Below are 44,651 nucleotides of genomic sequence, written 5' to 3' on the forward strand. Positions count from 1 at the left end.
ACAACAGCAGTATCTTGCAGGTGCATGTGACGTTTATACAACGGATGCATCAGGTCTTGCGGCAACACGTGCCACATTCGAAGCCCCTGGCGATCATGTTCTATTGCCTGAGATCATTTCGAAAGAGCCACTGGGCCCACTGGTTCGCCACGGCGATGCAGAATGGGGTGACGTTGTGCGCTGGACGTTGAACGCACTGATCACTGCAGAAGAACTGGGCGTGACATCTGCCAACGTGGCTGATCTGTCAGCTGGTACAGAAAACCCTGAAGTAAACCGTCTTTTGGGCACAGAAGGCAACTTGGGTGAGATGATCGGTCTTGAACCTGACTGGGCCAAGAAAGCGATCATGGCTGGCGGCAACTATGGCGAAGTGTTTGAAAAGAACATTGGTGAAAACACACCAATTGGCCTTGCACGCGGTCTGAACGCACAATGGACCGAAGGTGGTCTGATCTACTCACCACCTTTCCGGTAAATTAATCTGGAAAAGGGCGCAGGGAAACCTTGCGCCCTTTTGCTATCAAAAGACAAATACCAGGCAATCAGAGCAGAAAAATCTGCCATAAAGCCAGGAAGCTTTCAGGGATGTCATAATGACAACTACGACCGACCCCCAACCGGCGTCGTTCCGCCTGTCGATGCTATTGAACGACACGCGTTACCGATCATATACGTTTCAATTCATTGCATTGATTGTGCTGATTTTGTTCATGTCATCACTGGGCATGAATCTTGTCACCAACTTGGCTGAACAAGGTGTCCCATTTTCGTTTGATTATTTGGGCAGCCCTGCTGGATATGACATTAACCAACGCCCCATTGATTATAATAACCAAGATACACATCTGCGCGCATCAATCGTGGGCGTGATGAATACGTTGATCGTTGCCGTTCTGGGCTGCGTCACCGCAACATTTCTTGGCGTGATAGCAGGGGTTTTGCGGTTGTCGAATAATTGGCTGATCGCAAAGCTGATGGCCGTTTATGTCGAAGCATTTCGCAATGTCCCGGTATTAATCTGGATTTTGGTTATCTTCTTTATCATGACCGCTGCTCTGCCTTCGCCCAGTGCATTCCGCGGCGATGATCCCGCGTCTTCCATGTTATTTAACTCAATCGCTTTCACCAACCGCGGCGTTTACATCCCATGGGTTCAGTTTGAAAATGGCTTTGACAGTATTCTGGTCGTACCGCCTGTTTTTGCTGACACATACAGCATCAGCTTTTTAGGGTTGTTCAATATCAATATGTCGCTCTGGCTGGTGATCATTACGCTTTTGTGCGGTATCTATATGGCCGTAAAAGTGGCTGGCTTTATTCAACAAAACTATGGCCGCGCTTTTGCTCTTTTACCCGGATTTGTACGCCTTGCGGTGTATCTTGCAGTGGCCTTAGGGCCTGCGATCATTGTTTATGCAATTCTTCTAAGCGCAAATGGGGCTGAATCTGAAAGATCTTTGCGGTTTTCGCTCAGCATCAATTTCGTTGTCATGCTGGTCGTCTTTTTGCTTAGCCTTTATGTTTCACGGCTGATCCGTGACTGGGCGATTGCCAAACAACAGATCACTGGCGATCTGCCCGCAACTTGGCACATGCGCATCGCAGTCATCATTCTGCCCACAGCTTTGACGCTGTTTTGGCTTGGCGCATATCTGGATTATCCAGCGTTACGCGGATTCAATTTTTCGGGTGGGCTTACAATTCGCGGATCTCTGATTGCATTATGGTTGGCACTGGCCGTTTATACCGGTGCCTTCATCGCAGAAAACGTGCGTGCCGGTATTCAGGCGATCAGCCAAGGTCAGACAGAGGCCGCCGGGTCACTGGGGCTGCGCCCCAACCGCATCATGAACCTGGTTGTTCTGCCACAGGCTTTACGGGTCATCATTCCGCCGCTGATTTCGCAATATCTGAACCTGACGAAAAACTCATCCCTCGCGATTGCGGTGGGTTATATGGATGTCACCGGTACGCTTGGCGGGATCACGTTGAACCAAACGGGTAAAGCGATCGAATCCGTTTTGCTGCTGATGATCTTTTATCTGACGATCAGCCTCAGTATTTCGCTGTTCATGAATATCTATAACAATTCAGTCAAACTGAAGGAGCGGTAAGATGTCCGGTACTCATGCACATACTGCTGCTTTCGTGCGCACCAGTGAAATTCCGCCATCCCTTCCGCCCCAAAATGAGGGTGGCGTTGGCAGATGGATGCGCGAGAACCTGTTTTCAGGGCCAATCAATTCAATTCTGACCCTGATCGCATTGTTTTTCGTAATACGTCTGCTGATCTTTGTTGTGCCATGGATCTATAGTGGCGTTTGGACAGCTGACAGCCTAAGCGGTTGTCGCGCAGTTCTTGAGGGCGCGCGCGGTGCTTGCTTTTCAGTTCTGACAGACCGTTGGCACCAGCTTTTGTTTGGATCAGCTTATCCACACGACGCGACTTTTCTTAGCTTTATGACAGGGGTACCCGTCGAAGATCTAAGATTTACGAGCGGTGTGCGCGAAAATACCAACTTCTTCCAAGAGTTCTTTTTTGGATATTGGCGTCCTGTTTTAGCTTTCATCCTGCTTTTTGTGGCGATTGCACCAATCCTGTATCAAGATCTGCCACGCAAAATGATGATCTTCACCGGGCTTTATCCATTTGTCGCATTTTGGTTTGTTTGGGGTGGATCGATCTGGTTGCCCATAACGCTTTTGATCGGCTTGGGTTTGGCATACATGCTTTACAGCAACCTTGCGAAACAGTCTTTCTTTATGGGCGTTTTGGCATTTCTTGGTGTGGTAATCATTTTATTCCTGAATCCGATTACCATGGTTTTTGGATTACTTGATTTTCTACGCGATTTAATAGCAGCCATGGGCTGGGAACGTGGCGACAACAGCATGATGCTGGCCGACCGTTTTCAAGGCGCAGCATCCATCTTCCCACTAAACGCCCACGTCGTCGAATTTCTATCAAGCATTATACCGATAGAGCTTCAATCCGTCGCAAGTCGCGACATTGGTGGGTTCATGTTGAACATGATCCTTGGCACGGTGTGTGTGTCGCTGTCCTTACCTCTTGGCATCGCATTGGCACTTGGCCGGCAATCCAACCTGCCCGTTATCAAATGGGTTTGCGTTGTTTTCATTGAATTCATCCGCGGCGTACCACTAATCACATTGCTGTTCGTCGCGAATGTCGTGCTGGCCTATTTTCTGCCACCTGGCACTAACTTCGACCTGATTTTAAGGGTGATCATCATGATCACACTTTTCGCAGCGGCCTATATTGCAGAAGTCATCAGGGGTGGTCTGGCAGCATTACCGCGTGGGCAGTATGAAGCTGCTGATAGTCTTGGTCTGGATTATGCCCAATCCATGCGTCTGATCATTCTGCCGCAAGCGTTGAAAATCTCAATTCCAGGCATCGTCAACGTCGCTGTTGGATTGTTCAAAGACACCACACTGGTTTCGATCATTTCAATGTACGATCTGATCGGTCTGATCCGTGGACCTGTTTTGGCATCCACTGATTGGAACGGCGTCTATTGGGAACTATTCAGCTTTGCCGCCTTACTGTTCTTCGTCATCTGCTATGGCATTTCGCAATACTCACAATGGCTGGAGCGTAAGCTTCAAACTGGCCACCGCTAGGAAAGGGTGATCCCCATGAACCAACCCGCACAAATGACCATCTCAAACGAGGTCGCAATCGAAATTGATACCATGAACAAGTGGTACGGCACCTTCCATGTGCTGCGCGATATTGACCTGACGGTTTACCGCGGCGAACGTATCGTGATTTGCGGCCCTTCCGGGTCTGGTAAATCCACTTTGATCCGCTGCATCAACGCGCTGGAAGAACATCAGGCTGGGCGCATTACTGTCGATGGAACTGTACTGTCATCAGATCTGAAAAATATCGATAAGATCCGGTCCGAAGTCGGTATGGTGTTTCAGCATTTCAATCTGTTCCCCCATCTGACCATTTTGGAAAACTGCACATTGGCCCCGATCTGGGTGCGCAAAACCCCCAGAAAAGAGGCTGAAGAAACGGCCATGCACTTTCTGGAAAAGGTGAAAATTCCCGAGCAGGCGGATAAATATCCAGGACAACTGTCCGGTGGGCAGCAGCAACGCGTCGCCATTGCCCGGTCTTTGTGTATGCGCCCACGCATCATGCTGTTCGACGAACCCACATCCGCGCTGGACCCCGAGATGATTTCGGAAGTGCTGGACACGATGATCGAACTGGCCGAAGAAGGCATGACAATGCTTTGCGTGACCCACGAAATGGGGTTTGCGCGCAAAGTGGCCAACCGCGTGATCTTTATGGATGCAGGTCAGATTGTTGAACAAAATGAGCCGGAAGAGTTCTTTAACAATCCAAAGTCAGACCGCACCAAATTGTTCCTAAGCCAAATTCTGGGTCACTGACACTCGTTGCACTCTATCCGAGCGCTTATCGTGAAGAGTGCAGCAAGGACCGATGAAAGGTTAAAGCAAATCGCGCGGGCCGACGAAGTCTTGCGCGATTGCTTTTCCCCAAGACACATCCGACCAGCTGGCAATGTCGAAATCAGCGATCAGGGTGGCACATGTCGGATAGGTGAAAAACCTGTCATCATTCGGTGGATCTGACACAAGACTTTCAGCAAATTCAGCAACGCCAGGATTGTGGCCAAGCATCAAAACACAGTATTCTGTCGCCTGTCTTAAAGCCTTTAGCATCTGATCGCGATCAGCATGATAAAGCATCCGCGTGAATTGGACCGGCGCTTTGAATGCAAGATATTCCCAGGTATCCTGCGTACGCTGCGCAGACGATGATATGGCTTGGTCAGGGTTATAGGACTGTTTTCGCAACCAATCCCCAATCGCTTTGGCAGATCGTATTCCGCGATTGTTCAATGGCCGATCATGGTCAGTCAGACCGGGCGTGCCCCAATCAGACTTGGCATGGCGGATCAGGATCAACCGCTTCATTTGCGTTGAAACGGCAACGACAAGCTCCACCCCAGTTTTGAGGGACGATCATCCTGCCATTCAAGCCCGATTTCCATATCCTCATGTCCGTCGCGCGGGTTTTGCGAATATGTTTGAAACAGCCTATCCCACCAGCTAAGGGCAAAGCCATAATTGCTATCATGTTCATCCCGTGTGACCGAATGATGGATGCGGTGCATATCAGGTGTTACCACAAAAAGCCGCAATATACGATCCAGACCAAGCGGCAATTTTAAGTTCGCATGATTAAACATAGCCGATCCGTTCAACAAAATTTCAAAAATCAGGATCGCTAAAGCCGCAGGCCCAAGCAGATAGACAAGGCCAATTTTCAATAGCATAGAAAAGGCGATTTCGACCGGATGAAACCGAATAGCCGTTGTCACATCCATATCACGATCAGCATGATGAACACGGTGAATACGCCAAAGGATCGGAATTTTGTGACTGACAACATGCTGCGCCCAGATTGCAAAATCGAAGATCAGAATTGTCAGTACAATCTCAAGCGCGAATGGTAACGATATTTGGTTAAACAGCCCCCAACCCAATCGTTCTGCGTCTATAGACGCACCTATCGCCAATAATGGTAAAATGACTGCGATCAAGCGCAGTGTTAGGGTGTCAAGAATAACGATAGACCAGTTAGTAAACCAGCGACTTGTGCGGGTTTGGCGCCTTTTCCGTCTTGGCAAAATCGCCTCTAGCATCGCGATCAGGGCAAACAGCCCCACAAAAATGCCTAAACGGATAAATGCTTCATTTTCCATCATACAAAGCTATCTCAAACTTTGCTTATCGCAAGAGACCATAAGAAGATGTGAACAGAGTTTTCGCTAATCAGGAATTCTAAAGTACATTTCAGGCTAAAAACGCATGAACTGCGGCTTCGAACTCGCGTGGCTTTTCAGCATGTAACCAATGCCCTACATTCGGAATTTTCGCAAATTTTGCCTTTGGGAATAAGGGTTTGATAATCTCGCGGTGATCTGTCTTGACGTAGTCGGACAATGCGCCGGACAAAAACAGAGTTGATTTGGTAAAGACTGACGAAATCTTAGGAAATGATAGGATTTTATCCATTTCTTTGTCTAAAACATCCAAATTTAATCGCCATTCGCGGTTTTGAACGTCAAGGCTTTGCAGCAAAAACGCCCTGACGCCAGCATCCGGAATATCTGCTTTCAGCAAAGAATCTGCGTCTGATCTTTTTTCAACTTGTGATAACGACATGTCTCGCATCGCTTTGATAAGGGACGATTGATCATGATCATAAGTCACAGGCGCGATATCCGCTATGATCAGTCTGTTGACCAAATCAGCATATCGCAAGGCTAAGACCATAGCCGTTTTACCCCCCATTGAGTGTCCCAAAACATCTGCAGGCCCATCAAAGCCACGCAGTACGGCCATCAGATCATCCGCCATGTCATTGTACGACTGGCTTTCGTACCATGGGCTGAACCCATGATTGCGCATATCTACGGTGATCACCTGCCGATTCTCAGACAAGCGTTTGGCAATAACACCCCAATTGCGCGCCGAGCCAAACAGCCCATGTGCGATTAACAAAGGGGGAAGTTCGGTTTGTGCGCCAGTTATAATCGTATTTAGCATAAAAACCGCTGTATCAGCCTTGCGCATGAACGCAAGCCCTTGAGGCCAAGCTTCGTTTGCGCTTTAGCTCATATTATGGATCTGCAGCGTATTCAAAAAGATATTCAAAAAGTGTCCACGTTGATGGAGCAAAAACTAAGTTTGCGAGGTAAAACGCTTGGGCAAAAAGCCAAACGTGCCAAGCGTTTTTTGCCCAGATACCTTATCAAAAACGCTGAGTATTTAGACAGTGTTTTAAAGCTGACTGAAAATCCAAAACTCATTCCGATGATTGATCAAGTCCGTGTTGATCGAGCTATCAAAGGTCTGACCCGCTATCTGAATACAATTGATGAAAAAAAGCGCCGAAGAACGGCGCTTTTGAATGCATTTTCGATAGCAGGACTGAATATTTTGCTCGTCGGCGTTGCCTTGGCCGTTTTTCTATATTGGCAAGGCTATCTTTAATCCAAGCGGTCAAAGCCCTTGATAAATTGGGAACTGCCCACAAAGTTGCAAAACCTTAGCCTTTACCACAGCTTCAACGTCGGCATTGCCATCCACCCCATTTGCCGCCAAACCATCGACAACTTCGACAATAAGATCAGCAATCTGGCGGAATTCAGGTTCACCAAAACCGCGTGTTGTACCTGCAGGCGATCCAAGACGAATACCGGATGTGACCATCGGTTTTTCCGGATCAAAAGGGATACCGTTTTTGTTGCATGTGATATGAGCGCGGCCCAAGGCCTCTTCGGTTGCATTGCCCTTTACGCCCTTGGGGCGCAAATCGACCAGCATCACATGGCTATCTGTACCGCCCGTCACAATGTCCAAGCCACCTTTGATAAGCTGATCAGCCAGGGCTTGTGCATTCTTGATCACCTGCGCCTGATAGGTCTTGAATTCAGGGCGCAGCGCTTCGCCGAACGCAATAGCTTTTGCTGCAATTACATGCATCAAAGGCCCGCCTTGAATTCCGGGAAAGATGGCCGAGTTAAACTTTTTAGCCAACGCTTCATCGTTAGTCAGGATCATCCCACCTCGGGGACCGCGCAGGGTTTTATGCGTCGTCGTCGTCGCGACATGGGCGTGCGGGAAGGGCGACGGATACAGACCCGCCGCCACAAGACCCGCGAAATGCGCCATGTCTACCAGCAGATAGGCGCCCACGCTATCGGCAATTTCGCGGAACTTCGCGAAGTCCAGTTGGCGCGGAATGGCAGACCCGCCAGCAATGATCATCTTGGGCTGATGTTCGGTGGCCAATGCCTGGATTTGATCGTAATCCACGTGGTTGTCGTCGTGACGCACGCCGTATTGTATCGCATTGAACCACTTGCCGGACTGGTTCGGCTTGGCCCCGTGGGTCAGGTGGCCACCTGCATCCAGGCTCATCCCCAAGATCGTGTCGCCGGGTTGCAAAAGGGCGGTGAAAACCCCCTGGTTCGCCTGGCTGCCGGAATTTGGCTGTACATTCGCAAAGCCGCAGTCAAACAGCTGACACGCCCGCTCAATCGCCAGATTTTCCGCGATATCGACATACTGGCAGCCGCCATAGTACCGGCGCCCCGGATAGCCCTCGGCGTATTTGTTCGTCATCACGCCGCCTTGCGCTTCCATGACAGCGGCGGATACGATGTTTTCGCTGGCGATCAGCTCAATCTCGTCACGTTGGCGACCAAGTTCAGACTGAATGGCGGCATGGATATCAGGATCACGCGTTTCAAGCGTTTCAGTGAAAAATCCGTCATCGCGATGGGGGGCATTCATGGGCCAGCTCCTGCTTGCAAAGGAAATTTGCGTCTGATGTAGCTTATGTAACAGCTACGCAAAAGCCCTGATCGCATCCTTTGTACTTTTGGTGAACCAATCTGCGATCACATAGGCCCCTTGTGTTTCCGATTGGCACAGGCGATGTCTTTAGGAAATAAGGATCTTTTGCGATGTCACAGCCGCCGAAAATACATTTTGCAGCCAGCCAAACTGAAATCGCTGAAACCGCCAGACATGTGTTGTCAGGGCGGTATGGCGATGTTCCGGCTGATAATGCAGATATCATTGTCGCATTGGGTGGTGATGGCTTTATGTTACAAACACTGCACAACACGCAGCATTTACCCGCCCCAGTTTACGGTATGAACCGCGGTACAATTGGCTTTTTGATGAATGAGTACAGTGAAAATGATCTGATTGACCGTTTGGCTGACACACAACAAGAGGTCATAAATCCCCTATCAATGCACGCCGAAACTGCAGACGGTAAGATGCACGAAGGTTTGGCGATCAATGAAGTGTCATTACTGCGCGCGGGCCCACAAGCGGCAAAACTGCGCATCACAGTTGATGGCCGTGTCAGAATGGATGAGTTGGTCTGCGACGGCGCTCTGCTGTCCACACCTGCTGGATCAACAGCCTATAATTATTCCGCCCACGGCCCGATCTTACCGATCGGATCAGATGTTTTGGCCCTGACAGCCATGTCAGCCTTTCGTCCGCGCAGATGGCGCGGCGCGCTGTTACCAAAAACAGCCGAGGTGCGTTTTGACGTGATCGAAGCTGAAAAACGGCCCGTCATGGCAGATGCAGACAGCCGATCTGTTAAAAACGTAATATCAGTGAAAATCCGCAGTGAACCCGCAATCGAACATCGCATTTTATTCGATCCAGGCCACGGGCTTGAAGAACGTCTGATACAAGAACAGTTCGTCTAATTGTTCGCATATCCAAGCGACTGTAATGCGGCTTTTATTTCATCCAAAATGGCTGGGTCATCGATTGTAGCAGGTGCCTTGAAAGCCTTATTATCTGCAATCTTTACCATAGTTCCGCGCAGGATTTTCCCAGATCGCGTTTTCGGCAAACGATTGACAACAACAGCAAGTTTGAACGCAGCTACAGGTCCGATTTTTTCACGAACCAGTTTGATCACTTCGGCCACAACATCCGCATGATCACGGTGCACACCAGAATTTAGGCACAAAAACCCAAGCGGCAACTGACCTTTCAGCGCATCTGTCACGCCAATTACGGCGCATTCTGCCACGTCTGGATGGGCCGCCAAGACCTCCTCCATCGCGCCGGTGCTTAGTCTGTGACCTGCCACATTGATCACATCATCCGTACGCGCCATGATGTAAAGATAACCATCTTCATCAACCAAACCTGCGTCGCCAGTTTCATAAAATCCCGGAAACTGCTGTAGATAACTGGATTTAAACCGATCCTCGGCATTCCAAAGTGTGGGTAACGTTCCGGGGGGCAAGGGCAGTTTTATTGCAATCGCACCCAGTTTTCCCGCTGGCAAGGGATGCCCCCCTTCATCCAGTATTTGCACATCATAACCGGGCATTGGCACGGCAGGCGATCCGATTTTAACAGGTAATTTTTCAATACCCATCGGATTGGCCGCAATGGCATAGCCTGTTTCGGTCTGCCACCAGTGGTCAATTACGGGTACGTTCAGTTGTGATTGTGCCCATTCAATCGTGTCCGGATCAGCCCGTTCACCTGCCAGAAAAAGGCTTTTCAGACTGGACAGGTCGTATTTTTCAACCTCTTCCCCCTTGGGATCTTCCCGCTTGATCGCGCGGAATGCCGTGGGGGCAGTGAACAGGCATTTAATTTTATACTCTTCGATCATACGCCAAAAAGTACCTGCATCCGGTGTACCAACAGGTTTACCTTCGAAGACGACTGTGGTGTTGCCATGGATCAGAGGTGCATAGCAAATATAACTGTGACCAACGACCCAGCCCACATCGCTGGCGGCCCAAAAAATATCCCCCGAATCGACATCATAGATATTTTTCATCGTCCAGTTCAGCGCCACCAAATGGCCACCCGTCGCGCGCACAACACCCTTGGGCTGGCCCGTCGTTCCGGAGGTATATAGAATATAGGCCGGGTGATTGCCTTCAACCGGAACACAGTCTGCGGGCGCGACACCATATTGAAATTCGTGCCAATCTTCATCGCGACCCTCTTCCAGTTTCGCAACTTCTTGTTCACGTTGCAAAATCACACAGAATTCAGGTTGCTGGGCTGCCAAACCCAATGCATTGTCAAGAAGCGGTTTGTAATGAACAACGCGCCCCGGCTCGATCCCGCAAGATGCGGCTATGATACATTTGGGTTGTGCGTCATCAATCCGCACCGCCAATTCGTTGGATGCGAACCCGCCAAAAACAACCGAATGTATTGCGCCCAATCGCGCGCAGGCCAGCATTGCTTCAATGGTCTCGGGCACCATTGGCATATAAATTAAAACACGGTCGCCTTTTTCCACACCCTTATTCCGCAGCGCCCCGGCCAGCGATGCAACGCGCGTCTGTAAATCGGCATAAGATATCTTTTGCTTGGTCTGCGTTATGGGGCTGTCATAGATAATAGCTGTCTGATCCCCCCTGCCCGCTTTGACATGACGATCAACGGCATTCCAACAGGTGTTGGTCTTGCCATCCACAAACCATTCATAAAGCGGGGCTTTTTCGTCAAACAAAGCCTTGGATGGCTTTTCAAACCAATCAACATTTTCTGCAATTTTCATCCAGAATGCGTCGGGATTATCCTGCCAACTTTTGTAAAGCGCCTTGTATGTCATGTCTGTACTCCGTCCAGAACAGCATTAAGACCTTTGCAACAAGATCAAGCAAGACTTTGGGCTAGTCTTCGTCTAAATCCATATATTTTTGCAGCATCATGATCTGTACCCAAAGGAAAACAAACATGACCACCGGGAAAATAAAGGTTTCAATCGTGACCCAAGTGCTTTCGGACATATTGCGCCAAATAATCTCGTTCGCAATGGCAAGACTTGCAAATAGTATTGTCAGACGCTTAGTCAGGATCATCCAGCCTTCATGCTGCATTGGCATCGCTTCTGATAAAACATAGGCTAAGTAGCTTTTCTTTTGCAAAAGTCCGATGCCAAGAATGACTGTGAAAAAGCCATAAACAAGCGTTGTTTTCATCTTGAAAAAGCGTGGATCATTGAACCATGCAGTAAGTGCCCCAAACAAAATCACCATCACTGCTGTGAATATTTGCATACGTGACAGTTTGCCTGTCAGAAACCAAAGCGCTGCAATTGACGCCAGAAGGATTGGAACAAAGATGATCGTGGCAAAGATAAAACCAGTATATTCGATGTCACCAATTGTAAAAACATCATCCTGAATACGGATATATAGAATAAAAAACAGAATGGGGGGACCAAGTTCGAGGGCCATCTTCAAAAGAGGATTGATCGCCTTTTCAGTGTTTTCCTGTTTATTTTCATCCATGAATACGCGGCCCTGTAAATATCGTGTACTTAATATAACCACTGCAATTCAAGGCAGTAAGGTGCTGCATTAAATAAGGCAGAACCGCGTACGGTTCTGCCATTTATTATATGAATTAATCTTCGGAAGCGTCTTCCGGTTTGACCTCTTCACCTGTTTGCTGATCGACAACCTTCATCGACAAACGCACTTTGCCACGATCGTCAAACCCAAGCAATTTCACCTTAACTTCCTGACCTTCTTTCAGAACATCAGACGGATGATTCAGGCGACGATTTTCGATCTGACTGACATGAACAAGACCATCACGTTTGCCAAAAAAGTTCACGAATGCACCGAAATCAACGATCTTAACGACTTTACCGGTGTAAACTTGGCCTTCTTCTGGCTCAGCAACGATCGAATAGATCATGTCATACGCTTTTTGAATCGACTCAGCATTTGGCGATGCAATCTTGATTACGCCATCATCGTTGATATCGACTTTTGCGCCGCTTGTTTCAACAATTTCACGAATGACTTTACCACCAGATCCGATCACTTCGCGGATTTTATCGGTTGGGACAGTCATCGTTTCAATGCGTGGTGCATGAACCGAAAAATCGCTGGCTTCTGTCAAAGACTTGCTCATCTCTTCCAGAATATGCAAACGACCCTCTTTGGCTTGCTCTAACGCTTTTGCCATGATTTCGGGCGTAATTCCGGCCACTTTGATATCCATCTGGAGCGATGTGATACCGTTTTCTGTGCCAGCCACTTTGAAATCCATATCGCCCAGATGATCTTCATCACCCAGAATGTCGGTCAGAATGGCGTATGAGTTATCATCTTCCAGGATCAGGCCCATCGCAACACCAGCCACCGGTGCTTTCAATGGAACACCCGCATCCATCATCGACAAAGAGCCACCACAAACAGATGCCATTGAAGACGAGCCGTTTGATTCAGTGATCTCGGATACGACACGGATAGTATAAGGGAAATCCGTAGCCGCAGGCAGGACAGCCTGAAGGGCGCGCCATGCCAGTTTGCCATGGCCAACTTCACGGCGCCCGGGGGGGCCTACGCGACCAACTTCACCAACCGAATAGGGTGGAAAGTTATAATGCAACATAAAATTGCTGCGCGATGTGCCGTGCAGTGCATCAATGATTTGTTCATCATCACCGGTACCCAAAGTCGTAACAACAAGGCCCTGGGTTTCTCCACGCGTAAACAATGCCGATCCATGCGTACGAGGCAAAAGACCCGTTTCACATACAATCGGGCGAACCGTTGAAGTATCACGGCCGTCGATGCGTTTGCCAGTTTTCACAATATCGCCGCGCAAAATACTGGCTTCGAGTTTTTTGAAAGCGGGCCATAGGTTTTCGTCGGCCATTTCTTCTTCGGAAAGCTGTTCTTTGACCGCGTCGATTGCGGACTCAATTGCAGCACTGCGGGCTTGCTTGTCTTGAATTGCAAAAGCTTCACGCATTTGCTTTTCGCCCAGTTCTTTAACTCGGTCAGCCAAAGCAGAAAAATCAGGAGGCGTGAAGTTAAACGGCTCTTTCGCGGTTTCTTCGGCCAGATCAATAATTAGATCGATGACAGGCTGGATTTGTTGATGTGCAAAATTTACGGCACCCAACATTTCGTCTTCTGTCAGCTCATAGGCTTCAGATTCCACCATCATCACGGCATCTTTTGTACCTGCGACAATCAGATCAAGACGTTGTTCAGGATTGTGACGTAGGTGATCCATGTCATCCACTGATGGGTTCAATACATATTCGCCATCAACAAATCCAACGCGTGCACCTGCAATCGGGCCCATGAATGGCGCGCCAGATATGGTCAATGCAGCGGATGCGGCGATCATGGCGACGATATCCGCGTCATTGACAAGATCATGTGACAAGACTGTACACATGACCAGAACTTCGTTTTTAAAACCGTCCACAAATAAGGGGCGGATGGGTCTATCAATCAAACGGGCCGTCAGCGTTTCTTTTTCGCTAGGACGCGCTTCGCGCTTGAAAAATCCGCCTGGAACTTTACCGGCGGCATAATATTTTTCCTGATAGTGTACGGTCAGCGGAAAGAAATCCTGACCTGCTTTTTTCTCTTTCGCAAATGTCACGTTCGCCATGACACTGGTTTCACCAAGCGTTGCGATGACTGTTCCATCAGCTTGGCGGGCAACTTTGCCCGTTTCTAGTGTGAGGGTTTCGTCGCCCCACTCAATCGTTTTTTTCGTTACGTTAAACATCACGTTTCCTATGTGTGGCCCTAAATCCAAGGCCGTTGCGTAGGGGTCGGATACCCCTGACCCGTCTTTTCATCCTGTGCAAAGGAATGGGTCCGGTTCCTTGCACCATCGGATAAACGAAAACCGCGCCACATGGGCGCGGTTTCAAACTTAGCGGCGAAGACCGAGGCGCTTGATCAGATCCTGATAACGGGCCTCATCCTTGCCTTTTACATAATCCAGTAATTTGCGACGTTGCGCGACAAGTTTCAAAAGACCACGACGCGAGTGATTATCTTTCTTGTGGGTTTTGAAATGTTCAGTCAGCGTAGCAATGCGCGACGATAAAATAGCAACCTGAACTTCTGGCGAACCTGTGTCGCCGTCTTTGGTTGCGTATTCCTTCATCACACGTGCTTTTTCTTCAACAGTAATCGACATCGGGGACTCCTTTTAATTGGATGTGAATGGCGCAAGCCGGGATGTCGTCCAGCAGAGCCCATGGAGAAGAATCCGCTTTTACAGCAGATGCGCGCGTATAGGAGAATTAGATCGAAAAGGAAAGAGGCTGATGACGAAATGCTGCTTGGAAACAAATTTACATTACGAACAAAAATTCTCTAGGCAGCAGATTGGCCCTGTAAAACAATATTTTCAGCTGCAATCATGTCACCTTGAACGGACGCAACAACGACACCATTCATTATGATGTCCGTTGCGTCATCTTCATAGATGCTTTCGGAAAATGTGATGGATGGGTTCAATATAGCCTGATCATCATAGACAATAGTGACGCTGTCTTCTGATGCATCAAAGTCTCCGATGACCGGGACATCTTCCTGATCATCGTGTGTGGTCACAACAAAGCTGTCGGCACCTTGACCGCCATTCAATTGATCGTCGCCTTCGGCAGTAAGTGTGTCATCACCAAGGCCACCGATCAGCGTATCTGAACCGCTGCCGCCGGTAATTGAGTCGTTACCTTCACCACCAAGCAATAAATCATCGCCCGTGTTACCTGTTAGAGTATCGTCGCCCAAAGATCCTGCGATTGTATCATTACCAGAACCACCTATAACAACGTCATTGCCGGAACCTCCGTGAAGCTCATCTGCGCCGTCGGCACCCCAGATCATGTCATTACCGGTGTTTCCCGAAACAAAATCATCACCATCACCACCGTGAATCAAATCATCGCCTTCATATCCGAACAGTGTATCATTGCCACCATTTCCAGTCATGGCATCGTCTTCATCGCTTCCATAAAGCAGGTTATCTGTGTCATCGCCAGATATCTCGGCAGCATCGTCTGAGACTTCTTTTTCGAAAATAAAGTCTTCTATAGATGTGGTTTCGCTGGTTGCATCACCGGTATCTGGCGTTTCTTCATCAGAATTGGGCGCTTCATCTTCAGCTTGATCATCAGACATTAATACGACCGAAGCCGCAGTACCTGCAGCTAAAATGCTGAAAAGCCCGATAATTCCAAACATGTTTGCCTCACTGATACCAATGCCGTTTGATAACGACAGGCAACAATAAGACAACTTATATGTGTACAGTTGGTTAACAGCACAGCGCTTGCAGGAACTTAAAACACGCGTTTTTGAACAATCACGCCGGATTGTTCCAGATTTCCGGTTGCTGTGTGTAAGAAATGTAAAGTGGATGTTTAGGGTGACCGTCTTTGGTTAATCCCAAATGGAAAACTGGTCGACCTGTTTTTTGCAATAACGCCGCAACAGATTGCCCCCGTTTTAGATGATCCCCATGGGTACCCCACGCCGCGATGATCTGGTCAGCCCAAAAGCAACTATCCGCAATTGATTTATCGTTTTCAGGGCCAATCGGATCACACGCCGCCTTCATGTTTTTCGGTATCGTGTCACGCCACGCAAAAATATTTGTTACACGGAACGCGCCAAAGCCAAGTGCCCTTGCGCGCCGTTCGCATCGTTCAACTGTGGGGTCATTTTGCACTTCGGTCGCGGTTGATGGATTTAGCATTATGAACAATACCTTACGGCCTGCCGCATCCCATCTTCGTGTCAGAAGATAGCGATAAGCTTCGCAATCAGAATAGACAGCAACCGAAGCGGCGTCGCCTTTCAAATGTTCTCGTATAATCATGGGTAACACTTGCAGGAAGGGATCTTGATTGGCAAGCAAACGCTATTCGACAGCGCGGATTAATTTGCGTTCCAACACGCGCAAAACACCCTTTAGATCGTGCCCTCGTTTCAATATTTGCCCGTCCATTCCAATGACCGCATACATACCTTGCTTCATACGCAGTTTCGGGCGTTTTTCGATCCGGTAAAGTGGGTGTTCAGCTGTGCGCCGGAAAACCGAAAAAATTGCAACATCCCGAAAGGATGAAATCCCGTAATCGCGCCATTCACCTGCGGCAACCATACGGCCGTACACAGAAAGAATGACATTCAGTTCAATCCGGTGAAAATGGGTTTGATCCTGAAAAGGTGTCGTATCTTGCACGTTCATATGTCTACATTTGCGCTAAATTCGACGCAAATCAAGACATGCCTTATTTCAGACCTGAAAACGACCGGGGTTTTCCGCACCCAGACCGCAGCCATGCCAACATTTAAGGTTAATCATTGTTTCATTAGGCCGAACAATAAAGCGATGCAGTTGGTTTGATCCCACGTTCCAACTACAACCGTTCTGTTGCTGGCAAGGAGAGTGACCTTGGCCCCCGTTTTTCGCGGGGGTCCTTTTTTGTCGCTATCCGCAGCTAAGACGTTGCACTTTACCAGCGTTATTCACATGAATATTCATGCGCTGCGGCATGTATTCCTGGCTGACGATGCTGCCTGGTCGGATCATACGAACAGGTTGCAAAATAAGCGTTTTTTCAAGCTCGTCTGTGGTTTGTCCAACCAGATAAGCAAATTCGTCCCCTTTGCAGCTTTTTAGATCTGCGCTGGCGTCAGGCTCAGCGATCGGAGTGCACGCCACAAGGGGCAAAATGAGTAATAATCGTTTCATGTTATCGGTTGTGACGTCTTTCCCAATTATGTGCAAGCCAGAGACAATTGGGTTGTTGAGTTCCTGCTAACTTTCGCTCAGGGTATGAAAAACATGGGAGGATTATTGATGCGAACACGCGCCGCTGTCGCCGTTGCTGCTGGAAAACCACTTGAAGTAATGGACGTTAATCTGGCTGGCCCCAAAGCTGGCGAAGTGTTGGTCGAAATCAAAGCCACCGGTATTTGTCATACAGATGAATTTACGCTGTCGGGTGCCGATCCCGAAGGTTTGTTTCCGGCAATTCTTGGCCACGAAGGTGCGGGTGTCGTGCTGGAGGTAGGCAAAGATGTCACCAGTCTGAAACCAGGCGATCACGTCATCCCGCTTTACACTCCGGAATGTCGGGAGTGCGAATATTGCCTGAATCCGAAAACCAATCTTTGTCAGTCGATCCGCAACACGCAAGGCCAAGGGCTTATGCCGGATGGCACGTCACGCTTTAGCACATTGGATGGTGATCCAATTTTGCACTATATGGGCTGTTCGACCTTTGCCAATCACACAGTGGTTCCGGAAATTGCATTGGCCAAAGTGCGCAAAGACGCCCCATTTGACAAAATCTGCTATATTGGTTGTGGCGTTACAACAGGGATCGGTGCCGTGATCAATACGGCCAAGGTTGAAATCGGCAGCCGTGCCATTGTGTTTGGTCTGGGTGGTATTGGGCTGAACGTGATCCAAGGGTTGCGGCTTGCTGGTGCAGATCAGATCGTCGGCGTGGATATCAACGCAAGTAAGGTCGACATGGCCAAACGGTTTGGGATGACAGATTTTGTGAACCCAACAGAGGTTGAGGACGATCTGGTTCCCTTTCTGGTGGATCTGACGAAAGGTGGTGCAGATTACACATTTGATGCAACTGGTAATGTTGACGTCATGCGTACTGCTTTGGAAGCCAGTCATAAAGGTTGGGGCGAAAGCATTATTATCGGCGTTGCACCTGCAGGGGCAGAAATTGCAACCCGGCCCTTTCAGCTGGTCACAGGTCGCAGTTGGCGGGGTACAGCCTTTGGTGGCGCCCGCGGGCGGACAGATGTGCCAAAAATCGTGGATTGGTACATGGATGGTAAGATCGAGATTGACCCGATGATCACACATACCATGGGCCTGGATGACATTAACAAAGGCTTTGACCTGATGCATGCGGGTGAATCTATCCGGTCAGTCGTGGTGTATTGACGCGATGTCGGATTATTATCAGTTCCATCTGCGTTTCGATGTCAGAAGTGATGCGCCAACGACTTTGCATAAGGCACTCGTACTGCGGTCAGAGGGCGGCTTTCCCAAACGCGAAGATGTTTCTGATCTGCCTGGTACAGTGCAGGATTATCTTTGCAACGGTGGCGTACCGGGGGATGGAATTTATCTATATGAACATCACGGGCCAAAGATGAAATATCGTGATGGTGCCATGCGTGAGGTTCCACTTGAACCTCAAGAGGCCAGCCATAGCTTACGCATGGCGCAAACTTTTCATGACGACGAATACTGGAATGGCGGGATGTATTATGTGCATTGGCTATATCAGTTTGCCGCAAATGACGGGCCGATTGGCACGATGCAACAAATCAACGGTAACGAACCACCGGCGATACTGACAAAAGCCAGTGACCGGATTATCGAGACAAGGATGGCCTATAATCCCGCACGGTTCTGGCCAATGGATGGACAGGCAGAACCAGATCCAGAACAGCCCATGCTGATCGAACGTCAAAACAGTTTTTCATTGTCAGAAATGATGGAAAATATTGCAGCGTTTGCAGATGGGCCGTGTTTTGACTAACTTTAAAACGTGCACCTGTCATGTAGGTGTCTTTGCTCGAAATATACAAAGAAAATCAGTCAGATAACTGTCGGGTCACTAGGAATTCCCATTTCAAACCGTTCCCCTAAAGGAAGATAAAGCCATGATGGAACTACTGGAAGACACACAGAAAAAAGATAGCAAAGAAAGCGGTGGACGTATTGATACCCTGTTTTTCAAAAGTCGAAATGTGATCATTGCAGGTGAGATCGACGATAAGGTCGCTCAACGCGCGGTGACACATCTGCTGGCTTTAGCTGAAGATAGCGACGCGCCGATTAATCTATTCATCAGTTCGCCCGGCGGGCATGTTGAATCCGGTGATATGGTGCATGATATCATCAAGTTCATCAAACCGCAGGTTCGCGCAATCGGCAGTGGCTGGGTCGCCAGCGCCGGTGCCTTGATTTTTGTCGGGGCGGACCGTGAAAACCGATATTGTCTGCCCAACACCCGCTTTTTGCTGCACCAACCCAGTGGCGGCATCCGCGGTAAGGCCACGGATATGCAGATACAGGCCGAACAAATTCTGAAAATGCGGGAACGGTTTGACAAGCTGTTTGCACAAGCCACAGGTCAAACTCCTGAAAGGATTGCACAGGATACAGCGCGTGATTTTTGGTTGAATACCACCGAAGCTATGGAATACGGCCTGTTGGGTTCTGTCATTTCATCAATGGATCAACTTACCTAAAGTTCGAACGATACCCATACAATCTGCACATCGCCGTAGGAGGCCCTTTGCTGACCCCGTTCCACCTTGCCTTTAATGTGAATGATCTGAATGAAACACGGGCTTTCTATGGCGACATTCTTGGATGCAGCGAAGGTCGGTCAACCGAAACCTGGGTGGATTATTCGTTCTTTGGGCATCAGATTTCATTGCATCTTGGGGAACCATTCAAGACCGCAGCCACGGGCCATGTTGGCGATCATATGGTACCCATGCCGCATCTTGGTGTCGTGCTGAAATATGACCAATGGAAAGATGCAGCCGATCGGCTGGAAAGGGCAAATGTCGATTTTATAATAAAGCCTAGTGTGCGGTTTGCGGGCGAGCCAGGCGAACAATGGACGATGTTTTTCCGTGACCCCAGTGGAAACCCAATCGAAATCAAAGGATTTCGCAATATAGAAGCTGTGTTTGCGTCTTAGGGCGTATAGCCGCCATATATCAGGTCGCGTATCGCGCCATGAACATGTCAACAGCACCATCAATAACACGTTTTACTTCGGCGTCAGTAAAATCAGCTTCCAATTCGAACAAACGACGCGGGAACAAGTCGGCCTTGCAAAGCTCTAAGAACTGTTCGGCAGCCAAGTCAAAATCTTCGATCTTGAAATCGCCACGACTCTGCGCAGCTTTGAAATAGGTGACCAAAGCGGCACGCGCGCGTCTGGGGCCGCTTTCAATGAATTCAGTACCCAGATTGGGAAACCGTTCCCCTTCTGCGACTGTGATACGGTACATCCGCTGGCCGAAGTCTGATAAAAGAAAATACATGATTTTTTCAGCCGCATAAGACAAAACCTCGCGCGGGTTATTGCTAAAATCCAGCTCGCTTAATGCAGCATCTGCCTGACGGCAGCATTCTGTCTTTGCGACCTCCATAAATAACAGGCGCTTGTCTGGAAAATAGCTGTAAAGCGTCGCCTTAGACACACCGGCTGTCTTTGCGATGTCATCCACGCTGGCCCCTTCAAATCCATCCGCCATAAAAACCTTGCGGGCGCCTTCCAATACTTGATCGAATTTGCGGCCCTTACGGATGTCAGGCGTGGGTGCGTTCATTACAACTCCTTCAATACAGGGGATGACTATAGACCATGGAATTCCGTTTGGGCAAGAAAAAGGGCGGGCCTAAGCCCACCCAGTTGGTCCATCACAGACAGGGATTACTTTTTCGTGCAAATATCCGATTTGACCGTCGTTGCATCGACACAGCCTTTTAGTACGTCAGGCTGCGGCGCAGGATATGTCAAAGTTGGGAATGATACGGAAAACCCACCAGCTGCAGCTGGCAATGCAACAAGAGTCACGGCAGTTGTAAGTGCGACTAATAGAGGTCTCATTTTGTGCGTCCTTTTAATCTGAACTGTTTAGTTCACTTACCTATCTAAACTATTTAGTTTAGTTTGCAATGGAAAAGTGAACCGAATAGTTCATTTTTTTTGATTGAAGTAAATGTAAGTTCTACTATTTTAGAACCATTCTAAAATGAGGCGCAGATGATACCGGGGTTTTTATATCGTAAGCGATTTGCGGATCTAAGCGAACAAGACATCATCGCATTGGCGATTTCGTCTGAGGAAGATGATGCGCGAATTTATCGAACATATGCGCAGCAATTGCGGGATGGTTATCCTGCCTCGGCGTCAATTTTCGATGGAATGGCTATTGAAGAAGATGACCATCGCCGACGTTTGATCGAATTGCATCAGATGCGTTTTGGCGATGTTATACCGCTAATCCGACGCGAACATGTATCTGGGTTTTATGCGCGTCGTCCTGTTTGGTTGGTTGAAAACCTAGGGATTGAACGGATCAGGGACGAAGCCGAACAGATGGAGCGTGACGCCCGGCAGTTTTATGAAACAGCCGCAAAGCACAGTAAAGATGCGGCAACACGAAAGCTGTTGGGTGATCTGGCCGCAGCCGAGGCAGGCCATGAAGAAAAGGCTGATGCTTTGGCGCAGACACATCTCAATGATACCGCAAAGGATGCCGAGGCCCGCACAGCCCATCGTGAATTTGTACTGACATGGGTACAACCCGGATTGGCCGGGTTAATGGATGGATCCGTGTCGACGCTGGCCCCGATCTTTGCGGTGGCCTTTGCCACACAGGATACCTGGACAACGTTTTTGGTGGGGCTTGCCGCATCGGTTGGCGCAGGCATTTCAATGGGCTTCACCGAAGCCGCATCAGATGACGGTGCCATATCAGGGCGTGGGTCCCCTTGGAAACGTGGTTTTGCATCAGGTATCATGACCACAATTGGTGGGTTGGGCCACGCCCTGCCCTATCTGATAACCGATTTTTGGACCGCCACAGTTATCGCGATTATCGTCGTATTTATCGAACTTTGGGCCATCGCATGGATTCAAAATAAATATATGGAAACGCCATTTTTCCGTGCCGCCCTTCAGGTTGTGCTGGGCGGCGCGCTGGTTCTGGCGGCAGGTGTGCTGATCGGAAGTGGCTAGGATAGTTTTAAATTTCCAAAGCGTTGCCAGGTAAAGCCACGCCACACGTGCGGTGTTGGTGTATGTTGTTTTCTTTCAAAAACAAACAATATTTATATCTAAACAGTCGAAGAAAAGCACATCACAGCCTGTGATCGTGTGCTGAGAAGGCAGAGACTGACAAATGATGAAAATAGCTCACTTCTTTTACACCGCGGACGTCAAGATATTCTTCGCAAACACGATAAAATCGCACCGTCTTATCTGACCCTCGCGTCCGTTATGCACAAGTGGGCCTGTATTTTAAAACCATTGCAGGGTATCGGATGGTTTAAGAATAAATAAAACAATCCAAGATTTTTGACTGCACAATCAGAATTCTTGTCCCGAACCCAATAACAGAACAAAATATTCAAGTTTTATCTTTCACATAGCCTAAGTATAGAGCCATTGGATAAGGCTTAGGAACATCATGACGCGCAAAATAATCTTGCCATTACTGTTCGGACTTGCCGGCACCGCCGTACTGTTATGGTTGGGGGTCTGGCAGGTACAGCGCATGGAATGGAAACAGGATATTCTTGCCCAAATTGACAACCGGATCGGGGGAACCCCGGTCGCTTTGCCAATGGCACCAAACCCAGAAACAGATACATATTTGCCCGTCGAAGTAACGGGTAGCAACACAGGCAAAGAACTGCATGTTCTGGTTTCGACCAAAAGTGCGGGCGCTGGCTATCGTATTATCTCGGCTTTTGAAACCACCGATGGGCGACGGATCATGGTGGATCGCGGGTTTGTTCCAACCTCTGAAAAAAACGCCGCGCGCTCGACCAATAACATAAAGATACAAGGCAATCTGCATTGGCCGGATGAGATTGACAGTTATACGCCCGAACCTGACATCAGCGGCAACATCTGGTTCGCACGTGACGTGCCAACCATGGCAGATGCCCTAAACACCGAACCCGTACTTGTCATCGCGCGCACAACGTCGGCAACGACCCCTGCCGTGACGCCTTTGCCCATAGACAGCGCGGGCATTCCCAACGATCACTTTGAATACGCCGTCACCTGGTTTTTGCTGGCAGCGGTCTGGGTGGGGATGACAGGGGTGCTGCTGTGGCGTATCAGACGCGGAACCGAATAAAGGCTAGGACATGAAGTATATCTCAACCCGCGGCAAGGCGCCGGTTTTGACATTTGAACAGGCGATGCTGACGGGACTGGCGCGCGATGGTGGCCTTTATGTGCCTGAGACTATTCCGCAAATGTCCCATGCGGATATCGCGGCGCTGGCTGGTGTTACCTATGAAGAGGCCGCCTTTCGCGTCATGCGCCCTTTTATCGGGGATACATTCACCGATACGGAATTTGCCGGCCTGATCGCCAAGGCCTATGCCGGGTTCGGCCACGATGCCCGCGCGCCTTTGGTGCAGATGGGGCCGAACCATTTCCTGCTAGAGCTTTTCCATGGCCCCACGCTGGCCTTCAAGGATTTCGCCATGCAGCTGATCGGCCAGATGTTCGAATTTTCGCTGAAGCGGAACGGTCAGCGGGTGACCATCGTTGGCGCGACCAGCGGCGATACAGGCTCGGCTGCGATTGAGGCATTTCGGGGGTTGGATGCCGTTGATGTCTTTATCCTTTTCCCCCATGGTCGTGTCAGCGAAGTGCAGCGCCGCCAGATGACGACACCGATTGAGGATAACGTGCACGCCCTGGCCTTGGAGGGTGATTTCGACCACTGCCAAGCTGCTGTGAAAGATATGTTCAACGATTTCGACTTCCGTGACGGCGTTCGGCTGGCGGGGGTCAATTCGATCAACTGGGCGCGGGTGCTGGCGCAGGTGGTCTATTATTTCACCTCAGCCGTCAGCCTGGGCGCGCCGCATCGACCTGTCAGCTTCACCGTGCCCACGGGAAATTTCGGCGATATATTCGCAGGCTATATCGCCAAACGCATGGGGCTGCCGATTGAAAAACTGGTCGTCGCCACGAACCAGAACGACATCCTGCACCGCGCGCTGGAAACGGGCGGGTATATTACCCAAGGCGTCACGCCCTCGATCAGCCCATCGATGGATATTCAGGTTAGCTCAAATTTTGAACGCGCGCTGTTTGATGTCTATGATCGCGATGGATCTGCCGTGGCACAGCAGATGGATCAGTTGAAAACCCAAGGCGGCTTCAAGATCAGTCAGGGCGCGCTGGAACGGCTGCGGGATATCTTTGCTTCGGGCCGTGCGTCCGAGGATGAAACCAGCGCCACGATCAAGGGTGCTTTCGCCCATACGGGTGAAATTCTGTGCCCGCATTCGGCCGTCGGCGTAAAGGTTGCGGAAGACCATATATCGGACCAGACGCCGATGATCACACTGGGCACAGCACACCCTGCAAAATTCCCTGACGCAGTGGAAGATGCAATTGGGCAAAGACCAGGGCTTCCCACACGCATGCATGATCTCTATGAACGCGCGGAACGGATGACTCAGGTTGCGAATGATCTGGGCACGATTCAGGATCTTATAAAGGAGCGCATAAAAGCGTGAGCGTTCAATTACAAACACTGTCTAATGGGTTTCGTATTGTCACCGAACGGATGGACGGATTGAAATCCGCGTCTATTGGGGTCTGGGTTCTGGCGGGCGGCCGTCACGAACGAGTCGAACAAAACGGCATCGCCCATTTTCTGGAACATATGGCGTTCAAGGGCACCAAGCGCCGGTCGTCCTTGCAGATTGCCGAGGCGATCGAAGATGTTGGTGGCTATATCAACGCCTACACCAGCCGCGAGATGACAGCCTATTATGCGCGTGTTTTAGAAAATGATGTCCCCCTTGCATTGGACGTAATTGCAGACATCGTTCTGAACCCGGTTTTTGATCCCGCCGAGATCGAGATTGAGCGTGGCGTGATCCTGCAGGAAATCGGCCAGACGCTGGATACACCCGACGATATTGTCTTTGATTGGCTGCAAGAGGTCGCGTATCCTGATCAACCCATCGGCCGGTCAATCCTTGGTGCGACTGAACGTGTCAGCGCCTTTAGTCGTGATGATTTGGCTGGCTTTGTGGGTGAACATTATGGCCCCGCGCAGATGGTTCTGTCCGCCGCAGGCGCCGTTGATCATGACAAACTGGTGGCCGAAGCCGAAAAATTGTTCGGGCATTTGAGTCCGGTGCACGGGCATCTGGAACAGGTAGCAACCTTCCATGGTGGGGAACGTCGTGAGGTTAAGGCGCTTGAACAAGTGCATTTTGCGCTTGCCATTGAGGGTCCGAATTACCGCGATCCGGCGATCTATACAGCGCAGATATTTTCAACCGCGATGGGCGGTGGCATGTCTTCGCGGCTGTTTCAGGAAGTGCGCGAAAAACGTGGGCTATGCTATTCCATATTTGCTCAGGCTGGTGCTTATGCCGATACTGGATTGACTACGATCTATGCTGGTACAAGCGCTGATCAGATCGGTGAATTGGCCACAATCACTATGGATGAGTTGAAACGCGCCGCTGATGACATGTCGCCCGAAGAAGTCGCACGCGCACGTGCGCAGATGAAAGCCGGTTTGCTTATGGGCCTTGAAAGCCCGTCGAACCGGGCTGAACGTCTGGCGCGATTATTGGCCATCTGGGATCGCATCCCTGATCTGGAAGAAACCGTGGCGATGATTGATGCAGTGACAACAGGTGATGTGAAAGATTTCGCCGCCCAAACGGCAACTGGTGCTGGAACAGCAATGGCGCTTTATGGCCCGGTATCGGCCGCGCCAACACTGGAGGCTCTTCGCGAAAGGCTTGCCGCATAATGCTGCTGAGCAAGCGGAAGATCAGGCTTGAGACCGAGCGGATGTCGTTGCGTCCGCCCACTCATGCCGATTTCCGTTATTGGAGCAGCCTGCGCAGCCAAAGTGAAACCTTTCTAAAGCAGTGGGAACCAACATGGGCAGATGACCATCTGACCCGCAAGGCATTCACCAATCGGGTGTATTGGGCAAATCGATCCATTTCGAACGGGTCTGCTGTGCCACTTTTTTTGATCCGGCGCGAAGATGGCACGCTGATTGGCGCAATCACACTGGATAATATCCGCCGTGGTCCGTCGCAGGCGGGCACATTAGGATATTGGATTGGTGCCGCCCATGCCCGCAAAGGATATATGCGCGAAGCGATTCAAGCAGTGGTTCATTATGCATTCCAGCAGCTTGATCTAAGCCGTGTGGAAGCCGCTTGCTTGCCAGAAAACGTAGCCTCGCGCGGGGTGCTTGAAAAATCAGGCTTTAAATATGAAGGCGTTGCGCAAAGCTATTTGCAGATAAACGGACGTTGGCGCAATCATGTGCTTTATGCCAATTTGCGCAATGATCGCCGCGGGAAGACCGAAGTGGGATGACACCGCGCATAACTGATCTATGTTTGGGATCAGAGGTGACATATGATCAGATTGATTACACTTGCATTCATGGGGCTTGCTACCGCAGCCGCAGCCCAGGAACGCCATCCCAGTAACTGCATCCTTTTGGCAGAAAACACCCCGGGAATACGTTATATTTATCAAGCTAGTTTTCAAGATCCTGTCGCAGATGACACTGTGCGACTACAGTATATCGCGCATGCCACTTTTCTTTTGCAGACCGACGCTGGCGTGTCTGTTGCAACTGATTTTACAGGCTTTCTGGGTGCCACAGACTTTATTCCCGATATCGTGACCATGAACCGTGCCCACAGCAGCCATTGGACGGCCAATCCTGATCCTGCAATTCCGAATGTTTTGCGCGGATGGAGCGACCGATACGGTATAGCCATTGATCACTATCTTGAATTGGAAGGTCTGGTCGTCAGGAATGTGCCGACCGATATTAGATCCCGTTTTGGGGATGGGGCGGAAGCCAATGGCAATTCGATCTTTGTGTTCGAAGTTGCGGGCCTATGCATCGGTCATCTTGGTCATCTGCACCACGAACCAAGTAATGCACAATATGCAGCCCTTGGCCGGTTGGATGTGGTAATGGCTGCAGTGGATGGCGGGTTGACTGTGGATCATCCCACCATGGTCAGAATTTTAAAGCGGTTACGATCATCTATTGTTGTTCCAATGCATTGGTTTGGTCCATCTAATTTGGAAACGTTTCTGGCAGGAATGCAAGATGACTTTATCATTGAACGCATAGACGGTGCCGCGATTGAGATTTCTTTGCAAAACCTGCCAAGCCGGCCAACGATAATGGTTTTACAGCCAGACTATTTACGCGATGATGAATGACAATCACGCAGTGTAAAGAATGGTGAAATGCTGAACCCAATTACGCCTGAAATAGAGGCTGAGTTTCGACGCGCACTGCCGCTTAAAACTTTCCCAGAATTGCAGGATGCATATCTGCAAGAACCTCGTGGGCGATACAAGGCAGGCGATGCACTTTTAATTGCGCCCTCGACAACGGCCGAGGTTGCGCAGGTCGTCAAGCTGGCTGACACACATGCAATCGGAATTGTGCCCTATGGCGGTGGAACCGGGTTGGTAGGTGGTCAGATTGCTGAAAATGCACCGCGTCATATCATTCTATCGATGGAACGTATGACAGCCATTACACAGGTTTTTCCTCAGGAAAATGTGCTTATTGCACAGGCCGGTGCCATTTTGCATAACATCCATCAGTCCGCCGACGCCGTTGACCGGTTGTTTCCACTTTCGCTGGCTTCAGAAGGATCCGCACGTATTGGCGGATGCCTTGCGACCAATGCAGGCGGCGTGAATGTGTTGCGTTATGGCAATGCCCGCGATCTGTGTTTGGGGCTTGAAGTCGTATGGCCCAACGGCACGATCTGGAATGGGCTATCACGGTTGCGCAAGGATAATACTGGTTATGATCTGCGCCACCTTATGATCGGCTCAGAAGGTACGTTAGGCATCATAACAGCCGCTAGCTTGCGTTTGTTTGCTAAGCCTGCCCGCGCTGGCACGGCGCTTTTCGTTGTTGAGGGCCCTTCAGCAGCGTTAAACCTAATGGCCATGGCACGCGATCACATGGGAGAGGCCATATCAGCATTTGAGCTTATCCATAGGCAAGGGTTGGACTTCATCGCTGAAACCTTGCCAGATATTCGTTTGCCTTTTCCTGAACCGCCTGAATGGGTGGTTTTGATCGATGTGGGTTTACCCAAGGCCCTCGATCCTGCAGATACTCTGCTTCAGCTTTTTGAGGATGCGCAGAAGCTGGGACTTGTTCATGATGGCCTTATCGCCCAATCAGAACAACAGCGGGCTGAATTCTGGTCAATCCGCGAACATATCCCCGAAGCAAACCGGCGAATTGGATCGGTGTCATCACATGATATATCGGTTCCATTAGGCTGTATTGCCGAATTTATTGATCGCGGGCGTGACGTGATCAGATCCATTGGTGATTTTAGGATCAATTGTTTTGGGCATTTGGGGGACGGCAATCTGCATTATAATGTTTTTCCAATGCCCGGAAAATCACGCGCAGATCACCAACACCAGCGCGATCAGATTAAAAGCGCTGTTCATGATCTGACACATAAGATGGGTGGGTCGGTCAGCGCCGAACATGGTGTCGGGCGTTTAAAAGTGGGCGATCTTGAACGTTTTTCTGATCCCGCCAAATTACAAACAATGCGTGCGATAAAGGCGGCGATTGATCCAAAGGGGATCATGAACCCTGGAGCCGTTTTGCGGGATATAGAATTGAGACAGACAAACCTTAGGAAAGATCTTGATGCCCTGTGAGAGGACGATTTTCTTAGAATTCGGCATTTACAGCCATAATAAAAATATGCTGGTCACATGACCCATAAAATTCGGAATTTTGGTGAAGTCTTATGGCAAGAAATCGAACAGAAAAAGCTTGGTGATATAGGTGGCTTAGAAACTGTTGATTGCGCCACGGATCGCTTGACTGTTAAAATTTATCACCGAAAGAAAATTGATCACTAAAATTCTTAAGGATCATTGCCTGCAAGACGCTGTATCGATGTCATATGAATAAAGTTTGGAAGAAAGCAGAGGGCACACCAACCCAAGATTGATGTGCCCATCCAAAAATGCCAGACGACCCGGCGTACTAGACAGCGATACCATACCCATGCTGCCCAAACTCGTTACTTGTACCAAACATCTCGTTGCTTCTTTAATGAGCAGTATGAAGATGTTTTGTTAATCTTCCGTGAATTTATAAACTGCACAATTTTGTGTCATACCCCATATAGGGTATAGTACGGTACTAGAGGTATTTTTCCAAAATTCCTAACACGTCTTTCCACTTTTTGAAAAAGATCAGATCACCCGCATCAGAATAGGTAGTGAATGTAGCCCAAGGATAGTCCTCACGGAATTCATCAATCGTTTCCTTCGGCAACATTGGGCTTTGTAAGCCATTTATAAAGTGAACAGGAACCGACTGTGACACAATATTAATTGATTGCGCCCAATCATGTGACGCCTTAATAATTGCTTCCGATGCAAACGCATTATGGGCAGAAAAATCATTTGAAATCGCATACTTAGTCCCTTCAACAAGAGCCTCGAAATTTTGAGGATTTTCATATGTTTCAATGTCTGCCGGTGCATTTCCGTATATCGCTTTCATCAAACTACGCTTGCCAATACGGCGCGCCATATAAAAAATTGCCTTTGCCATAAAGGGCATCAGATGCGGTGCATACTTAGCATTTCCCATGATAAAGCGATGCCATTTATGCATGCGTTCGTATTGATCGGCCTTGGTTAATGGCAACATTCCACCACACGCAATAACCGCAGAAAACTGATCAAGTTGACGTGAGGTCAGGTCAAAAGCGAGAAATGAGTCATCCAACATTGATAGAATTACACATTTTTTGACGCTTTCTTCCGTCAAAATGGCGATAAAATCCTTACTGATCTCCTCAATTATTGCATACGTATTCACTGTATACGAATCAGAAGGACCAAATCCGCCGCGTAATGGCACGATAACCCTGATGCGATTCTGCTCTGCATATTGCTCTGCAACTCTGGGCCAACGTGTCAGCGCCACATCAGATGGCAGATATAGACACGGCCTGCCATTTGGATCGCCAAATGTCATATAATGGACAACACGCCCATCTTCGCGCTGAATACTTTTCAAAGGCAATGGAACCAGATTGGTATTCACGGTCTCAGAACCAGACATCACGGGACTATAGCCACCAGAGGCACCAACGACATCCATCAAGGTCAAAGCAATGCGAACTAATTCCGCCTGTGAATGAGTTTCCGTTTTAGATAAAATCGACTTCACCTGCGCACGGATTGTTTCTGTCGCTCTACCGCGATCTTCGGCAATCTGTCGCAGGCTTTTGCATTCAACAATCGCGCGCAGAACCTCGGCCTCTGCAGTCGACAGACCGAAAGCCGCTTTCAGGCTATCGGAAAATCCACTGGGCCAACCGACCTCAGACGTGATGATCGCTGCAAATGGCGCTTTGGGGTCAGAGGCATAGACCCTGATCTGAAAAACGATGAAGCGATCTCTGGACGTGGATTGAAATCGAAACATGCGCGTGGGCGATTGTTTGGCGCGCAAAGTTTTGCGCAACTCTTCGGACAGAATATCAATATCGGCCGCATGTAATGGCAAAGTTTCAAGACTATACCCCGGAGCAAGCCCAAGAGTTTCCGCAGCAGAGTCATTAAGCCCAACGATTTTAAGTGTGGGATCGATTGTAAAAGCCGCTAATTTTTCAAACTGCGATAGAACCAGATCGTGTGGATTTTGTTGAACGGCATCAAGACGATCCAAGAAAATTTCGGCGCGTTTAAAGTGCATTTCAACTGCGCGGTCATCGAATGACGCATTATGCACGTCTTCGCCATCGCGAAACGGGCCGACAAAATTTTCCCAACTGTCCATAAGAAATTCAAGACGCGCCGGGTCAACGGCCACATCATAGATCTGGTCAATAATCTGTGTCTCAACAATACTCGTTACGGGGCTGTCTGCTGACATGTGCGCTCCGCTGCATAATTCAGGTCTTGTCGCCATGTGAATACATACAATGACGTTGGACATTGAACTATAGGTCAGCAACGGCAAAATGAAAGTCATTCCTTTATAGAAGGGCTTTCTTGTATCGTTTTCTAACGATATAGGGGCCAGCATGACCAGCAACCCACCTAATCTTCGCCCTGACCAAGCCCCAAGGGCACGCATCAGTGATGCCATACGCGCGGGCCAGCCCACACTGGGTATGGTATCGCTTGGCTGCCCCAAGGCTTTGGTCGACAGCGAACGTATTCTGACACGGCTTCGCGCCGAAGGATATGCGATCAGTCCTGACTATGCCGGTGCAGATGCCGTCATTGTGAATACCTGCGGTTTTCTTGATAGCGCCAAAGCTGAAAGTCTAGATGCCATTGGCGAAGCATTGGCTGAAAATGGGCGCGTCATCGTAACAGGATGTTTGGGGGCCGAGCCTGATTATATCACGGGTGCACACCCCAAGGTTCTTGCCGTGACTGGCCCACATCAATACGAACAGGTGCTTGATGCCGTCCACGCGGCCGTACCACCTGACCCAGACCCCTTTGTTGATTTATTGCCTGCGACAGGCGTCAGCCTGACCCCGCGCCATTACAGCTATCTGAAGATATCCGAAGGCTGTAATCACAAATGCAAGTTCTGCATCATTCCTGATATGCGCGGCAAACTGGTTTCTCGGCCAGCCCATGCCGTGATACGTGAGGCTGAAAAGCTGGTTGAGGCCGGCGTGAAAGAGCTGTTGGTAATATCACAGGACACAAGCGCATATGGCGTGGATATCAAACATGCCCAAGATCGCGACCACCGCGCCCATATTACCGATCTGGCGCGTGACTTAGGTCACTTAGGCGCATGGGTACGTCTGCACTATGTTTATCCCTATCCCCATGTGCGTGATTTGATCCCGTTGATGGCAGATGGTCTTGTGCTGCCTTATCTGGATATTCCGTTCCAACACGCACACCCTGATGTGTTGCGCCGTATGGCAAGGCCTGCCGCCGCCGCTAAAACAGTGGATGAAATTGCGGCCTGGCGTCAGATTTGTCCTGAAATTACCCTACGCAGCACATTCATCGTGGGATATCCGGGTGAAACGGAACAAGAGTTCCAGACACTTTTAGATTGGCTAGACGATGCGCAGCTGGATCGAGTGGGCTGTTTTCAATATGAAAATGTCGCTGGCGCGCGGTCAAATACTTTGCCCGACCATGTGCCCGACGAGGTTAAGCAAGACCGGTGGGATCGGTTTATGCAAAAGGCCCAAGCGATATCAGCTGCGAAGCTTGAGGCGAAAATTGGCCGACGTATACAGGTGATTGTAGACGAGGTTGATGGCGAAGCCGCCACATGTCGAACAAAATCCGACGCCCCCGAGATTGACGGAAACCTATTTATCGACGAAGGGTTCGACACCCTGAAGCCAGGCGATCTTGTGATGGTCGAGGTGGATGAGGCGTCAGACTACGATTTATGGGGAAGACGAATTGAAGGTTAGATACGGTAAGTTTGATGACATTCCGACTTTGGTTGATCTGAATGCGCAAACTTTTGAAGAGCATCGCGAACGCAACCCGGAAGACTTTCCTGAAACACCGGAAGGGACTTTTTGGTTTCGCGTTCTGAAAACGCAATTTCCAAAACGTTGGGGACTTTTCAGAAAGAAAGAAGCGGAAAACATACTGGTCTGCACATCTGACGATGAAAAGATCCTTGGCTATCTGCTTTATGAAGAAGGTTATATAGAACGCGCCAAAGATGAAACGCGGTATTACAGGGTCATTGATATCTCAATCTTTGAAGAACATCGGGGAAACGGCATCGGTCGCACCTTGGTCAATAAATTTCACAATGAAGTATCGAAAACCGAATACAGCTATATTCAAGCAGAAGTATGGGCAGGTAATGACGCAAGCGAAAACCTGTTTGCATCACTTGATTACCGGCCAAGTTATACAGCCGTCAGATTAAACAAGCCAAAAGAAGACAATGATGTCTTTGTACTGACCCCAGAAACGTGATCTGAATTACACCTTTAAGGTCTCAAAGAAATCAGCATTTTTGCAGCTTATTGGTGCCTTATCCACACTATCTTGATGCTTTAGCAACCACTTTTGACATCCCTCAGCCCAACCGCATCCACGACATCGGGTTACAGTTTCAGCCCAGTCTTGATCATGCAATCTGCCGTCTTGAATTGCAGCAACCAAATCAACGCCTGCAGTTTTAGCCATTCGTTTGGCCAGCCAATAATGCGTGACTGTATCGCCCAGTGGTTTTGTCATATCATGCTTCCCTGCAACGTTGATTGCAGGAAAGCAGCTTATTTACATACGGTCTTTGACCTAGGTCAAAGGCGCGCTGCGGTTTTGCGAACCGTTTCGATACGCTGATTGTTCGGCGGGTGCGTTCCAAGGAAACGGTTGCCCGGATCAGGAATACGGGTGAAATACGCAGCCCCTTTGACAGGGTTGAAGCCAGCCCGCGCCGTGATCACAGTCCCAAGCGAATCAGCTTCCAGTTCGAAATCCTTTGAATAGGTACGTGCGCCGACAGTCGCACCAACATCCTGGGCTGTTCGAATGCCCGCATCATTGGCACCAGTGGCTGAAGCCAATGTGCTAAGGATCAATGCCCCAGCCACTGCATTACGACGCTGACGCGCAATATGGCCTTGGATATGGTGCGCAGCTTCGTGACCCATAACGAATGCCAGTTCATCTCGGTTGCGGGTGTCACGGATCAAAGATGCCGTAAATACAATGACGGGCCGTCCGTTTTTTTCGAGTGTTTGAAAGGCATTCGGCGGCTGGTTTTTACGATTATCCACCACGATGCGAAAATCACAGTTCACACCTTTGGTACGAGCGCGGCATTCACGCTCTGCTATTGGTTCAACCTGACGCACAACGGCTGCAAAGTTTTGCGATGCCTGCGACGCACTGATTTTCGGCGGTGGCGGCTTTGTGCTGGTTGGGGCGGGCTGTGATGTTGTCGTTTCAACGCAGCCTGCTGCAAGTAGCAAACCAGATAATATTAACCAACGCATTTTTGACCTCTTGTAATAGTTCATGACAAAGTTAGCAGGATTCTGTCATCGAGCCACCCCTTTGGAGAATTCATCTGCGGCTTGTGGCTTGCATTCCACCAAACTGCACTTACTCTGAACATATGTTTACGATTGAACATGATTTTGACGCCACAGTTGTGACACTGGTTGATGATGGTCCAGCACCTTTGAAAGAAGACGTGATCATCAACGCATTCGAAGATTGCATTACAGTCGAACAATATGACAGCCGAACAGATAAAGTCACCAAGATCACATTATCATTGTCGCAACTAAAAGATCTGTCACTTGCGCTAAACCTTCCCGAAGGTGTCTATAGCGCGAACCCATTTGCAAAGTAATCAGTGCGGGACCAAACAATGCCAAACCCAAACCCAGACGCAATGGCGTTTCTGCTAACCCGAAGGTCACGCCCTGCGAAAACGCTTAGGCTTCCCGTACCTGACGCCGCGGCCTTGGCCCCCATAATTCAGGCCGCGGCACGAACACCTGATCACGGCAAGTTAGAGCCATGGCGATTTATTGTCATGACACGCAATCCGCTGTTGCGACTTGCAGGTCTATGCGAAAAACGTGGCAGTCAGCTAAATCTTGACCCTGATAAAATTGCCAAGATGCATAGCCAATTCGCACAAGCCCATTTGGCAGTTTGCGTGGTTGAAAGCCCCAAGCCATCTGAAAAAATCCCCCCTATTGAACAGACGTATTCTGCGGGTGCCGTCTGTCTTGCACTTTTGAATGCAGCTTTAGCTGCTGGATGGGGGGCGAACTGGCTTTCCGGCTGGGCATCACATGATCGGGAATTTGCACAACAGGGTTTGGGATTAGCAGCGCATGAACGTATTGCAGGATTGATCCATATTGGGACAGAAACATCAATCCCGCCAGAACGCCCAAGACCTGATATTGATGCGATAACAACTTGGATGACCAAATGATTTTAAACGATTTTTTCAAAGCCCTAGGGCAGATGGGTGATCCAAAATTCCTGCGTGTTTTCTTTTTGGGCGTCGGAAGCACCATTGCCATTCTTTTTGTATTCTATCTGATATTTCTTGGCCTGCTTCAGTGGATATTTCCTGACAGTATGACCATTCCATGGATTGGCGAAGTTCGGTGGATTGATGATGCGATTTCTTGGGCTTCCATTCCACTGATGCTGATCTTGTCGGTTTTTCTGATGGTTCCTGTCGCATCCGCCGTGACAGGTTTCTTTCTAGAAAGTGTGGCGCAAGCCGTTGAAGATAAGCATTACCCATCACTACCGCCCGCCATCCAATTTGGTTTTATGGAAACACTTCAGGATTCGGCCGCTTTTCTTGGCGTGATTGTCGTGGCCAACTTATTTGCGCTGATCCTGTATATTTTTCTAGCACCCTTTGCGCTTTTTATATTCTGGGGTTTGAACGGATATCTGTTGGGTCGTGAATATTTTCAAATGGTTGCAATGCGCCGGGTTGGCCGCGATGCAGCAATATCATTACGCAAAAAATATATGCTTCGAATATGGATTGCCGGCATATTAATGACAGCACCACTGACAATACCGCTAATCAGCCTAATTGTTCCGATCCTAGGCGTTGCAACCTTTACCCATCTCTATCATCGGATACAGGCGACGACATCCGGTCGAACCAATCCAGATCCCGCACGCTGATCACACCCGACAGGATCGTACCAGCGATCAAAACCCACAGAACGACACTGACTACCGTCACTATCTTAGCCTTTCGTCCCAACTGCGGATCTGCAGGGGCCGAGGCATGTGTGCCGGGTACGATTTCGCCCATATCACCCTGAGTTTTCATGCGCAATGGCAGCACGATAAACAGGACCATAAACCAAATCACGGCAAAAAGAACGATGGCGGATGTTATTGACATAATATTTAAATAGCCTTCGTTCAGACTTCTTCCAGCTCGACCAGACAGCCATTGAAATCTTTGGGGTGAAGAAACAAAACGGGTTTTCCATGGGCGCCAATCTTTGGCTCACCATTACCCAATACGCGTGCACCTTCAGATTGAAGATGATCCCGTGCTGCGATGATATCATCAACTTCATAACAGACATGATGAATACCACCTGACGGGTTCTTTTCCAGAAATCCAGAAATCGGGCTATCTTCACCCAATGGGTAAAGCAGTTCGATCTTGGTATTTGGTAATTCGATAAAAACCACCGTAACGCCGTGTGCCGGTTCGTCTTGTGGCTTTCCAACATTCGCACCCAAAGCTGTACGATACTGGTCTGATGCAGCCTGCAAGTCAGGTACAGCAATAGCAACGTGGTTCAGACGACCAATCATAACAGACTCCTTTTTATCAGATTAAGCTGACTTATGCTGCAGATAAGGGCAAGACAAGACGCTGCGTTAACACTCCGTTAGCCAAGGTCGGATTTAGTGCGAGTCACATCAAAGGACCGGAGAGAATGAAATGGACACCTTCGACAAGTTCACAATGACACCCACGCCGACGTCTGCACGACCGCTATTGGGGTTAACTGTGCTGGTTGTGGAAGATAGTCGATTTGCTTGCGAAGCCATCCGGCTTTTGTGCTTGCGTTCTGGTGCTCGGATCAGACGTGCAGATTGCCTGCGTTCTGCCCGGCGTCATCTACAGGCCTATCGTCCATCAGTGCTGATTGCCGATCTTGGCCTGCCAGACGGATCTGGCGCAGACCTGATCCGTGAGCTATCGCAAGTGAAACCGCGTGTTGATGTTATTCTGGCAATCAGCGGCGATAGTAATTCAAAGCAGACAGCACTGGACGCAGGCGCAGATGCCTTTATCTCAAAACCAATGGAAAGTCTGGCAGCATTTCAGGAAATCGTCCTAAGCCAGTTGCCCGCAGATCAACGCCCACGCGGCCCACGTGTTTTGCCCGATGACATGATTGCGCCCGACATGATGGCCTATCAGGACGACATGGCCCATGTTGCTGATGTCATTTCAAATGATCCCGATGATACAATGCTGGAATATTTGACACAGTTCCTGTCTGGCGTCGCCCAAAGCGCACGTGACCAGGAATTAATGATTGCCGTAAAGTCGCTTGCATCAGATCGAATGGATGGCAAACCGACCAGATCGTCGCTGGCACGCCTGTCCGCAATGGTCCAAGAACGTGTTAATGGCAAAATCGCGATTTAACTCCGTTTGACCTCTGCAATATATCAACTGATAGAAGCCATTGCCTCAACCTCGATAAGAAACTCTGGTCTGGTAAAGCCAGCTACCATCATCAACGTAGAGGCTGGTTTGATCGCAATGCCAGCCAGCCAGCCAGTGTGGTTTCAATTAATCGCTGCAATATAGGATTCAAATTTCTCTGCTAGCGTTCGGTATTACAAGGTTTTTCGAGATCGCTCGTTTAGCTGGCGAGCGACGGCGCCGAGTTTGGCTTGACTAAACCCCGATATATCAATGCATTTTGGGAAGTACTGTCTCAGAAGTCGGTTGGTGTTTTCGTTGCTACCGCGTTACCGAGGTGACTGGGGATCACAAAAGAAGACGCCGATCTTTGTGGCCATGGTAAACTTCGCATGTCTGTGCATTGAACCAAGTTGCAGTTTCTCAGCTACATAGCATGTGAGGCGAACGGCTGGTCCCAACCCGAGCGACCGGAAAACTCGAAGAGTTCACCCTGGCAGGCGGCGACATCAATGCCACGGGCGCAATCTACCAGCCGAGCGCCGTCTCCATTCGCTCATGTTCAAATGCTGGTGCGCATTGCTTCTGCGCGGCCCCGGTTATGCCATGCTGGCGGAGTGTTTCGCCTCAGGTCCTGACTATCACGTTGGCCACGTCTTTAGCCATGTCCCTGACATAGGTTTCCTCGATATCAAAAAACGGCGTGGCATTGATTACGGCTTCGATGGAACGCACAAACCCATGAACGTCACTGATCCCGGTTTCCAGAGTGGGTTGGGCGTGGCACAGACCTTGTTCGACAACTTTATTTGCGACGCCCAAGGGGAACCGGATCATCGAACACGCCCTCTGGATCGACACATGCCAATCAGTTCTGGTCTCGTCAACCAGCGTTCGTTTCCGAGCAGACCTTAGAGCTTCCGCTTTAGAACATCCTGAAGCATTTCTTTGTCCAGTGCCAAGTCAGCAGCAATCTTCTTCAGCCTGAAATTCTCATCTTCCAACTCACGCAGTCGCTTCATGTCTGTCGGCAACATGCCTGCGTACTTTTTCTTCCAGTTAAAATACATCGGTTGGCTGATCCCCGCCTTTTGACAGATCTCAGAAACGGTCGTGCCTTCATCGCCCTGCTTGATGATGAACGCCTTCTGCGCGTCCGTGAACTTCGATGCTTTCATGCGTTTCCGCTCCTCTCCCAGCTCAGGAACATCTAGCGGAAAACTCTAACCAAAAACGAAGGCGTTTCTGGGGATCACAGCAAACACACAACATCAGCCGCACAAAGAAACCTTTTTAAAAGAATGCTTAAAACAGAGTGCCCAAAGGGCTGATTACAGATCACCCGTAATGATATAGGGTGCGATTAAAGCCGGGATTTGATCGTCAACGATATTCAACTCCAGAATATTTCCATAAACCATGGAATTAAAGAATTCTGACTGCGATATTTTTTTTCGATAAAATGGCGGCGCCTGATCGCCATATGCATCCTGTGCGGTGCTTAGCAGTGTCTCGGTCAATGCAATCAATGTGTCATCTGCGACCAGGTTCTGCTCCATATAGGCAGGACTAAAGCGGCCTTGCATAAAAGCACCCATCAGAATATTAAATTCGATGAAATTAAGGTCTATATGCATCTATGACTGTCTCTTTTGAGGTCAGATCACCAAGTGGCCTATAAGGTTGCAATGGCGTGAAGTACTGATAAACATAGTGCTTTTGCTGATCTACGGATTGTTTTTGAAGCCAGTCCCACGTTTGGCTGTCTTCTTGGAACGTCAGAATTGCCTGATCGCGAAACGGTTCAAGTTGCGTTGTCAGATCGGGTGTCAGATCCATCAGATCATCTATGATTTTGTTCAAGGGCTGGCTGAGGGTTGCCAGCGTATCATTAGGGTTGAACTTGCGGACGCAGATGATTTTCAGAAGCTCGATACATTCGTCCTGCGTCCCGAACGTGATTTTATGCGTTTGATCCGTCATTGCGGCACATTCCTAGGTATGAAGAGCGGCATAATATGGCTCATAGACAAGAAACTGAGGATGTTCAGCAAAAATATTGGGACCTGAGTCAATAAACAATACGTGCCCCGGTACAGCCCGCAAGGCGCCTGGATGCAGATATTCATTCGACGGAAAGTTATGCTTTGCAAATGCGATCGGAACCGTTCCATCCACGGCGACATGGGTATAGCTTTTTTCTTTTCCCAGATACAGCGGATTGCCGATAAACAGGGAATAAAACACCGTCATCGGGCCCCATGGGCTTTCGGCGAAATAGACGCCTCCGCCAAGTCCGGGGGTCATAACGTTGCTTAAACGAATTGCTGCGGTCACTTCAGGTCGTGTGAAATGCCAAAAATGGCGCCAATCACATCCGCGTTCGCATGTGGTGGTATCTGTTGTGGTGGTTGCACCTGTTGTTGGAACGGCTGGCGTTTCGACATCGTCCGAGGACAGCAGATCGGTAATATTATCAACGGCTGCAGCACCCCCATCATAAATCGCCTCGCCCAAACTGGCCGAGGCCCGTTGACCCGCAGGCGTCATCAGATAAACGGCCCCTGCCAAAAGTGCAGCACCCCCAACATATACACCCCCTACAGCGGCGGCCGGTACAGCAGCTGGTCCTGCCATTATGAATTTCCTTTCGTCAGGCGTTTCATCGCAGCGACGTAGGATTTTTCAAGCAATTCAACGCGTTTTGAGATGGGAATATGAGTATTATTCAACAAAGGCCCCTCCAAAATGGTCTGATGCTGTTCATCAAATAGAATAACCAACATCGTTAATTTGTAGCAATCTTTAAATCTGACAATCTCGCCAGTATCTCGTTGTTTCAGACAATTGAAAACGTAATCTACCAATTGTACCAGATCACCTTCGAGTGTAACAGATTTCTTAGCAAATTTCTGTTCAATCGCCTTGTGGACATCCTTTTTCAGCTGGACTTCCTTGGGCTGTCTAAATGCACGTTTGTCTGATAGATCTATTATGAATTTCTTCTGTGGACCGCGGGGTTGTTCTGGATCTCTTTCAAAGCAAAAAGTTTCTTTATCCAAGGGATTAATTGCAATCATCCTATGTATAAATGGCTTGAAAAGCGCATCAATCTTGTCGCTATCGATCATACGATCTTTGAAATAGGATATCAGGACAGAGGGTTCCCAAAATCTGAAGTAAAACCATTTTTTCGCATCATCCTGCACTTTGGTAAATTTACGGAAGTGCGCCCGAAGCTGATCGAGAGTAGCTGTTGATCGTATATAGATGCCCGCTTCTTTGTCCCACAAATACCACGGCACATCGTCTACGGGATCATGTGTAAACAGATGGCGGGTAAATGTGTTGTCCGCTTCCAGCTTGACGACCCAAGGGGCTACATTCTTAAGATCGTCTGCAGCCTGGCCCTTGAAGAGACATCGATGCTCCAGCTTGGACGTACTAAGCAGCTCGGGCAAGTTTGTGACCTTCGCCGCATCCAAGATCGCATAGGTATGCAACGGCCTGTCAGGATCAGTCTGGCCGAAAAGTGAATTTTGCAAAGCATCCGGCACTGTCTTGGGCGGGTAGACCCGTAACTGATCATCCAGCGGCATGATATCCTTAATTCTCTCGATGATCAGAGGAGACGCCGATGTCTCGACCGTCTCAGCCAACACAGGGTGCTCGCCTTCGTTCCAGGGGTCTTCATATGTTCCCGTGTTCACTGATCAAAATCCGCGTTGTTTCAAAACCTATTTAGTCACGTCAATATCCGATATGTGGCAGAGCATCTGGCCAAATGCAACTGTAAGATGCGGCTTTGCGGGGGCATAAATTGGCTTTATCAAAAAGCTTTTATTTCCTTTAAACTGACTGGTTGCGGAGCACCCGGTCTGGCCTCCATCGAGGAGTGGGGGCTGCAAAGGATAAGGGGCTTGGAAACCACAGGACTAGGGCCACGCGGAGCTGCAACAATGTGAAGTGAGCATGGCGAGCCCCTCTTTTGCCTGCGCCGGAGACGACAGCCCTAAACGTTGATCAATCGGCCAGATGATTGTGCAAGGTTTGGTGCAGGTGGAGAGGTAAATCTCCACATCCTGCGAGCGGGTTCCAAGGGGCGGCGATAAGCCCTTTGGTCAGGATCCATCTGTGAAAAGATGGCGGCATTCAATCCGCGCAGGGTTGATCTATGGGGTGTTGGGGAGAGAGACCTCTCCCCGACGAGAGATCAAACGCAGGTACGCTTGCATTACGATATACAGGCTCAATGCCTCGGCGTCGTCATTGGCTGAGGGAGATAGAACGCAGGAGCGCAGCAGCCCATTCTCAAGAGGTGTGGTACTACCACACAAATCTTGCATCATTCCTTAAGGCCCAGTTTTTGCAATGCTTGGTCCACTGGTACAGTTGCCAGCGTATGACTTGGTTTGAACACATCTTAGGTCATTGTGGACCATCCGCAAGCTGGATCGGATCACACACGTCAATTGTCCTGAGCAGATGAAGGAAAGTTTCACGGCAAGTGTTGAGCGGTATGCGATTTACAGCCTGTATCTCTATGACATATTTGATATTTTTACCTTTTTTTCAACATTTTACGAACATTCGCAAAAATGGATTAAAGCTGTCACGCAAGTGTAACATTCCCCAGTATAGCGTCCAACCCATCGCTAGGATTTTGACTATTCAAACCCAGTTGGAGGACGACATGGATCGCAAAACGATCATAACTAACCCTGAGCATTGCAACAAGGCCGAGGCATTCGAGGCATTCGACGACATCCCGACAAACCCGAATCTGTCGAATACCATTGGTGACATGATCAACCGCCGGTATGGTCGCCGTGACATGTTACGGGGTGCGCTTGGTGTGACGGCTGCAACGGCGCTGTTTGGCACATCCGCCCTGATCGCGCCCAAGCAGGCAGCTGCCCAGACAGCTGCGAACAGCCGCTATAATTTTGACGAACTGACCTGGGGCAACGACATCAATCACCACATCGCCGACGGGTATAACGCTGACGTGCTGCTGCGGTGGGGTGACCCCATCACCGCCGATGCGCCCGAGTTTGATCCGCAAAACCAGACGGTTGAGGCGCAACTGAAGCAGTTTGGCTATAACAACGACTATGTGGGCTATATCGCGCTGGACGAAAATCGTGGCATCCTATGTGTGAACCACGAATACACCAACGAAGAGGTCATGTTCCCCGGTCTTGGCCGTCAGGATCGCGCCGGGTTTGAGGGCATGACGAAAGAGATCGTCGACATCGAAATGGCGGCCCACGGTGGCACGGTCGTCGAAATCCAGAAGGGTAGCGACGGCAAATGGTCGGTGAACCGCAACAGCTGGTACAATCGCCGTATTTCGCCTTTTGATACCGAAATGACATTCTCGGGGCCGGCTGCAGGACATGACCGGATGAAAACCAACGCCGACCCAACCGGCCTGGCGGTGATCGGCACGATCAACAACTGCGCCGGTGGTATGACGCCCTGGGGTACGTACCTGATGGCCGAAGAAAACTTCCACGGATATTTCTGGACCGATGTCGTGGATGCCGATGGCGACCCCGATGTGTCGGCCCAGCCCGAGGCCGTATCGATGCGCCGTTATGGTGTGCCCGGTCGTTGGTACGCCTGGGGTCAGTACTATGACCGCTTCAACATCGACAAAGAACCGAACGAGCCGAACCGGTTTGGCTGGATTGTCGAGGTTGACCCGCGCGACCCGACCGCGACGCCGATCAAGCACACGGCGCTTGGCCGGTTCCGCCACGAAGGCGCGGAAACCACCGTCAGCAGCGACGATCGTCTGGTGATCTATTCCGGCGACGACAACCGCTTTGACTATCAGTACAAGTGGGTGTCGCGGAACGTGGTGAACGAAGAAACGGCTGTCTTCGGCAGCAGCCTTCTGTCGGACGGCACGCTTTATGTGGCGCGGTTCAACGAAGACGGCACCATCGATTGGCTGCCGCTGCGCCATGGTGAGGGCCCGCTGACCGCTGAAAACGGCTTCAAGGATCAGGGTGATGTAATGATCGACACACGCCTGGCCGCCGACCTGTTGGGCGCCACACCGATGGACCGCCCCGAGGACGCTCAGCCACGTGGCGACGGAACGGCCTATATCATGCTGACCAACAACACCCGTCGTCAGGCCGATCAGGTGAATGCGGCCAACCCGCGCGCTGAGAGCGCCTTTGGTCACATCATCGAGATCAAGGAAGAGGGCGGCAACCACGCAGCGACCCGCGGCACATGGGACATTCTGGTGAAATGTGGTGACCCGACCGTGGCCGATGTGGGCGCCGAATGGAACCCCGAGACCAGCGAAAGCGGTTGGTTCGGATCACCCGACAACTGTGCGATCGACGCAGACGGTCGTCTGTGGATTTCGACCGATCAGGGCAGCAACTGGGGCCGCACAGGCAAATCCGATGGCCTTTATGCCCTGGAAACCGAAGGCGACCTGCGCGGGCACTCGAAACTGTTCTTCCGCTGCCCCGTTGGCGGTGAACTCTGTGGCCCATACTTCACCGACGACGCCGAAACGCTATTCCTGGCGGTTCAGCACCCCGGCACCGATGGCACAAAGGACTTTGAAGGGTTCGAGCGTGACTCAACCTTTGAAGACCCCGCCACCCGTTGGCCCGACTTCCAGGACGGCATGCCACCACGCCCATCTGTGGTGGTCGTCACGAAACAAGGCGGCGGTAAAATCGCTGTCTGATCAAACATATTATCGAAAAGGGCCCTGGTCCGGGCCCTTTTCAGACTGCTCATGGTTCTGATGCTTGGCTCTACTGATCGTCCTTCAAGTCATCGCCTATCTCTCGGATCATGATGCGCCGGTGCAGGGGCATGGCGTCGAATTTCAGTGAGGCCTTTGCCGTCGTTGTTGGCCCAGGCAGCCCCGACACGATGCCAATAGGATGTTTCACCTTCGCCTGTCACTTGATAGATGGCGTGGGTTGGGTGGTTTTTGTTAGTGTCGTTTGTCAGGGTCTTACTTCTTTTTGTCTGGCCAGGACACCTGCGTCCGGCCTCATGGGTGCAAAACCTCCGACGCTCAGATCGGACGGATCATGGGCCACACGGGGGTGCGTAAGCACCCTGGTGCGCGCAGGCCATTGATCGGTCCGATGCGGCGGGGATATCCACCCCATCATTTGCGGAAGAGTGTGAAATCCTACGCTCTCATGAGCGTTTTTGATTTTCCCGGCACGATGAAACTACCCCGCTGGCGCGGGATGGTCAAAA

At 49.8% G+C, this 44,651-nt stretch carries 50 protein-coding genes and 2 pseudogenes (1 of these 52 only partly in view); 25 read left to right on the forward strand and 27 right to left on the reverse strand.

Annotated features, from left to right (window positions below):
• From HRQ87_RS14540 to HRQ87_RS14555, 4 genes are all read left to right on the forward strand, one after another.
• On the forward strand, nt 1–478 hold the 3' end of the coding sequence (locus HRQ87_RS14540; protein WP_174139169.1) for an amino acid ABC transporter substrate-binding protein. 539 nt of this gene lie to the left of the window's left edge; the window shows 478 of its 1,017 coding nt (coding positions 540–1,017); the start codon falls outside the window, past its left edge; the stop codon is at nt 476–478.
• A 118-nt stretch (nt 479–596) separates the two neighbouring features.
• On the forward strand, nt 597–2,117 hold the full coding sequence (locus tag HRQ87_RS14545; protein WP_174139170.1) for an amino acid ABC transporter permease: 1,521 nt from the start codon (nt 597–599) through the stop codon (nt 2,115–2,117).
• 1 nt (nt 2,118) lies between these two features.
• Nucleotides 2,119–3,648 carry an amino acid ABC transporter permease gene (locus HRQ87_RS20290; RefSeq protein ID WP_246252296.1) on the forward strand — a complete coding sequence of 510 codons (1,530 nt, stop codon included), beginning with the start codon at nt 2,119–2,121 and terminating at the stop codon, nt 3,646–3,648.
• Nucleotides 3,649–3,663: 15 nt separating this feature from the next.
• Entirely contained in the window at nt 3,664–4,431 is a 768-nt protein-coding gene (locus HRQ87_RS14555; protein WP_174139171.1) for an amino acid ABC transporter ATP-binding protein, read from the forward strand.
• A 60-nt stretch (nt 4,432–4,491) separates the two neighbouring features.
• Here the strand turns inward: HRQ87_RS14555 and HRQ87_RS14560 are convergent, their stop codons facing one another.
• The 3 genes from HRQ87_RS14560 to HRQ87_RS14570 form a co-directional block, all read right to left on the reverse strand.
• Nucleotides 4,492–4,980: a SixA phosphatase family protein gene (locus HRQ87_RS14560; protein ID WP_174139172.1), complete on the reverse strand. Its 489-nt coding sequence runs from the start codon at nt 4,978–4,980 to the stop codon at nt 4,492–4,494.
• On the reverse strand, nt 4,977–5,771 hold the full coding sequence (locus HRQ87_RS14565; protein ID WP_174139222.1) for a sterol desaturase family protein: 795 nt from the start codon (nt 5,769–5,771) through the stop codon (nt 4,977–4,979). The genes HRQ87_RS14560 and HRQ87_RS14565 overlap by 4 nt, the downstream gene beginning before the upstream one ends.
• A gap of 91 nt (nt 5,772–5,862) precedes the next feature.
• The gene (locus HRQ87_RS14570; RefSeq protein WP_174139223.1) at nt 5,863–6,618 is read right to left on the reverse strand and encodes an alpha/beta fold hydrolase; all 756 of its coding nucleotides are present in this window, start codon (nt 6,616–6,618) and stop codon (nt 5,863–5,865) included.
• A gap of 75 nt (nt 6,619–6,693) precedes the next feature.
• Here HRQ87_RS14570 and HRQ87_RS14575 point away from each other — a divergent pair, with 75 nt between their 5' ends.
• On the forward strand, nt 6,694–7,065 hold the full coding sequence (locus HRQ87_RS14575; protein ID WP_174139173.1) for a hypothetical protein: 372 nt from the start codon (nt 6,694–6,696) through the stop codon (nt 7,063–7,065).
• A 9-nt stretch (nt 7,066–7,074) separates the two neighbouring features.
• On the opposite strand, the gene glyA is transcribed toward HRQ87_RS14575, so the two are convergent.
• The gene (gene glyA / locus HRQ87_RS14580; protein ID WP_174139174.1) at nt 7,075–8,370 is read right to left on the reverse strand and encodes a serine hydroxymethyltransferase; all 1,296 of its coding nucleotides are present in this window, start codon (nt 8,368–8,370) and stop codon (nt 7,075–7,077) included.
• A gap of 173 nt (nt 8,371–8,543) precedes the next feature.
• On the opposite strand from glyA, the gene HRQ87_RS14585 reads away from it, so the two are divergent.
• Nucleotides 8,544–9,311, forward strand: coding sequence for an NAD kinase (locus HRQ87_RS14585; protein ID WP_174139175.1), 768 nt, complete (start codon nt 8,544–8,546; stop codon nt 9,309–9,311).
• On the opposite strand, the gene HRQ87_RS14590 is transcribed toward HRQ87_RS14585, so the two are convergent.
• From HRQ87_RS14590 to HRQ87_RS14625, 8 genes are all read right to left on the reverse strand, one after another.
• Entirely contained in the window at nt 9,308–11,200 is a 1,893-nt protein-coding gene (locus HRQ87_RS14590) for a propionyl-CoA synthetase (protein WP_174139176.1), read from the reverse strand. The two genes, HRQ87_RS14585 and HRQ87_RS14590, sit on opposite strands and share 4 nt — an antisense overlap.
• Nucleotides 11,201–11,261: 61 nt before the next feature.
• Complete coding sequence (locus HRQ87_RS14595) at nt 11,262–11,882, reverse strand: inner membrane-spanning protein YciB (protein WP_174139177.1); 621 nt, start codon at nt 11,880–11,882, stop codon at nt 11,262–11,264.
• A gap of 115 nt (nt 11,883–11,997) precedes the next feature.
• Nucleotides 11,998–14,133, reverse strand: a complete 2,136-nt coding sequence (pnp, locus tag HRQ87_RS14600) for a polyribonucleotide nucleotidyltransferase (protein ID WP_174139178.1) — start codon at nt 14,131–14,133, stop codon at nt 11,998–12,000.
• A 150-nt stretch (nt 14,134–14,283) separates the two neighbouring features.
• A complete protein-coding gene (gene rpsO / locus HRQ87_RS14605; protein ID WP_174139179.1) occupies nt 14,284–14,553 on the reverse strand; it encodes a 30S ribosomal protein S15 in 270 nt (89 codons plus the stop codon).
• 179 nt (nt 14,554–14,732) lie between these two features.
• On the reverse strand, nt 14,733–15,605 hold the full coding sequence (locus HRQ87_RS14610; protein ID WP_174139180.1) for a calcium-binding protein: 873 nt from the start codon (nt 15,603–15,605) through the stop codon (nt 14,733–14,735).
• Nucleotides 15,606–15,726: 121 nt separating this feature from the next.
• Nucleotides 15,727–16,242 carry a DUF1643 domain-containing protein gene (locus HRQ87_RS14615; protein ID WP_174139181.1) on the reverse strand — a complete coding sequence of 172 codons (516 nt, stop codon included), beginning with the start codon at nt 16,240–16,242 and terminating at the stop codon, nt 15,727–15,729.
• Nucleotides 16,243–16,284: 42 nt separating this feature from the next.
• Nucleotides 16,285–16,614 (reverse strand): DUF2794 domain-containing protein, encoded by a 330-nt coding sequence (locus HRQ87_RS14620; RefSeq protein WP_174139182.1) that lies wholly within the window; start codon nt 16,612–16,614, stop codon nt 16,285–16,287.
• A gap of 243 nt (nt 16,615–16,857) precedes the next feature.
• Nucleotides 16,858–17,121, reverse strand: coding sequence for an I78 family peptidase inhibitor (locus HRQ87_RS14625; RefSeq protein WP_174139183.1), 264 nt, complete (start codon nt 17,119–17,121; stop codon nt 16,858–16,860).
• A 108-nt stretch (nt 17,122–17,229) separates the two neighbouring features.
• Here HRQ87_RS14625 and HRQ87_RS14630 point away from each other — a divergent pair, with 108 nt between their 5' ends.
• The 4 genes from HRQ87_RS14630 to HRQ87_RS14645 all read left to right on the forward strand — a co-directional run bounded on the left by HRQ87_RS14630 (nt 17,230) and on the right by HRQ87_RS14645 (nt 20,122).
• Nucleotides 17,230–18,342: an S-(hydroxymethyl)glutathione dehydrogenase/class III alcohol dehydrogenase gene (locus HRQ87_RS14630; protein WP_174139184.1), complete on the forward strand. Its 1,113-nt coding sequence runs from the start codon at nt 17,230–17,232 to the stop codon at nt 18,340–18,342.
• A gap of 4 nt (nt 18,343–18,346) precedes the next feature.
• Nucleotides 18,347–18,946 carry a hypothetical protein gene (locus tag HRQ87_RS14635; RefSeq protein WP_174139185.1) on the forward strand — a complete coding sequence of 200 codons (600 nt, stop codon included), beginning with the start codon at nt 18,347–18,349 and terminating at the stop codon, nt 18,944–18,946.
• A gap of 124 nt (nt 18,947–19,070) precedes the next feature.
• Entirely contained in the window at nt 19,071–19,661 is a 591-nt protein-coding gene (locus HRQ87_RS14640) for an ATP-dependent Clp protease proteolytic subunit (RefSeq protein WP_174139186.1), read from the forward strand.
• Between the two features lie 47 nt (nt 19,662–19,708).
• On the forward strand, nt 19,709–20,122 hold the full coding sequence (locus HRQ87_RS14645) for a VOC family protein (RefSeq protein ID WP_174139187.1): 414 nt from the start codon (nt 19,709–19,711) through the stop codon (nt 20,120–20,122).
• A gap of 19 nt (nt 20,123–20,141) precedes the next feature.
• On the opposite strand, the gene HRQ87_RS14650 is transcribed toward HRQ87_RS14645, so the two are convergent.
• Nucleotides 20,142–20,759 carry a TetR/AcrR family transcriptional regulator gene (locus tag HRQ87_RS14650; protein WP_174139188.1) on the reverse strand — a complete coding sequence of 206 codons (618 nt, stop codon included), beginning with the start codon at nt 20,757–20,759 and terminating at the stop codon, nt 20,142–20,144.
• Between the two features lie 104 nt (nt 20,760–20,863).
• Nucleotides 20,864–21,040 carry a hypothetical protein gene (locus tag HRQ87_RS14655; RefSeq protein WP_174139189.1) on the reverse strand — a complete coding sequence of 59 codons (177 nt, stop codon included), beginning with the start codon at nt 21,038–21,040 and terminating at the stop codon, nt 20,864–20,866.
• A 156-nt stretch (nt 21,041–21,196) separates the two neighbouring features.
• Between HRQ87_RS14655 and mbfA the strand changes: the two genes are divergently transcribed.
• The 8 genes from mbfA to HRQ87_RS14695 all read left to right on the forward strand — a co-directional run bounded on the left by mbfA (nt 21,197) and on the right by HRQ87_RS14695 (nt 29,110).
• Nucleotides 21,197–22,174, forward strand: coding sequence for an iron exporter MbfA (gene mbfA / locus HRQ87_RS14660; protein ID WP_174139190.1), 978 nt, complete (start codon nt 21,197–21,199; stop codon nt 22,172–22,174).
• Nucleotides 22,175–22,625: 451 nt separating this feature from the next.
• Complete coding sequence (locus HRQ87_RS14665) at nt 22,626–23,303, forward strand: SURF1 family protein (RefSeq protein WP_174139191.1); 678 nt, start codon at nt 22,626–22,628, stop codon at nt 23,301–23,303.
• 10 nt (nt 23,304–23,313) lie between these two features.
• Entirely contained in the window at nt 23,314–24,705 is a 1,392-nt protein-coding gene (gene thrC, locus HRQ87_RS14670; protein WP_174139192.1) for a threonine synthase, read from the forward strand.
• Nucleotides 24,702–25,964 (forward strand): insulinase family protein, encoded by a 1,263-nt coding sequence (locus tag HRQ87_RS14675; RefSeq protein ID WP_174139193.1) that lies wholly within the window; start codon nt 24,702–24,704, stop codon nt 25,962–25,964. Before thrC ends, HRQ87_RS14675 begins: the two co-directional genes overlap by 4 nt.
• Nucleotides 25,964–26,548 carry a GNAT family N-acetyltransferase gene (locus HRQ87_RS14680; RefSeq protein WP_174139194.1) on the forward strand — a complete coding sequence of 195 codons (585 nt, stop codon included), beginning with the start codon at nt 25,964–25,966 and terminating at the stop codon, nt 26,546–26,548. The genes HRQ87_RS14675 and HRQ87_RS14680 overlap by 1 nt, the downstream gene beginning before the upstream one ends.
• A gap of 42 nt (nt 26,549–26,590) precedes the next feature.
• Nucleotides 26,591–27,418: an MBL fold metallo-hydrolase gene (locus HRQ87_RS14685; protein WP_174139195.1), complete on the forward strand. Its 828-nt coding sequence runs from the start codon at nt 26,591–26,593 to the stop codon at nt 27,416–27,418.
• A 27-nt stretch (nt 27,419–27,445) separates the two neighbouring features.
• A complete protein-coding gene (locus HRQ87_RS14690; protein ID WP_174139196.1) occupies nt 27,446–28,903 on the forward strand; it encodes an FAD-binding oxidoreductase in 1,458 nt (485 codons plus the stop codon).
• 57 nt (nt 28,904–28,960) lie between these two features.
• Entirely contained in the window at nt 28,961–29,110 is a 150-nt protein-coding gene (locus HRQ87_RS14695) for a hypothetical protein (RefSeq protein ID WP_174139197.1), read from the forward strand.
• Between the two features lie 286 nt (nt 29,111–29,396).
• Here the strand turns inward: HRQ87_RS14695 and HRQ87_RS14700 are convergent, their stop codons facing one another.
• Nucleotides 29,397–31,145, reverse strand: coding sequence for a bifunctional helix-turn-helix transcriptional regulator/alpha/beta hydrolase (locus HRQ87_RS14700; protein WP_174139198.1), 1,749 nt, complete (start codon nt 31,143–31,145; stop codon nt 29,397–29,399).
• A 151-nt stretch (nt 31,146–31,296) separates the two neighbouring features.
• Here HRQ87_RS14700 and rimO point away from each other — a divergent pair, with 151 nt between their 5' ends.
• Both rimO and HRQ87_RS14710 read left to right on the forward strand, forming a co-directional pair.
• Nucleotides 31,297–32,673: a 30S ribosomal protein S12 methylthiotransferase RimO gene (gene rimO / locus HRQ87_RS14705; RefSeq protein ID WP_174139199.1), complete on the forward strand. Its 1,377-nt coding sequence runs from the start codon at nt 31,297–31,299 to the stop codon at nt 32,671–32,673.
• On the forward strand, nt 32,663–33,196 hold the full coding sequence (locus HRQ87_RS14710) for a GNAT family N-acetyltransferase (RefSeq protein WP_174139200.1): 534 nt from the start codon (nt 32,663–32,665) through the stop codon (nt 33,194–33,196). The genes rimO and HRQ87_RS14710 overlap by 11 nt, the downstream gene beginning before the upstream one ends.
• A gap of 6 nt (nt 33,197–33,202) precedes the next feature.
• On the opposite strand, the gene HRQ87_RS14715 is transcribed toward HRQ87_RS14710, so the two are convergent.
• Both HRQ87_RS14715 and HRQ87_RS14720 read right to left on the reverse strand, forming a co-directional pair.
• Entirely contained in the window at nt 33,203–33,460 is a 258-nt protein-coding gene (locus tag HRQ87_RS14715) for a DUF6455 family protein (RefSeq protein WP_174139201.1), read from the reverse strand.
• A 65-nt stretch (nt 33,461–33,525) separates the two neighbouring features.
• Complete coding sequence (locus tag HRQ87_RS14720) at nt 33,526–34,224, reverse strand: M48 family metalloprotease (RefSeq protein ID WP_174139202.1); 699 nt, start codon at nt 34,222–34,224, stop codon at nt 33,526–33,528.
• Nucleotides 34,225–34,346: 122 nt separating this feature from the next.
• On the opposite strand from HRQ87_RS14720, the gene HRQ87_RS14725 reads away from it, so the two are divergent.
• From HRQ87_RS14725 to HRQ87_RS14735, 3 genes are read left to right on the forward strand one after another with little or no spacing between them, the layout of a single operon-like run.
• A complete protein-coding gene (locus HRQ87_RS14725) occupies nt 34,347–34,586 on the forward strand; it encodes a hypothetical protein (protein WP_174139203.1) in 240 nt (79 codons plus the stop codon).
• An 18-nt stretch (nt 34,587–34,604) separates the two neighbouring features.
• On the forward strand, nt 34,605–35,183 hold the full coding sequence (locus tag HRQ87_RS14730) for a nitroreductase family protein (protein ID WP_174139204.1): 579 nt from the start codon (nt 34,605–34,607) through the stop codon (nt 35,181–35,183).
• Entirely contained in the window at nt 35,180–35,902 is a 723-nt protein-coding gene (locus tag HRQ87_RS14735; protein ID WP_174139205.1) for an EI24 domain-containing protein, read from the forward strand. Before HRQ87_RS14730 ends, HRQ87_RS14735 begins: the two co-directional genes overlap by 4 nt.
• On the opposite strand, the gene HRQ87_RS14740 is transcribed toward HRQ87_RS14735, so the two are convergent.
• Both HRQ87_RS14740 and mce read right to left on the reverse strand, forming a co-directional pair.
• Nucleotides 35,835–36,128: a DUF1467 family protein gene (locus HRQ87_RS14740; RefSeq protein ID WP_174139206.1), complete on the reverse strand. Its 294-nt coding sequence runs from the start codon at nt 36,126–36,128 to the stop codon at nt 35,835–35,837. The two genes, HRQ87_RS14735 and HRQ87_RS14740, sit on opposite strands and share 68 nt — an antisense overlap.
• 20 nt (nt 36,129–36,148) lie before the next feature.
• The gene (gene mce / locus HRQ87_RS14745) at nt 36,149–36,553 is read right to left on the reverse strand and encodes a methylmalonyl-CoA epimerase (protein ID WP_174139207.1); all 405 of its coding nucleotides are present in this window, start codon (nt 36,551–36,553) and stop codon (nt 36,149–36,151) included.
• A 130-nt stretch (nt 36,554–36,683) separates the two neighbouring features.
• Between mce and HRQ87_RS14750 the strand changes: the two genes are divergently transcribed.
• Nucleotides 36,684–37,400 carry a response regulator gene (locus HRQ87_RS14750; protein WP_174139208.1) on the forward strand — a complete coding sequence of 239 codons (717 nt, stop codon included), beginning with the start codon at nt 36,684–36,686 and terminating at the stop codon, nt 37,398–37,400.
• Nucleotides 37,401–37,594: 194 nt separating this feature from the next.
• On the opposite strand, the pseudogene HRQ87_RS14755 reads toward HRQ87_RS14750, so the two are convergent.
• The 7 genes and pseudogenes from HRQ87_RS14755 to HRQ87_RS14785 all read right to left on the reverse strand — a co-directional run.
• A pseudogene (locus tag HRQ87_RS14755) lies at nt 37,595–37,795 on the reverse strand (transposase); the annotation flags it as partial.
• 232 nt (nt 37,796–38,027) lie between these two features.
• Nucleotides 38,028–38,237: a hypothetical protein gene (locus tag HRQ87_RS14760; RefSeq protein ID WP_174139057.1), complete on the reverse strand. Its 210-nt coding sequence runs from the start codon at nt 38,235–38,237 to the stop codon at nt 38,028–38,030.
• Nucleotides 38,226–38,578: pseudogene (locus tag HRQ87_RS14765) on the reverse strand (transposase); the annotation flags it as partial. The gene HRQ87_RS14760 and the pseudogene HRQ87_RS14765, both read right to left, overlap by 12 nt.
• A 153-nt stretch (nt 38,579–38,731) precedes the next feature.
• Nucleotides 38,732–39,037, reverse strand: coding sequence for a hypothetical protein (locus HRQ87_RS14770; protein ID WP_174139209.1), 306 nt, complete (start codon nt 39,035–39,037; stop codon nt 38,732–38,734).
• Nucleotides 39,021–39,383, reverse strand: coding sequence for a hypothetical protein (locus HRQ87_RS14775; RefSeq protein WP_174139210.1), 363 nt, complete (start codon nt 39,381–39,383; stop codon nt 39,021–39,023). Before HRQ87_RS14775 ends, HRQ87_RS14770 begins: the two co-directional genes overlap by 17 nt.
• 12 nt (nt 39,384–39,395) lie before the next feature.
• Complete coding sequence (locus HRQ87_RS14780; protein ID WP_174139211.1) at nt 39,396–40,037, reverse strand: hypothetical protein; 642 nt, start codon at nt 40,035–40,037, stop codon at nt 39,396–39,398.
• On the reverse strand, nt 40,037–40,999 hold the full coding sequence (locus tag HRQ87_RS14785; RefSeq protein ID WP_174139212.1) for a DUF4123 domain-containing protein: 963 nt from the start codon (nt 40,997–40,999) through the stop codon (nt 40,037–40,039). The genes HRQ87_RS14780 and HRQ87_RS14785 overlap by 1 nt, the downstream gene beginning before the upstream one ends.
• A gap of 1,094 nt (nt 41,000–42,093) precedes the next feature.
• On the opposite strand from HRQ87_RS14785, the gene HRQ87_RS14790 reads away from it, so the two are divergent.
• Nucleotides 42,094–44,121: a PhoX family protein gene (locus HRQ87_RS14790; protein WP_174139213.1), complete on the forward strand. Its 2,028-nt coding sequence runs from the start codon at nt 42,094–42,096 to the stop codon at nt 44,119–44,121.
• Nucleotides 44,122–44,191: 70 nt separating this feature from the next.
• Here the strand turns inward: HRQ87_RS14790 and HRQ87_RS14795 are convergent, their stop codons facing one another.
• Nucleotides 44,192–44,332, reverse strand: a complete 141-nt coding sequence (locus HRQ87_RS14795) for a hypothetical protein (RefSeq protein ID WP_174139214.1) — start codon at nt 44,330–44,332, stop codon at nt 44,192–44,194.
• Between the last annotated feature and the right edge of the window lie 319 nt (nt 44,333–44,651).

It is taken from the genome of Parasulfitobacter algicola (genome assembly GCF_013315265.1).
In the GTDB taxonomy this organism is placed as follows: Bacteria; Pseudomonadota; Alphaproteobacteria; order Rhodobacterales; family Rhodobacteraceae; genus Parasulfitobacter; species Parasulfitobacter algicola.

Coding starts and splice junctions, on each gene's coding strand:
- HRQ87_RS14545 (WP_174139170.1), top strand. CDS start 597: ATGACAACTACGACCGACCCCCAACCGGCGTCGTTCCGCCTGTCGATG.
- HRQ87_RS20290 (WP_246252296.1), top strand. CDS start 2,119: ATGTCCGGTACTCATGCACATACTGCTGCTTTCGTGCGCACCAGTGAA.
- HRQ87_RS14555 (WP_174139171.1), top strand. CDS start 3,664: ATGAACCAACCCGCACAAATGACCATCTCAAACGAGGTCGCAATCGAA.
- HRQ87_RS14560 (WP_174139172.1), bottom strand. CDS start 4,980: ATGAAGCGGTTGATCCTGATCCGCCATGCCAAGTCTGATTGGGGCACG.
- HRQ87_RS14565 (WP_174139222.1), bottom strand. CDS start 5,771: ATGGAAAATGAAGCATTTATCCGTTTAGGCATTTTTGTGGGGCTGTTT.
- HRQ87_RS14570 (WP_174139223.1), bottom strand. CDS start 6,618: ATGCTAAATACGATTATAACTGGCGCACAAACCGAACTTCCCCCTTTG.
- HRQ87_RS14575 (WP_174139173.1), top strand. CDS start 6,694: ATGGATCTGCAGCGTATTCAAAAAGATATTCAAAAAGTGTCCACGTTG.
- glyA (WP_174139174.1), bottom strand. CDS start 8,370: ATGAATGCCCCCCATCGCGATGACGGATTTTTCACTGAAACGCTTGAA.
- HRQ87_RS14585 (WP_174139175.1), top strand. CDS start 8,544: ATGTCACAGCCGCCGAAAATACATTTTGCAGCCAGCCAAACTGAAATC.
- HRQ87_RS14590 (WP_174139176.1), bottom strand. CDS start 11,200: ATGACATACAAGGCGCTTTACAAAAGTTGGCAGGATAATCCCGACGCA.
- HRQ87_RS14595 (WP_174139177.1), bottom strand. CDS start 11,882: ATGGATGAAAATAAACAGGAAAACACTGAAAAGGCGATCAATCCTCTT.
- pnp (WP_174139178.1), bottom strand. CDS start 14,133: ATGTTTAACGTAACGAAAAAAACGATTGAGTGGGGCGACGAAACCCTC.
- rpsO (WP_174139179.1), bottom strand. CDS start 14,553: ATGTCGATTACTGTTGAAGAAAAAGCACGTGTGATGAAGGAATACGCA.
- HRQ87_RS14610 (WP_174139180.1), bottom strand. CDS start 15,605: ATGTTTGGAATTATCGGGCTTTTCAGCATTTTAGCTGCAGGTACTGCG.
- HRQ87_RS14615 (WP_174139181.1), bottom strand. CDS start 16,242: ATGATTATACGAGAACATTTGAAAGGCGACGCCGCTTCGGTTGCTGTC.
- HRQ87_RS14620 (WP_174139182.1), bottom strand. CDS start 16,614: ATGAACGTGCAAGATACGACACCTTTTCAGGATCAAACCCATTTTCAC.
- HRQ87_RS14625 (WP_174139183.1), bottom strand. CDS start 17,121: ATGAAACGATTATTACTCATTTTGCCCCTTGTGGCGTGCACTCCGATC.
- HRQ87_RS14630 (WP_174139184.1), top strand. CDS start 17,230: ATGCGAACACGCGCCGCTGTCGCCGTTGCTGCTGGAAAACCACTTGAA.
- HRQ87_RS14635 (WP_174139185.1), top strand. CDS start 18,347: ATGTCGGATTATTATCAGTTCCATCTGCGTTTCGATGTCAGAAGTGAT.
- HRQ87_RS14640 (WP_174139186.1), top strand. CDS start 19,071: ATGATGGAACTACTGGAAGACACACAGAAAAAAGATAGCAAAGAAAGC.
- HRQ87_RS14650 (WP_174139188.1), bottom strand. CDS start 20,759: ATGAACGCACCCACGCCTGACATCCGTAAGGGCCGCAAATTCGATCAA.
- HRQ87_RS14655 (WP_174139189.1), bottom strand. CDS start 21,040: ATGAGACCTCTATTAGTCGCACTTACAACTGCCGTGACTCTTGTTGCA.
- mbfA (WP_174139190.1), top strand. CDS start 21,197: ATGATACCGGGGTTTTTATATCGTAAGCGATTTGCGGATCTAAGCGAA.
- HRQ87_RS14665 (WP_174139191.1), top strand. CDS start 22,626: ATGACGCGCAAAATAATCTTGCCATTACTGTTCGGACTTGCCGGCACC.
- thrC (WP_174139192.1), top strand. CDS start 23,314: ATGAAGTATATCTCAACCCGCGGCAAGGCGCCGGTTTTGACATTTGAA.
- HRQ87_RS14680 (WP_174139194.1), top strand. CDS start 25,964: ATGCTGCTGAGCAAGCGGAAGATCAGGCTTGAGACCGAGCGGATGTCG.
- HRQ87_RS14685 (WP_174139195.1), top strand. CDS start 26,591: ATGATCAGATTGATTACACTTGCATTCATGGGGCTTGCTACCGCAGCC.
- HRQ87_RS14690 (WP_174139196.1), top strand. CDS start 27,446: ATGCTGAACCCAATTACGCCTGAAATAGAGGCTGAGTTTCGACGCGCA.
- HRQ87_RS14695 (WP_174139197.1), top strand. CDS start 28,961: ATGACCCATAAAATTCGGAATTTTGGTGAAGTCTTATGGCAAGAAATC.
- HRQ87_RS14700 (WP_174139198.1), bottom strand. CDS start 31,145: ATGTCAGCAGACAGCCCCGTAACGAGTATTGTTGAGACACAGATTATT.
- rimO (WP_174139199.1), top strand. CDS start 31,297: ATGACCAGCAACCCACCTAATCTTCGCCCTGACCAAGCCCCAAGGGCA.
- HRQ87_RS14715 (WP_174139201.1), bottom strand. CDS start 33,460: ATGACAAAACCACTGGGCGATACAGTCACGCATTATTGGCTGGCCAAA.
- HRQ87_RS14720 (WP_174139202.1), bottom strand. CDS start 34,224: ATGCGTTGGTTAATATTATCTGGTTTGCTACTTGCAGCAGGCTGCGTT.
- HRQ87_RS14725 (WP_174139203.1), top strand. CDS start 34,347: ATGTTTACGATTGAACATGATTTTGACGCCACAGTTGTGACACTGGTT.
- HRQ87_RS14730 (WP_174139204.1), top strand. CDS start 34,605: ATGCCAAACCCAAACCCAGACGCAATGGCGTTTCTGCTAACCCGAAGG.
- HRQ87_RS14735 (WP_174139205.1), top strand. CDS start 35,180: ATGATTTTAAACGATTTTTTCAAAGCCCTAGGGCAGATGGGTGATCCA.
- HRQ87_RS14740 (WP_174139206.1), bottom strand. CDS start 36,128: ATGTCAATAACATCCGCCATCGTTCTTTTTGCCGTGATTTGGTTTATG.
- mce (WP_174139207.1), bottom strand. CDS start 36,553: ATGATTGGTCGTCTGAACCACGTTGCTATTGCTGTACCTGACTTGCAG.
- HRQ87_RS14750 (WP_174139208.1), top strand. CDS start 36,684: ATGGACACCTTCGACAAGTTCACAATGACACCCACGCCGACGTCTGCA.
- HRQ87_RS14760 (WP_174139057.1), bottom strand. CDS start 38,237: ATGATCCGGTTCCCCTTGGGCGTCGCAAATAAAGTTGTCGAACAAGGT.
- HRQ87_RS14770 (WP_174139209.1), bottom strand. CDS start 39,037: ATGCATATAGACCTTAATTTCATCGAATTTAATATTCTGATGGGTGCT.
- HRQ87_RS14775 (WP_174139210.1), bottom strand. CDS start 39,383: ATGACGGATCAAACGCATAAAATCACGTTCGGGACGCAGGACGAATGT.
- HRQ87_RS14780 (WP_174139211.1), bottom strand. CDS start 40,037: ATGGCAGGACCAGCTGCTGTACCGGCCGCCGCTGTAGGGGGTGTATAT.
- HRQ87_RS14785 (WP_174139212.1), bottom strand. CDS start 40,999: ATGCCGCTGGATGATCAGTTACGGGTCTACCCGCCCAAGACAGTGCCG.
- HRQ87_RS14790 (WP_174139213.1), top strand. CDS start 42,094: ATGGATCGCAAAACGATCATAACTAACCCTGAGCATTGCAACAAGGCC.